This is a genomic window from Pseudomonas sp. LAIL14HWK12:I7 (assembly GCF_000483465.1).
GTDB lineage: Bacteria > Pseudomonadota > Gammaproteobacteria > Pseudomonadales > Pseudomonadaceae > Aquipseudomonas > Aquipseudomonas kermanshahensis.
Window position 1 is genome coordinate 546,685 of the sequence record NZ_KI519605.1, and the last position, 57,671, is coordinate 604,355.

The 57,671-nt window shown below is 58.7% G+C and carries 41 protein-coding genes (2 of these 41 only partly in view); 33 read left to right on the plus strand and 8 right to left on the minus strand.

The features are described 5' to 3' along the window. The 32 genes from gyrA to D886_RS0122070 all read left to right on the plus strand — a co-directional run. Positions 1-1,253: the end of a DNA gyrase subunit A gene (gene gyrA / locus D886_RS0121915; protein WP_027595948.1), read on the plus strand. The gene continues 1,510 nt to the left of window position 1, outside the view; 1,253 of the gene's 2,763 nt are visible here — the last part of the coding sequence; the start codon falls outside the window, past its left edge; the stop codon is at positions 1,251-1,253. Positions 1,254-1,516: 263 nt separating this feature from the next. Beyond that, positions 1,517-2,602: a 3-phosphoserine/phosphohydroxythreonine transaminase gene (gene serC / locus D886_RS0121920; RefSeq protein ID WP_027595949.1), complete on the plus strand. Its 1,086-nt coding sequence runs from the start codon at positions 1,517-1,519 to the stop codon at positions 2,600-2,602. Then, positions 2,602-3,696, plus strand: coding sequence for a prephenate dehydratase (gene pheA / locus D886_RS0121925; RefSeq protein ID WP_027595950.1), 1,095 nt, complete (start codon positions 2,602-2,604; stop codon positions 3,694-3,696). Before serC ends, pheA begins: the two co-directional genes overlap by 1 nt. Positions 3,697-3,850: 154 nt before the next feature. Further along, entirely contained in the window at positions 3,851-6,091 is a 2,241-nt protein-coding gene (locus tag D886_RS0121930; RefSeq protein ID WP_027595951.1) for a bifunctional prephenate dehydrogenase/3-phosphoshikimate 1-carboxyvinyltransferase, read from the plus strand. Next, positions 6,088-6,774 carry a (d)CMP kinase gene (cmk, locus tag D886_RS0121935; RefSeq protein WP_027595952.1) on the plus strand — a complete coding sequence of 229 codons (687 nt, stop codon included), beginning with the start codon at positions 6,088-6,090 and terminating at the stop codon, positions 6,772-6,774. The genes D886_RS0121930 and cmk overlap by 4 nt, the downstream gene beginning before the upstream one ends. 123 nt (positions 6,775-6,897) lie before the next feature. After that, entirely contained in the window at positions 6,898-8,574 is a 1,677-nt protein-coding gene (gene rpsA, locus D886_RS0121940; RefSeq protein WP_003252673.1) for a 30S ribosomal protein S1, read from the plus strand. A gap of 239 nt (positions 8,575-8,813) precedes the next feature. Then, complete coding sequence (gene ihfB / locus D886_RS0121945; RefSeq protein WP_003252675.1) at positions 8,814-9,110, plus strand: integration host factor subunit beta; 297 nt, start codon at positions 8,814-8,816, stop codon at positions 9,108-9,110. Between the two features lie 18 nt (positions 9,111-9,128). After that, the gene (locus D886_RS0121950; protein WP_027595953.1) at positions 9,129-9,392 is read left to right on the plus strand and encodes a lipopolysaccharide assembly protein LapA domain-containing protein; all 264 of its coding nucleotides are present in this window, start codon (positions 9,129-9,131) and stop codon (positions 9,390-9,392) included. Positions 9,393-9,495: 103 nt separating this feature from the next. Further along, a complete protein-coding gene (locus D886_RS0121955; RefSeq protein WP_033694312.1) occupies positions 9,496-10,938 on the plus strand; it encodes an MBL fold metallo-hydrolase RNA specificity domain-containing protein in 1,443 nt (480 codons plus the stop codon). A gap of 255 nt (positions 10,939-11,193) precedes the next feature. Further along, positions 11,194-12,240 (plus strand): LPS O-antigen chain length determinant protein WzzB, encoded by a 1,047-nt coding sequence (locus tag D886_RS0121960; protein WP_027595955.1) that lies wholly within the window; start codon positions 11,194-11,196, stop codon positions 12,238-12,240. A gap of 337 nt (positions 12,241-12,577) precedes the next feature. Next, positions 12,578-13,891 carry a UDP-N-acetyl-D-glucosamine 6-dehydrogenase gene (wbpA, locus tag D886_RS0121965; protein WP_027595956.1) on the plus strand — a complete coding sequence of 438 codons (1,314 nt, stop codon included), beginning with the start codon at positions 12,578-12,580 and terminating at the stop codon, positions 13,889-13,891. Positions 13,892-13,962: 71 nt separating this feature from the next. Continuing rightward, positions 13,963-14,913, plus strand: coding sequence for a UDP-N-acetyl-2-amino-2-deoxy-D-glucuronate oxidase (gene wbpB / locus D886_RS0121970; protein ID WP_027595957.1), 951 nt, complete (start codon positions 13,963-13,965; stop codon positions 14,911-14,913). Positions 14,914-15,045: 132 nt separating this feature from the next. Then, on the plus strand, positions 15,046-16,878 hold the full coding sequence (locus tag D886_RS0121975; RefSeq protein ID WP_050580773.1) for an acyltransferase family protein: 1,833 nt from the start codon (positions 15,046-15,048) through the stop codon (positions 16,876-16,878). Beyond that, a complete protein-coding gene (gene wbpD, locus D886_RS0121980) occupies positions 16,875-17,450 on the plus strand; it encodes a UDP-2-acetamido-3-amino-2,3-dideoxy-D-glucuronate N-acetyltransferase (RefSeq protein WP_027595959.1) in 576 nt (191 codons plus the stop codon). The genes D886_RS0121975 and wbpD overlap by 4 nt, the downstream gene beginning before the upstream one ends. A 3-nt stretch (positions 17,451-17,453) precedes the next feature. After that, a complete protein-coding gene (locus tag D886_RS0121985) occupies positions 17,454-18,551 on the plus strand; it encodes a DegT/DnrJ/EryC1/StrS aminotransferase family protein (protein ID WP_027595960.1) in 1,098 nt (365 codons plus the stop codon). Next, complete coding sequence (locus tag D886_RS0121990) at positions 18,548-19,822, plus strand: oligosaccharide flippase family protein (RefSeq protein ID WP_027595961.1); 1,275 nt, start codon at positions 18,548-18,550, stop codon at positions 19,820-19,822. Before D886_RS0121985 ends, D886_RS0121990 begins: the two co-directional genes overlap by 4 nt. 116 nt (positions 19,823-19,938) lie before the next feature. Next, complete coding sequence (locus D886_RS0121995; RefSeq protein WP_027595962.1) at positions 19,939-21,321, plus strand: hypothetical protein; 1,383 nt, start codon at positions 19,939-19,941, stop codon at positions 21,319-21,321. After that, positions 21,318-21,926, plus strand: a complete 609-nt coding sequence (locus D886_RS28680) for a CatB-related O-acetyltransferase (RefSeq protein WP_283600548.1) — start codon at positions 21,318-21,320, stop codon at positions 21,924-21,926. Before D886_RS0121995 ends, D886_RS28680 begins: the two co-directional genes overlap by 4 nt. Beyond that, the gene (locus D886_RS0122005) at positions 21,923-23,065 is read left to right on the plus strand and encodes a glycosyltransferase family 4 protein (protein WP_027595964.1); all 1,143 of its coding nucleotides are present in this window, start codon (positions 21,923-21,925) and stop codon (positions 23,063-23,065) included. Before D886_RS28680 ends, D886_RS0122005 begins: the two co-directional genes overlap by 4 nt. A 15-nt stretch (positions 23,066-23,080) precedes the next feature. Beyond that, positions 23,081-24,217, plus strand: coding sequence for an N-acetyl sugar amidotransferase (locus D886_RS0122010; protein ID WP_027595965.1), 1,137 nt, complete (start codon positions 23,081-23,083; stop codon positions 24,215-24,217). Beyond that, positions 24,214-24,828, plus strand: a complete 615-nt coding sequence (gene hisH, locus D886_RS0122015; RefSeq protein WP_027595966.1) for an imidazole glycerol phosphate synthase subunit HisH — start codon at positions 24,214-24,216, stop codon at positions 24,826-24,828. Before D886_RS0122010 ends, hisH begins: the two co-directional genes overlap by 4 nt. Positions 24,829-24,842: 14 nt before the next feature. After that, the gene (locus tag D886_RS0122020) at positions 24,843-25,625 is read left to right on the plus strand and encodes an AglZ/HisF2 family acetamidino modification protein (RefSeq protein ID WP_027595967.1); all 783 of its coding nucleotides are present in this window, start codon (positions 24,843-24,845) and stop codon (positions 25,623-25,625) included. A 31-nt stretch (positions 25,626-25,656) separates the two neighbouring features. Next, entirely contained in the window at positions 25,657-26,691 is a 1,035-nt protein-coding gene (locus D886_RS0122025; RefSeq protein ID WP_027595968.1) for a polysaccharide biosynthesis protein, read from the plus strand. A gap of 3 nt (positions 26,692-26,694) precedes the next feature. Then, the gene (locus tag D886_RS0122030) at positions 26,695-27,807 is read left to right on the plus strand and encodes a capsular polysaccharide biosynthesis protein CapF (RefSeq protein WP_027595969.1); all 1,113 of its coding nucleotides are present in this window, start codon (positions 26,695-26,697) and stop codon (positions 27,805-27,807) included. Positions 27,808-27,834: 27 nt separating this feature from the next. Continuing rightward, the gene (wecB, locus tag D886_RS0122035; protein ID WP_027595970.1) at positions 27,835-28,965 is read left to right on the plus strand and encodes a non-hydrolyzing UDP-N-acetylglucosamine 2-epimerase; all 1,131 of its coding nucleotides are present in this window, start codon (positions 27,835-27,837) and stop codon (positions 28,963-28,965) included. Positions 28,966-28,978: 13 nt separating this feature from the next. Further along, positions 28,979-30,232 (plus strand): glycosyltransferase family 4 protein, encoded by a 1,254-nt coding sequence (locus D886_RS0122040; protein ID WP_027595971.1) that lies wholly within the window; start codon positions 28,979-28,981, stop codon positions 30,230-30,232. Next, positions 30,229-31,194, plus strand: coding sequence for an SDR family oxidoreductase (locus D886_RS0122045; protein WP_027595972.1), 966 nt, complete (start codon positions 30,229-30,231; stop codon positions 31,192-31,194). Before D886_RS0122040 ends, D886_RS0122045 begins: the two co-directional genes overlap by 4 nt. Next, on the plus strand, positions 31,191-32,210 hold the full coding sequence (locus D886_RS0122050; RefSeq protein ID WP_027595973.1) for a glycosyltransferase family 4 protein: 1,020 nt from the start codon (positions 31,191-31,193) through the stop codon (positions 32,208-32,210). Before D886_RS0122045 ends, D886_RS0122050 begins: the two co-directional genes overlap by 4 nt. Positions 32,211-32,264: 54 nt before the next feature. After that, positions 32,265-34,262 (plus strand): nucleoside-diphosphate sugar epimerase/dehydratase, encoded by a 1,998-nt coding sequence (locus D886_RS0122055; RefSeq protein ID WP_027595974.1) that lies wholly within the window; start codon positions 32,265-32,267, stop codon positions 34,260-34,262. 370 nt (positions 34,263-34,632) lie between these two features. Next, the gene (locus tag D886_RS0122060; protein WP_027595975.1) at positions 34,633-42,135 is read left to right on the plus strand and encodes a type I polyketide synthase; all 7,503 of its coding nucleotides are present in this window, start codon (positions 34,633-34,635) and stop codon (positions 42,133-42,135) included. A gap of 8 nt (positions 42,136-42,143) precedes the next feature. Next, positions 42,144-43,496, plus strand: a complete 1,353-nt coding sequence (locus D886_RS0122065) for an aminotransferase class I/II-fold pyridoxal phosphate-dependent enzyme (RefSeq protein WP_027595976.1) — start codon at positions 42,144-42,146, stop codon at positions 43,494-43,496. Between the two features lie 294 nt (positions 43,497-43,790). Further along, positions 43,791-44,534, plus strand: a complete 744-nt coding sequence (locus D886_RS0122070) for a hypothetical protein (protein ID WP_027595977.1) — start codon at positions 43,791-43,793, stop codon at positions 44,532-44,534. A 321-nt stretch (positions 44,535-44,855) separates the two neighbouring features. On the opposite strand, the gene D886_RS0122075 is transcribed toward D886_RS0122070, so the two are convergent. From D886_RS0122075 to D886_RS0122110, 8 genes are all read right to left on the minus strand, one after another. Next, positions 44,856-45,899, minus strand: a complete 1,044-nt coding sequence (locus D886_RS0122075) for a phytanoyl-CoA dioxygenase family protein (protein WP_027595978.1) — start codon at positions 45,897-45,899, stop codon at positions 44,856-44,858. 3 nt (positions 45,900-45,902) lie between these two features. Continuing rightward, positions 45,903-48,032, minus strand: a complete 2,130-nt coding sequence (locus D886_RS0122080) for a capsular polysaccharide biosynthesis protein (RefSeq protein WP_033694313.1) — start codon at positions 48,030-48,032, stop codon at positions 45,903-45,905. Then, complete coding sequence (locus tag D886_RS0122085) at positions 48,029-48,598, minus strand: GNAT family N-acetyltransferase (protein ID WP_027595980.1); 570 nt, start codon at positions 48,596-48,598, stop codon at positions 48,029-48,031. Before D886_RS0122085 ends, D886_RS0122080 begins: the two co-directional genes overlap by 4 nt. A 4-nt stretch (positions 48,599-48,602) precedes the next feature. After that, on the minus strand, positions 48,603-50,237 hold the full coding sequence (locus D886_RS0122090) for an LTA synthase family protein (RefSeq protein WP_027595981.1): 1,635 nt from the start codon (positions 50,235-50,237) through the stop codon (positions 48,603-48,605). Between the two features lie 7 nt (positions 50,238-50,244). Further along, positions 50,245-51,021, minus strand: a complete 777-nt coding sequence (locus D886_RS0122095) for an SDR family oxidoreductase (RefSeq protein ID WP_027595982.1) — start codon at positions 51,019-51,021, stop codon at positions 50,245-50,247. Beyond that, the gene (locus tag D886_RS0122100; RefSeq protein ID WP_027595983.1) at positions 51,018-52,334 is read right to left on the minus strand and encodes a capsule biosynthesis protein; all 1,317 of its coding nucleotides are present in this window, start codon (positions 52,332-52,334) and stop codon (positions 51,018-51,020) included. The genes D886_RS0122095 and D886_RS0122100 overlap by 4 nt, the downstream gene beginning before the upstream one ends. After that, positions 52,274-54,295, minus strand: coding sequence for a capsular polysaccharide biosynthesis protein (locus D886_RS0122105; protein WP_027595984.1), 2,022 nt, complete (start codon positions 54,293-54,295; stop codon positions 52,274-52,276). Before D886_RS0122105 ends, D886_RS0122100 begins: the two co-directional genes overlap by 61 nt. A 186-nt stretch (positions 54,296-54,481) precedes the next feature. Then, positions 54,482-55,510, minus strand: coding sequence for a phosphotransferase family protein (locus D886_RS0122110; protein WP_027595985.1), 1,029 nt, complete (start codon positions 55,508-55,510; stop codon positions 54,482-54,484). A 1,485-nt stretch (positions 55,511-56,995) separates the two neighbouring features. On the opposite strand from D886_RS0122110, the gene D886_RS0122115 reads away from it, so the two are divergent. Next, positions 56,996-57,671 carry the 5' portion of a DUF6270 domain-containing protein gene (locus D886_RS0122115; protein WP_027595986.1) on the plus strand. 68 nt of this gene lie beyond the right edge of the window, so only the first 676 of its 744 coding nucleotides appear in the window; its start codon is at positions 56,996-56,998; its stop codon lies beyond the right edge, outside the window.

A 57,671-nucleotide genomic window follows, 5' to 3' on the forward strand; every position in this document is an offset into this window, starting at 1 on the left:
GCGAAGAGCTCGAAGCCATCCGCGCCGAATACGGCGATGCGCGCCGCACCGAGATCCTCAACGCCAGCCACGACCTCAACTACGGCGACATGATCCCGGAAGAAGAGCGCGTGGTGACCATCTCCCACGGTGGCTATGCCAAGACCCAGCCACTGTCCGCCTACCAGGCCCAGCGCCGTGGCGGCAAGGGCAAGTCGGCGACCGGCGTGAAGGACGAGGACTACATCGAGCACCTGTTGGTCGCCAACAGCCACGCCACCCTGTTGCTGTTCTCCAGCAAGGGCAAGGTGTACTGGAAGAAGACCTACGAGATCCCCGAAGCGTCCCGTGCTGCCCGTGGCCGTCCGCTGGTCAACCTGCTGCCGCTGGAAGAGGGTGAGCGCATCACTGCGATGCTGCAGATCGACCTCGAGGCCCTGCAGCAAAGCGCCGACCTGGACGAAGAGCTGGACGAGGCCGATGACACCGTGCTCGAAGGTGAGCTGGTAGAGGCCGAGGAAGTCGACGAAGAAGACGGCGACACCCCGGAGTGGTCTGCTGAGCCGACCGGTGCCTATATCTTCATGGCCACCGCTTCCGGTACCGTCAAGAAGACCCCGCTGGCCCAGTTTGCCCGCCCACGCACCAGCGGCCTGATCGCCCTGAAGCTGAAAGAAGGCGACACCTTGATTGCCGCGGCCATCACCGACGGTGCCAAGGAAGTCATGATGTTCTCCGACGCCGGCAAGGTGATCCGCTTCGCTGAAAGCGTGGTGCGCGAAATGGGCCGTACCGCCCGTGGTGTGCGCGGCATGAAGCTGGGCAAAGGGCAGCAGATCATTTCGATGCTGATCCCTGAGTCCGGTGCGCAGATCCTCACCGCGTCCGAGCGTGGTTACGGCAAGCGTACGCCGCTGTCCAAGTTCCCGCGTCGCGGCCGTGGTGGCCAGGGCGTGATCGCCATGGGTACCAAGGGGCGCAACGGTCTGTTGATCGGCGCTATCCAGGTTCAGGAAGGCGAAGAGATCATGCTCATCTCCGACCAGGGCACCTTGGTGCGCACACGGGTTGGCGAAGTGTCCAGCCTGAGCCGTAACACCCAGGGTGTGACGCTGATCAAGCTGGCGGCTGACGAAACGCTGGTGGGCCTGGAGCGGATTCAGGAGCCTTCCGAAGAAGAGCTCGACGAACTGGTCGAGGCGGATGCGCAAGGCGAAGCGCCGGAGGCTGTCGATGACGACAGCGCGGGCGCCGAAGAGGCACCGCAAGAGTAAGCAAGCGCAACAACCCGAGCGGGGCGACCAAGGTCGCCCCGTTTGACTGATTAGAGGCAGTCAATGGGGCCGCTATGCGGCCCATCGCCGGCAAGCCGGCTCCCACAAGTGAAGCGCATGTCGTGAGCCTTTCGACATGCCTGTGGGAGCTGGCTTGCCGGCGATGGGCTGCACAGCAGCCCCATTACAGCCAGCCTGTCCCCGTAGGGGGGTACGGGCCTGCAAGTTACGATTTGTTCTATTTTGGCAGAGCGAGAGTGGATGTGAGCAAACGAGCCTTTAACTTCTGCGCAGGCCCTGCTGCGCTTCCTGACGCTGTCCTGCAGCGCGCCCAGGCCGAAATGCTGGACTGGCGCGGCAAGGGCTTGTCGGTGATGGAAATGAGCCATCGCAGCGACGATTACGTGGCCATCGCCGAGAAGGCCGAGCAGGACCTGCGTGACTTGCTGTCCGTCCCCTCCAACTACAAGGTCCTGTTCCTGCAGGGCGGTGCCAGCCAGCAGTTCGCCGAGATCCCGCTGAACTTGCTGCCGGAAAACGGTACCGCCGACTACGTCGAAACCGGTATCTGGTCGAAGAAGGCCATCGAGGAAGGGCGCCGTTTCGGCAACATCAATGTCGCCGCCAGCGCCAAGCCTTACGACTACCTCGCCATCCCAGGCCAGAACGACTGGAACCTGACCAAGAACGCTGCCTACGTGCACTATGCGTCCAACGAGACCATCGGTGGCCTGCAGTTCGACTGGGTGCCAGAGACCGGTGACGTTCCGCTGGTGGTCGACATGTCGTCCGATATCCTCTCTCGCCCGATCGACGTCTCGCAGTACGGCCTGATCTACGCCGGTGCGCAGAAAAACATCGGCCCGAGCGGCCTGGTGGTGGTGATCGTGCGCGAAGACCTGCTGGGCCACGCCCGCAGCAGCTGCCCGACCATGCTCGACTACAAGGTGTCGGCCGACAACGGCTCGATGTACAACACCCCGGCCACCTATTCCTGGTACCTCTCGGGCCTGGTGTTCGAGTGGCTCAAGGAGCAGGGTGGCGTCGAGGCCATGGAGCAGCGCAACCGCGCCAAGAAAGACCGCCTGTACGGCTTCATCGACGCCAGCGACTTCTACACCAACCCGATCAGCGTCAACGCCCGTTCGTGGATGAACGTGCCGTTCCGCCTGGCCGACGAGCGCCTGGACAAGGCCTTCCTGGCCGGCGCCGACGCCCGTGGCCTGCTCAACCTCAAGGGCCATCGCTCGGTCGGCGGCATGCGTGCCTCGATCTACAACGCCCTGGGCCTGGAAGCGGTTGAAGCGCTGGTTGGCTACATGGCTGAATTCGAGAAGGAGCACGGCTGATGTCCGAACACGAGCTCAAGGCGCTGCGCGTGCGCATCGACAGCCTCGACGAGAAGATCCTCGAGCTGATCAGCGAGCGCGCCCGTTGCGCCCAGGAAGTGGCGCGGGTCAAGACCGCCTCGCTCGCCGAAGGTGAAAAGCCGGTGTTCTACCGCCCCGAGCGTGAGGCTGCGGTACTGAAGCGGGTCATGGAGCGCAACAAGGGGCCGCTGGGCAACGAAGAGATGGCGCGGCTGTTCCGCGAAATCATGTCGTCCTGCCTGGCCCTGGAAGAGCCGCTGAAAATCGCCTACCTGGGCCCTGAAGGTACCTTCACCCAGGCAGCGGCGATGAAGCACTTCGGCCATGCCGTGATCAGCCGCCCGATGGCGGCCATCGACGAAGTGTTCCGCGAAGTGGCGGCCGGTGCCGTCAACTTCGGCGTGGTGCCGGTGGAAAACTCCACCGAGGGCGCGGTCAGCCACACCCTGGACAGCTTCCTTGAGCACGACATGGTGATCTGCGGTGAAGTCGAGCTGCGCATCCACCACCACCTGCTGGTGGGTGAGAGCACCAAGACCGACAGCATCACCCGCATCTACTCCCACGCCCAGTCGCTGGCCCAGTGCCGCAAGTGGCTGGATGCGCACTACCCGAACGTAGAGCGCGTGGCGGTTTCGAGCAACGCCGAAGCGGCCAAGCGGGTCAAGGGTGAGTGGAATTCGGCAGCGATCGCCGGTGATATGGCGGCGAACCTGTATGGCCTGACCCGTCTGGCCGAGAAGATCGAAGACCGTCCGGACAACTCGACGCGCTTCCTGATGATCGGTAACCAGGAAGTACCGCCGACCGGCGACGACAAGACCTCGATCATCGTCTCGATGAGCAACAAGCCGGGGGCCTTGCACGAGCTGCTGGTGCCGTTCCACGAGAACGGTATCGACCTGACCCGCATCGAGACGCGCCCGTCGCGCAGCGGCAAGTGGACGTACGTGTTCTTCATCGACTTCGTCGGCCACCACCGCGACCCGTTGATCAAGGCAGTGCTGGAGGCGATCAGCCAAGAGGCTGTGGGGCTGAAGGTGCTGGGGTCTTATCCGAAGGCGGTGCTGTAAATGAGCTTGTCGGGGCCGCTTTGCGCCCCATCGCAGGCAAGCCAGCTCCTACAAGGATCGGCGCTGTACCTGTAGGAGCTGGCTTGCCTGCGATGGGCTGCACAGCAGCCCCGGCGGCCCACACTGTCTTGATTTCTGAACAGGGTTCGCACTCGTGGTAAATGCAGTAATAACCAAACCCGCACCGCTCATCGGTCGCCTTGTCGTCGTCGGCCTGGGCCTGATCGGCGGCTCCTTCGCCAAGGGCTTGCGCGAAAGCGGCCTGTGCCGCGAAGTGGTCGGCGTCGACCTGGATGCCCCCTCGCGCAAGCAGGCCGTGGCCCTGGGTGTGGTCGACCGCTGTGAAGAAGACCTCGCCGCCGCCTGTGTCGGTGCCGATGTCATCCAGCTGGCCGTGCCGATCCTGGCCATGGAAAAGCTGCTGGCACGTCTGGCACAGCTCGACCTGGGCGATGCCGTCATCACCGATGTCGGCAGCGCCAAGGGCAATGTGGTGCGCGCCGCCCGTGAAGTCCTGGGTGAGCGCCTGTCGCGCTTCGTCCCCGGCCACCCGATTGCCGGTTCCGAGCAGAGCGGGGTAGAGGCCTCCAACGCCGCCCTGTTCCGTCGCCACAAGGTCATCCTCACGCCGCTGCCGGACACCGACCCCGCCGCCCTGGCCACGGTAGACCGCCTGTGGCGCGCATTGGATGCCGATGTCGAGCACATGCCGGTCGAGCGCCATGACGAAGTCCTGGCCGCCACCAGCCACCTGCCGCACTTGCTGGCCTTCGGCCTGGTCGATTCGCTGGCCAAGCGCAATGAAAACCTCGAGATCTTCCGGTACGCTGCGGGAGGCTTCCGCGATTTCACGAGAATCGCCGGCAGCGACCCGACCATGTGGCACGACATCTTTCTCGCCAACCGCGAAGCCGTCCTGCGCACGCTTGATACATATCGCAGCGATCTCGACGCCTTGCGCGACGCGATCGATGCAGGGGACGGGCACCAGCTGCTGGGTGTATTCACCCGCGCACGCGTTGCCCGCGAGCATTTCAGTAAAATCCTGGCCCGCCGGGCCTATGTGGACGCTATGAACGCCAACGATCTGATTTTCCTGGCCCAACCGGGTGGCCGCCTGACCGGGCGAATCCGCGTACCGGGCGACAAGTCGATTTCTCACCGCTCGATCATGCTCGGCTCGCTGGCCGAAGGCACGACCGAGGTCGAAGGGTTCCTCGAAGGTGAGGATGCGCTGGCGACCTTGCAAGCCTTCCGTGACATGGGGGTGGTCATCGAAGGCCCGAACCAGGGTCGCGTAACCATCCATGGGGTCGGCCTGCACGGCCTCAAGCCGCCACCTGGGCCGATCTACGTGGGTAACTCCGGCACCTCGATGCGCTTGCTCTCTGGCCTGTTGGCCGGTCAGCCGTTCGACGTGACCATGACCGGTGATGCCTCGCTGTCCAAGCGCCCGATGAACCGCGTGGCCAACCCGCTGCGCGAAATGGGCGCAGTGGTCGAGACTGGCCCTGAAGGCCGTCCGCCACTCACCATCCGTGGTGGCAACAAGCTCAAGGCGCTGACCTATACGCTGCCGATGGCCAGTGCCCAGGTCAAATCGTGCCTGCTGCTGGCTGGTCTGTATGCCGAAGGCAAGACCACTGTCACCGAACCTGCACCGACCCGTGACCACACCGAGCGCATGCTGCGCGGCTTTGGTTACGCAGTCGAGTCCAATGGCCCGGTGGCTTCGCTGCAGTCTGGCGGCAAGCTCACGGCAACCCGCATCGAAGTGCCTGCCGATATTTCGTCGGCGGCGTTCTTCCTGGTCGCGGCCTCGATCGCTCAAGGCTCGGAGCTGGTGCTCGAGCATGTCGGCATCAACCCGACCCGTACCGGCGTGATCGACATCCTGCGCCTGATGGGCGGTGACATCACCCTGGAAAACCAGCGTGAAGTGGGTGGCGAGCCGGTGGCTGACCTGCGTGTGCGCGGTGCTCAACTCAAGGGTATCGACATCCCCGAAAACCTGGTGCCGCTGGCCATCGACGAGTTCCCGGTACTGTTCGTTGCCGCGGCCTGTGCCGAAGGGCGCACCGTGCTGCGTGGCGCCGAAGAGCTGCGGGTCAAGGAATCCGACCGCATCCAGGTCATGGCCGATGGGCTGATCAGCCTGGGCGTGAAGTGCGAGCCGACCCCGGACGGCATCATCATCGACGGCGGCCAGATCGGCGGCGGCGAAGTGCACGGCCACGGTGACCACCGTATCGCCATGGCCTTCAGCGTTGCCTCGCTGCGTGCCACTGCGCCGATTCGCATCCATGATTGCGCCAACGTCGCCACCTCGTTCCCTAACTTCCTGGCGCTGTGTGCCGAAGTCGGTATCCGCGTGGCTGAAGAGGGCAAGTCGTGAATTCGCAAGCAACAGTCATCACCATCGACGGGCCAAGCGGCTCGGGCAAGGGCACGGTCGCCGGTCTGCTGGCTCGCGAGCTGGGCTGGCGCCTGCTGGACTCCGGCGCGCTGTACCGTTTGCTGGCGTTCAATGCCAACAATCACGGCGTCGACCTGACCAACGAAGAGCTGCTCAAGCAACTCGCCGCCCATCTGGATGTGCAGTTCATCGCGGCCGAGCCCGGTAAGCTGCAACAGATCATCCTCGAGGGTGAGGACGTCAGCAGTGTCATCCGCACCGAAACCGTCGGCGCAGGCGCCTCGATGGTGGCCTCGCTGCCTGCCGTGCGGGACGCGTTGCTGTTGCGTCAGCGTGCATTCCGCGAGGCTCCGGGCCTGATCGCCGATGGTCGCGACATGGGTACCGTGGTGTTCCCGGATGCGCCCTTGAAGATTTTCCTGACCGCCAGCGCCGAGGAACGGGCACGTCGTCGTTACCTGCAGTTGAAGGGCAAAGGCGAAGATGTTAGTCTGTCGAGTCTGCTGGATGAGATTCGTGCACGTGATGAGCGTGACACCCAACGTGCAGTGGCCCCGCTGAAACCAGCGGCCGATGCCATTCAGTTGGACTCTACCGAGTTGTCCATCGAGCAGGTGTTGCAACGTATCAGGAGTGAGATCGCGCTTCGCGACCTTCACTGATAGCCAGGAGAGCAGGCAGGTGCACCAGTCAACGTCCTGTCGGCTTTCCTTTAAATAACGAAACCCACATTGTCTGGAATGTGGCGATGGGCGTCTGTTTCGCCCGAATCTACAGGAATTAAAATGAGCGAAAGCTTTGCAGAACTCTTTGAAGAAAGCCTGAAAACCCTCAATCTTCAGCCGGGTGCGATCATCACCGGTATCGTTGTCGACATCGACGGCGACTGGGTTACCGTACACGCTGGCCTGAAGTCCGAGGGCGTCATCCCGCTCGAGCAGTTCTACAACGAAGCTGGCGAGCTGACCATCAAGGTCGGTGACGAAGTTCACGTTGCGCTGGACGCGGTCGAAGACGGCTTTGGCGAAACCAAACTGTCCCGTGAAAAAGCCAAGCGCGCCGAGTGCTGGATTGTTCTGGAAGCAGCTTTCGCCGCCGAAGAAGTGGTCAAGGGCGTTATCAACGGTAAGGTTAAGGGCGGCTTCACTGTCGACGTTAACGGCATCCGTGCGTTCCTGCCGGGCTCCCTGGTTGATGTCCGCCCAGTGCGCGACACCACCCACCTGGAAGGCAAAGAGCTGGAATTCAAGGTCATCAAGCTCGACCAGAAGCGCAACAACGTTGTCGTTTCCCGTCGCAGCGTGCTGGAAGCCGAGAACTCCGCCGAGCGCGAAGCCCTGCTGGAAACCCTGCAGGAAGGCCAGCAAGTCAAAGGTATCGTCAAGAACCTCACCGACTACGGCGCATTCGTGGACCTGGGCGGTATCGACGGCCTGCTGCACATCACCGACATGGCCTGGAAGCGCATCAAGCATCCTTCCGAAATCGTTAACGTTGGCGACGAAGTCGACGTTCGCGTTCTGAAGTTCGACCGTGAGCGCAACCGCGTTTCGCTGGGTCTGAAGCAGATGGGCGAAGATCCGTGGGTTGCTATCACTGCCCGCTACCCAGAAGGTACTCGCGTACAAGCTCGCGTTACCAACCTGACCGACTACGGCTGCTTCGCTGAGCTGGAAGAAGGCGTTGAAGGTCTGGTACACGTTTCCGAAATGGACTGGACCAACAAGAACATCCACCCGTCGAAAGTCGTTCAGGTTGGCGACGAAGTGGAAGTCATGGTTCTGGACATCGACGAAGAGCGTCGTCGTATCTCCCTGGGCATCAAGCAGTGCAAGTCCAACCCATGGGAAGACTTCTCCGGCCAGTTCAACAAGGGTGACAAGATCACCGGTACCATCAAGTCGATCACCGACTTCGGTATCTTCATTGGCCTGGACGGCGGCATCGACGGCCTGGTTCACCTGTCCGACATCTCCTGGAACGAAACCGGCGAAGAAGCCGTACGTCGTTTCAAGAAGGGCGACGAGCTGGAAACCGTCATCCTGTCGGTCGACCCAGAGCGCGAGCGCATCTCCCTGGGCATCAAGCAGCTGGAAGACGATCCGTTCTCCAACTTCGTTGCTGTCAATGACAAGGGCGCTATCGTCAAGGGCATCGTGAAAGAAGTTGACGCCAAAGGCGCCATCGTCACCCTGGCCGACGACATCGAAGCCACTCTGAAAGCTTCCGAAATCAGCCGTGACCGCGTTGAAGACGCGCGTAACGTTCTGAAGGAAGGCGAAGAGATCGAAGCTAAGATCATCAGCGTTGACCGTAAGTCCCGCGTTATCAGCCTGTCGATCAAATCGAAAGACGACGCTGAAGAGCGCGAAGCTATCCAGAGCCTGAAAAACGCTCCGGAAGCTGCTGCCGACACCACCATGGCTGCGCTGCTGCGCGAAGCAATGGCCAAACAGAACTAAGTTCTGTTGGATCGGTAAGAAAAAGGGCAACCCTCGGGTCGCCCTTTTTTTATGCCTGTTTGGCAGGGGCCCTTTAGGGGCTGGCTTGCAGGCCTGGCGATCTTCGCGCTAGACCATTCTTGTACAACTTCAATCTTGAATTTTTTTATTAAGTCAAGAACCGCCCTGTTCAAATCCCTCCCAGCGTGCTACAAACTGGTTAAGCAATGATCTAGCTGCTTGATAACGAAGGGAAAAATATGACGAAGTCGGAGCTGATCGAACGTATTGTCACCCATCAGGGGCTGCTCTCCTCGAAAGATGTGGAGTTGGCCATCAAGACCATGCTTGAGCAGATGTCGCAGTGCCTGGCGACGGGCGATCGCATCGAGATTCGCGGTTTTGGCAGCTTCTCGCTGCACTATCGCGCACCCCGTGTCGGTCGCAACCCCAAGACTGGCCAGTCGGTCAGCTTGGAAGGCAAGTTCGTGCCGCACTTCAAACCGGGCAAGGAATTGCGTGACCGGGTCAATGAAGAAGATGAGGCCGAGGCCTGATAAAAAAGGAGCAGTCTGATGCGTAACCTCAAGCGCGCCCTGGCGGCGTTGTTCGTGCTGCTGTTGGCGGCTGTGGTGCTGTTCTTCGTGCTCGAGAACCAGCAGGCAGTCTCGTTGGTCCTGTTTGGTTGGTCTGCCCCTGAAGTGCCGGTTGCGGTATTGGTGCTGGCCGCGCTGGTCATCGGCTTGGCTATCGGCCCACTGCTCGGCGCCTACGGCGTGCAGCGGAGCAAGCGCAAAATTCGCGCTTCTGCCCGCCAAGCGGCATTAAGCGGTAATTGAGGCGGTTTCCTACTTCTATTGAGGAAAGTCTCACCTATGCCCGCATCGGCTGTCATGAAGTAATAGCACACTTCATTTTCGGCCCAGGCGAGTGTGCAGCAGCATGGATTTCCCCGTTCTTTCTCATCACGGCGCCACCCGAGGCGTAACTGGCTCTTGCCACCAGCTTCATCTTGGCCCCGCTACCAGCTTGCTGGTCGATTGCGGCCTGGAGCAAGGTGATGATGCATCGCCTGGCGCGGAACCCGCGTCCCTGGGTTTTGGTGCGAGCTTCGAGGTGAGCAGTGTTCAAGCGCTGATCGTCACGCACGTGCATCTCGACCATGTCGGCCGCATCCCCGCGCTGCTGGCGGCGGGGTACCGAGGCCCTATCCTGTGCAGCGAACCCTCTGCCAAGCTGCTTCCACTGGTGCTGGAGGATGCCTACCGGCTGAGCATCAGCCGTGAACCGCAGCACGTGCAGCGCTATCTCGCGATGCTCGATGAACTGATCGTCCCGCTGCCTTTCGAGCAATGGCATGCCCTCATCGATCGTCCTGGTCTTGGCTGCCGCATTCGCTTGCAGCGCGCCGGCCACCTACTGGGTTCAGCCTATGTCGAGTGTGACGTGGAGCGCGGGGAGGCCAACACCCGCTACGTGTTCTCCGGCGACCTAGGGCCCTCCACCAATCCCTTGCTGCGGCCAGTGCAGCCCCCAGAGCGCGCTGACGTGCTGGTGCTCGAAAGCACCTATGGTGATCGCCTGCACCCCAGTATCGACGACCGTCGAGAAAAACTGGAAGCACTCATCGATCGGGCATTGGCCGATAACGGCACGATCCTCATCCCGGCCTTCAGCCTGGGGCGTACCCAGGAATTGCTGTACGAGCTCGAAGATATCCTTCATCGCAAGGCCTTGCTGAACGGGGGGCAAGCATCGGGTGATAATCCTCTTGATTGGTCACAATTACCCATCATTCTTGATTCACCCTTGGCTCAACGCATCACCAGCGTTTACCGCGACCTGCATGAATACTGGAATGAAGAAGCCCGCGCGCGGTTGGCTGAGGGGCGTGACCCGCTGGGCTTTGGTCAGCTGATCAGTGTGGATACCCATGACAGGCATCAGCATGTGGTGAATTACCTCAAAAGCACCGGGCGCCCGGCGATTGTCATAGCAGGCAACGGCATGTGCTCGGGTGGGCGGATCGTCAACTACCTCAAGGCCATGCTTGGGGATCCGAGGCATGAGGTGCTGTTCGTCGGGTATCAGGCCAAGGGCACGCCGGGGGCAGTGATCCAGGCCAGTGAAGGCGCGGAAGGGTTTGTGCAGATTGATCTGGATGGGGAGGCTTATGAGATTCGGGCGAAGGTGATGACGTTGAGTGGGTATTCGGGGCATGCGGATCAGGCAGGGTTGCTGGCCTTTGCGATTAACATGGAGCGCGAGCCATCTGAAATTTTGCTTGTGCACGGTGAGGTAAGGTCTAAAGAAATGCTGGCATCCTCTTTGAGGCAAGCGTTTGCGCTGCGTAAAGCAAGCACCAGAATTTCCATACCACGCTGACCATTCAGCTGGAAGTGCGGAGGAGGCGCTAAGGTTGGGGAACAACTGACATCATCAGGGCTCTACCCATGCTTGTTTCTTTGAACTTGACCCCGCGTGCAGGGTAGGGTGGAATCGAGTTAGCATGCAGGCATGTTGACGCTACGCTGGCTGTAGGCGTGCATAGTAGCGCTTGTTGGCGCCGTGTGTGGCCCGTGCTATGGGTGAGCTCACTGTTTTGATGATGTTAGACGGACCCTAGGATAATTAGAATAGATGCGTAATGAACCTCAGCGCCCATATCGTGATGATGAAATCGAGCTTGTTGAATTGGTACAGGGCGTCTGGCGCCAGAAGCTGTGGGCAGGGATGGTGGCGGCACCCATGGTGGCCGCAGGGTTTGCGTATGCGTTGCTGGCCACGCCCGTGTATGAAGCGAAACTGTTCGTAGAGCCGCCCACCCAAAACGATATCGCGCAGTTGAATTTTGGGCGTGGTGGCGATTCTGGCTTAAGCGCTTTGACGGTCAAGGAGGTCTACGATACGCATCTTCAGGCTTTGCAGTCAGAGGGTGTGCGTAACAGGTTTTTCCGCGATGTATACCTGCCTAGCTTGAGCGAAGAGCAGCGCCGAGGATCACGTGACTCGTTGTACAGCGATTTTGGCAATGTGCTCACAGTGGCGGCTGCAGGGAAGGGGTCCTCGACCCGATACGCAGTCACCGCATCCATTTCAGATCCTCAGCAAGCTGCGAAGTGGGTAGTGGCTTACAACGCGCTTGCAGCAGAGACAGCGAAGCGAGAAGTGCTGGATAGCAACCGCAGTGAGATGATGGTCAAGGCGGACAACCTGCAAACCCAGATCGAAGGCGCGAAGGCCAGTGCAAGGAAGGAGCGAGAAGATCGGATTACTCAGTTGAAGGAGGCCTTGATTGTCGCCAAGTCCATTGGCTTGGAGAAACCTCCAGTGATTTCGCAGTCGTTGTCGGCCGAGGTCTCTGCGGCAATGGGTGGGTCGCTCACCTATATGCGCGGGACCAAGGCGCTAGAAGCTGAAATCGCCAATCTTGTGGCGCGAACCACTGACGAGCCGTTCATCAACGGGCTGCGCCCGATGCAAGAAAGGGTAATGTTTTACCGTAATCTAAAGCTCGACCCATCCTTGATACAGGTGTTCGAGCAAGATGGTGCGGTTGAGCTACCAGACCGGCCGGTGAAGCCGAAAAAGTCGCTTATTGTTGTATTGAGTGTTGTTTTGGGATTAGGCGCTGGTGCGCTTGCTGCCATGGCCAGAGACCTCTGGGTCAGGCGTCGGCAGGCATAGCGGCCCGCTGGTTCGTGGCCAGTTAACGCATTAGTTAATTTTATTGTTATCAAAATAGCGTTCACTGGAGGTAGGGATGCTTGCAGTCAGCAGGCAAGGGGCACAGCTTTGGTGGCTCTGGAAGCGGCTAGGGTGTAGTGTGAGTAGCCCGCCGATCTCGAGTTTGGCAAACTAGGCGTGCTGCTATTGCCGATTATTTGGTGGGTCTTGGGGCGTTAGGCCGCGAGCCAAACTGTTTCAGCTGGAATTCATCCACGACTGGGTGAACGGGCATCTTTAACACCCCGTCTCCTGCCACCTGTGCAGGCGGGTAATATAGAAGGGTGAGTCACGCGATATGACGGATATCAAGAAGCAGGCGGTTGAAAAGTTCAAGAGCAAATCAGCGTTGGTCGGCATTGTCGGCCTCGGGTATGTTGGCTTGCCCCTGATGCTGCGTTATAACGCGATTGGCTTTAATGTGCTGGGTATAGACATCGACGAAGTTAAAGTTGATCGCCTCAATGCTGGACAAAGCTACATCGAACATATTTCCAGTGCCAGTATCGCTCAAGCCCGCCAGCACGGTTTCGAAGCCACCACTGATTTCACTCGCGTCGCTAAATGCGATGCCTTGATTCTTTGCGTCCCGACGCCACTGAACAAGTACCGTGAGCCGGACATGAGCTTTGTCATTAATACTACTGATGCGATAAAGCCCTATCTGCGGGCCGGCCAAGTGGTATCGCTGGAAAGCACAACCTACCCAGGCACCACCGAGGAAGAGTTGCTGCCGCGTGTTGAGGAAAATGGCTTGAAAGTAGGGGAGAATATCTTTCTCGTCTATTCGCCAGAACGCGAAGACCCGGGTAACATAAACTTCGAAACACGGACCATTCCAAAGGTGATTGGCGGTCATACGCCAAGTTGCCTCGAAGTGGGTGTCGCCCTGTACGACCAAGCGATTGATAAAGTTGTTCAGGTCAGCTCGACCAAGGCGGCCGAGATGACCAAACTGCTGGAGAATATTCACCGCGCAGTGAACATCGGTTTGGTCAACGAAATGAAAATTGTTGCGGACCGCATGGGGATCGATATTTTCGAAGTGGTGGACGCGGCGGCGACCAAGCCTTTTGGTTTCACTGCCTACTACCCTGGTCCGGGGCTTGGCGGCCACTGCATACCAATCGACCCCTTCTATCTGACCTGGAAAGCGCGGGAGTACGGTGTGAACACCCGATTCATCGAGCTTTCGGGCGAGGTGAACCAGGCGATGCCGGAATATGTGCTCAGCAAACTGATGGATGGGCTGAACGACGCAGGCAAAGCGCTCAAAGGTAGCCGCATTCTGGTGCTGGGCATTGCGTACAAGAAAAACGTTGATGACATGCGCGAGTCACCTTCGGTTGAGATCATGGAGTTGATTCAGGCCAAGGGTGGTGTCGTTGCCTACAGCGATCCGCATGTTCCAGTGTTTCCGAAGATGCGCGAGCATCATTTCGAGCTCAGCAGCGAACCGTTGACGGCGGAAAATCTGGCTTCCTTTGATGCCGTGATCCTGGCCACCGACCATGACAAATTCGATTATGCGTTGATTGAAGCCAAGGCCAGGCTGATCGTTGACAGTCGGGGCAAATACCGCGCCCCTGCAGCTCATATCATCAAAGCTTGAACCGCTAATAGCTGACCCTCCGTCCGGGCGCACGGCGCCGGACGGATTCAACAGTTTCCGAAGGAAGATTCATGAAGAACTTTGCTCTGATCGGTGCCGCCGGTTACATTGCCCCTCGACACATGCGTGCCATCAAGGACACCGGCAACCGCCTGGTTTCCGCCTACGACATTAACGACTCGGTCGGCATCATCGACAGCATCTCGCCGCAGAGTGAGTTTTTCACCGAGTTCGAGTTCTTCCTTGAGCATGCGCACACGCTGAAGCGCGATCCCGCAACGGCGCTGGATTATGTCTCCATCTGTTCGCCAAACTATCTGCACTATCCACATATCGCAGCAGGGCTGCGTCTGGGCTGCGATGTCATCTGCGAGAAACCGCTGGTCCCGACGCCTGACATGCTCGATCAGCTTTCGCTGATCGAACAGGAAACGGGCAAGCGGCTCTACAACATCCTGCAATTGCGTCACCATCAGGCAATCCTCAACCTGAAAGACAAAGTTGCAGCAGAAAACCGTGCGCACAAGTATGAGGTCGATCTCACGTACATCACGTCGCGTGGCAAGTGGTACCTGCAGAGCTGGAAGGGTGATCCTCGTAAATCCTTCGGTGTTGCTACCAACATCGGTGTGCACTTCTACGACATGCTGCACTTCATCTTCGGTAAGCTCCAGCGCAATGTGGTGCACTACTCATCTGAGCATAAAGCCGCGGGTTACCTTGAGTACGAAAAAGCGCGTGTACGCTGGTTCCTTTCGGTCGATGCCAATGACTTGCCCGACGCCGTCAAGGGCAAGAAGCCGACCTATCGCTCGATTACTGTCGATGGCGAGGAAATGGAGTTTTCCGAAGGCTTTACCGATCTGCATACCACCAGCTACGAAGAAATTCTCGCCGGGCGAGGTTACGGCATCGAAGACGCACGTCATTGCGTCGAAACCGTGAACGTCATCCGTAGCGCCGCAATTGTCCAGGCCAAGGACAATGAGGCGCATCCGTTTGTTCTTGGGTTGGCTCGCTGACAGAGCGTGGTATCGGGTGGTCAACAGACCACCCTTCCTTTAGTGGTGTACTCGCAACAGGGTCTTGGCAGCTTGTCTAATAACAAAGAAACATTGCCGCATAGCTTGACCTCGTTACGCCCGCGTAAGGATATGCGGCTGGACGTTCAGGGCTTGCGTGCAGTTGCAGTTTTGGCAGTCCTTGCCTATCACGCAGACAGCGCATGGCTGAAGGCCGGCTTTGTCGGTGTTGATGTTTTCTTTGTTATTTCTGGGTTTATCATCACGGCCCTTCTCACGGTGCCCGGATATAAAATCGATCTTCGGTCGTTTTATGCTAGTCGTTTAAAACGTATCGTTCCTGCGTATGCTGTCATGCTGGCGGTGGTATGTGCCGCCTCGTCCGTCTTGTTGCTGACCGGTGATTTCGATTTCTTTCGTCAGAGCCTGAAATCGGCCGCGCTGTTTCTAAGTAACCAGTACTTTTCGGACTTCGGCAGCTATTTTGCTCCTCGCGTTGAAGAATTGCCGCTTCTGCACACGTGGTCGCTGGCAATCGAGATGCAGTTTTATCTCTTTTATCCATTAGTGCTGCTGCTGTTACCTCGATCCTGGTGGTTGCCCAGCCTTTCGCTGATTGCGGCTGGCCTGTTCCTTTGGGCGGGCATGAGCGGGTTGGGCGGTGACCTGGGCAGCCAGTACTTTTCCTTGCTCGCCCGTGTCCCCGAGTTCATGGTTGGAGCCGTATTGGCGCTCGTTCTGCGCGACCGAGAAGTACCTGCATTACGTTCGGCGCTTACGGGGCTGCTTGGCGCGGTGGTGCTGGTTGCCAGTTTTCTATTTATCGATAAAGCCAACTTTCCCGGCTTTCTATCCATAGTACCTTGCCTGGGGGCTGCGCTGATTATCGCCGCCCGGCGAGGGCCGGTCAGCAGCCTTTTGGCTTCACGCCCCATGGTGTGGGTGGGTGGTGTCTCATATTCCCTCTATCTTTGGCACTGGCCGGTCCTGGCGTTTATCCGCTACTACACAGGGCAGTACGCGTTAGGTGTAGGTTGGATGTTGACCGCACTGGGTGCATCGTTTTTCTTGGCTTGGCTGTCTTATCGGTTTATCGAGTTGCCTGTGCGCAAATCGTCAGATGTTTGGCGTTTGGCACCGCGCTGGGGGCTTGCAGCAGGTGGGCTCGCAGCGATTGCCGTGCTCGGGATCAAGCTGAATTCGCTATGGGTCGCCCCGCAGCCCTTGGCGCAGACGCGTTATGCGGATCCTGAACTGATCTGTCATGGCCAGCAGGTGGGTGAGTGCAAGCGCGGCCTCGCCAGCGCGACGCCAACTGTCCTGGTTATCGGTGACAGTCATGCGGCTCAGCTCAACTACTTTCTGGACCAGGCAGGTGAAGAGCAAGGGGTGGGGTATCGAATATTCACTGCAAGCAGTTGCATACCCATACCAGGATTCGACGTTGATCGCCTGCCGGAGTATGCCCGTGGCCCATGCCGCTCACAGATCGTCGCAGTGCAACAGGCGATGTCAGGTATGGGCAAGGTGATCGTCGCGGGAATGTGGCAATACCAAGTGCCTAGTCCTGCGTTTGTGAGCGCCTTCCAGTCATTTTTAGATGATGCCACAGCGGCTAATAAGCAGGTCGTGATCTTGGGGCAAGTGCCCATGTTCCGATCAGACGTACAAAGAGTGCGACGCTTCAGGGAATTAGGATTGCCTGCCACCCTGGCACTCAATGAGGAATGGAGGGCAGCCAATCATAAGGTAGCGTTACTCGCTGCGGGCAGGGTTGGTGTGCACTTTGTGGATTTTTCAAACTCAAGCTTTTTTGCGGATGCACCTTACGAGCAGGGTGAACTTATCTATCAGGATAATCATCACTTAAACGAAATCGGGGCGCGTCGTTACGGACATTTTGCCGGCGGTCAACTCCAGCAGTTGTTCGACCAAACTCAATCCAGTGTGAGCCTCAAGCAATGAGCCATTATCAGCATTCGAGTGCCATCGTCGACGAAGGCGCGCAAATAGGCAAAGATTCCCGTGTTTGGCATTTTGTCCACGTGTGTAGCGGCGCTCGAATTGGTGCCGGTGTTTCGCTTGGCCAGAACGTCTTTGTGGGTAACAAGGTTGTGATTGGTGATCACTGCAAGGTCCAAAACAACGTATCGGTCTACGACAATGTTACGTTGGAAGAGGGCGTATTTTGCGGGCCAAGCATGGTGTTTACCAATGTTTACAATCCACGCTCTTTGATCGAGCGCAAAGATCAGTACCGTGACACGCTGGTCAAGAAGGGCGCTACCTTGGGGGCCAATTGCACCATCGTCTGTGGGGTTACCATCGGTGAGTACGCGTTTGTGGGTGCGGGCGCGGTGATCAACAAAGATGTTCCCGCCTACGCCTTGATGGTCGGTGTACCAGCTCGACAGATTGGCTGGATGAGTGAATATGGCGAGCAACTGGAATTGAATGAGAGGGGGGAAGCCATTTGCTCCCATACGCGCGCTCGTTACGTGCTGCGCGACAATACTCTGACTAAATTGGATATTTGACCTATGATTGAATTTATCGATCTCAAACGGCAGCAAGCCCTCATCAAGAGTAATATCGATGCTGGTATTCAGCGAGTACTGAGCCATGGTCAGTATATCCTGGGTCCAGAAGTAACTGAGTTGGAAGAGCGTTTGGCTACCTATGTCGGGGTCGATCATTGCATTACCTGCGCTAACGGAACTGATGCCTTGCAGATTGCACAGATGGCGTTAGGTATTGGTCCTGGGGATGAGGTGATTACCCCTGGCTTTACTTATATTGCGACTGCTGAGACCGTTGCATTGCTGGGTGCGACGCCTGTTTATGTCGATGTGGATAAACGTACTTGTAATTTAGACCCGGCGCTGCTGGAAGCAGCCATTACCCCGCGCACCAAGGCGATAGTGCCAGTGTCGCTTTATGGGCAGTGTGCCGACTTCGATGCGATCAATGAAATTGCAGCGAAGTACAATATTCCCGTTATTGAGGATGCGGCCCAAAGCTTTGGTGCTACTTATAAAGGGCGGCGCTCCTGCAGCTTGACGTCTATCGCATGCACGAGCTTCTTTCCAAGTAAACCGTTGGGCTGTTATGGTGATGGTGGCGCGATTTTCACCAACGATCCCGAGTTGGCCCTTATCATTCGCCAGATCGCTCGGCACGGTCAAGAGAAGCGCTATCACCATGTGCGGGTGGGCGTTAATAGTCGGCTTGATACCCTGCAGGCCGCGATTCTTCTTGCCAAACTCGATATATTTGACAACGAAATAAAGCTTCGGCAAGCCGCTGCAGAAAAATATAATAACCTGCTGGGCTCGTTGGGCTCCGTAAAGCTTCCATTCATTGCTGAAGCGAATAGCTCAGTTTACGCACAGTTCACGATTCAGGTAGAAGGCCGGGAGCGCGTTCAAGCAGTGCTTAAAGAACGGGGCGTTCCTAGCGTCGTTCATTACCCAATACCCCTTAATAAACAAGTGGCTGTTGCGTCTGATGCTTATCTTCCATTGGGGGATGAACTGGCGAATAAAGTGTTGAGCCTGCCGATGCATCCTTACCTCAGTGATGCGGATGTTGGTAAGGTGGTTGATGCTGTGGCGGCTGCCTGTGGAGCCGGTCAGTGAAAGTCGTCCAGTACGTCTCGTCTTACTGGCGGGATATTTTTCTACAAGCGTCGGGCAATACCGTTGCGCAGGTGATAGGTGTTCTTGGGATTCCGTTATTATCCAGGCTCTATGCCCCGCAGGAGTTCGCTGTTCAGAATATATTTCTCCAGCTGGTCATGTTCTTTGCAGGCATCATGACGTGGAGGTATGAATACTTCTTCCAGATGTTGAAAGGAGAGCAGCAGGCGCGCCTGCTGCTGTTGGGGCTGGCAAAGCTTGGTTTCATTACCGGTGCATTACTTACCGTGGTCATGTGCTTGTTTTCGGTGGAGATCGCACAGGCTTTATCAATCGAAGAGGGCGCTGAGTGGTTGGCGATTGCGCCCCTGAGTGCGTTCTTTGTGTCCATCGCACTCGCATTTCAACACAATGCTCAGCGGGCGGGTGCTTACAAAGTGTCCGCGCTGTCAGAAGTGTGTGGTAAATCGGCCTATGTCGTATCGGGTGCCTTGTTGTCGCTCGTGACCGGAAGCGGTCTGATTTTTACGACACTGTTCAGCGCGTTAGGAAAAATTGCTAGCATCCTTCCCTATTCAAAAAAATTAATCTTTGGCGGGGTCAAGGCATCCGGAAATTTAACTAGCCCTTTCAAAGATCATGCACATGGCGCACACGCACTAGTTGCGTCGCATGTGCTGGTTACGATAAGCAGTGCTGCACCCATCTTTTACATCTCTGCAGTATTTGGAACTGAGATCCTTGGCCAGTTCTCAATCGTCATGGCTACCATTTTCTTGCCGTCAGGGTTAATCGGTGCTGCGATAGGCCAGGTGTTTTATCAGCGCGCGGCCTCACATTATGATGAGCCTCTGCTGCTCAGGTCGCTGTGGAGCCTGACGGTGAGAAAGTTGGCAATTTTTGGGGCTCCCATCTATGTGTTTGCGGGTGCTCTATCGCCCTGGCTATACCCGTTAGTGTTAGGTGGTCAATGGCACGATGCCGGCGTGTATGCACAAGTTCTTGTGGTGGCTGCATTTTGTTCGTTCATCAGTACGCCGTTGGATCGGGTGTCCTTAGTGCTTCGCTATAACTTCTATATGCCGCTTCTTCATGTGCTTAGGTTGGCGCTAACTGGGGCGGTGTTGTTGGTTTCCTACTATAACTCCCTGTCCTTCAGTGAGTTCTTGATGCTTTATACGGTGCAGGTTTCGGTGGTGTATTTACTTGATTTGGTTTTTGCTAACTTCTTGATTGCACGCGCTGTCAAGAAGTATTCGGCAGTGGTGTAGGGGCGCGTAGGTGATCGCGTCCGAAGCTGAGCATAGCGCTTGGCATATTTTTCAATCGGGCAGTTTCGTCGGGCAGCGATTTAGCGTTACCGATTAACCAAGGGCGAAAGGTCATCATGGAAATTGAAATGGCGGGTCGGCTAAGCGGGGAGAAGTCGTCAATTTTGCCGGGGTCTCTTATGTTTGTAAGCAAGGCCCGCGTCAAGTTGTTGGTTTCGATGATCCTCTATGTGCTGGCTTTGGTGTATGGGCATGACAGGTACCTGGCCGTTGAGCAAGCCTTTTGGGGGTTTAACGCGCCCAGTTTTAATTTGGGCAACCTGTTGTTGATTTTCGTGTTTTCGATTGTACCTGTTAGCGTGTTGCCTCTTTACTTTAATAGGCCGTCAACGCTTTTTTTGCATGCCTTGACGTTCTGTGTCTATGTGCCTGCAGTGGCTATCGGAATGCTTAACCATGCGGATGCAGTTGACCGATATTTCTGGGTTTTCTTTAACTTCTGTGTTGGCTTGTTTGTGTGTTGCGTGGTGGTCAGAAGCTTCCCTGTGCGGCAGTCATCGTCTGGCTTCCTGTCCAGGCCATTTTTATACGCGTGCATGATAGGCGCACTGACGTGTATCGGCTTGCTGTTCTTGACGTATCGCGATGTCTTGTCGTTTTCGGGTCTGGATGATGTTTACGCGCAGCGGGAAAAAGGCGCGGCCACGTCGTTATTTATCGGTTACTGCCAGGTGTATTTGGCCTATTTTTTTTCACCCATACTTTTTGCCAGTGGGTGGGTGGCGAGACGCTATTTGGTATGCCTGACGGGGTTTGTGGGTTTTATTTTCGTCTTCATGATAACGGCAGAGCGAACGGTGTTCCTGCTGCCCTTTGCCATGGTCTTCGTGTCGTTTGTTTTCAAACGACGTGGCGATGACCCGAATAATCCCGCCTATCTGTTCACTGGTGGCGCGTTTTTGGTCTTTCTCATCGCGCTGCTTTACGATGAAGTCGGGATTTTTCGAGAACTCGGGTTCTATTTCTATACCCGATTATTGGCATACCCAGGCTTATTTGTTACCCAGTACTACGATCTGTTCGCGGAGCAAGGGTTCACCCACTGGTCACATGTTTCTGTCATTGGCAGGCTGGCTGAAGTTCCAGCAGCCTATGCGTCGGATGATAAGTGGCCGCTGCTAGGAAAGATTCTTGCGGAGCGGGTACTGGGTGTACAAAGCCAATCGAACGCAAGCTTCGTCGCAACCGACGGTGTTGCGGCGGCGGGTGCTCTAGGGGTGCTGGTTATTTTCGCACTCTACACGGTCTGGCTGGTTGTGCTGGACAGAGTTGCCCAGGGTTGGAACAGGGTGTTCGTGTTGACGGCGCTCTTTCCATTGGCGTTTGTGACCACCAATGGACCCTTTTTCACCATGCTGGCCTCTTTTGGTGGTGCGATGTGGATAGGGTTGCTATGGGTTGATAAGTTTAAACTAAAATTATGGGGCCGCCGGCTATGATTGGATATGTGATCTCTCGGATACTAAAAAAGTCGCGAGGCTCTGCTCTGATTGACTCAGCCGTTCCGCGCAGCTCAAAAGTGGAGTCCGGTTGTACTCTGTTTTCTAGCAGCTTCGGCGAGCATAGTTTCTGTGGGTATGACTGCACATTCATAAAGACGTCGATTGGGTCTTTCTGTTCCATTGCCAATAATGTCGTCGTTGGCGGCGCCAGGCATCCCATCGAATACGTCTCCACCAGCCCCGTATTTCTGGCGCATAAAGAGAGTATCAAGAAGAAGTTTTCGCGGCATGACTACCGTTGGGAGCCCAATACGGTCATTGGTCACGACGTCTGGATAGGTGAGGGTGTGCTTATTAAAGGGGGGGTGACCATCGGGACGGGTGCGGTTATTGGCATGGGCAGCGTGGTCACCCGAGACGTGCCCCCCTATGCAATTTACGCAGGTAACCCGGCACGATTGATACGCCTGCGGTTCTCTGAGTCGATAGTGGAAGGGCTTTTGAAGAGTCGGTGGTGGGAGTTTTCGGAGGATAAACTGAAGGCTGCGGCCGTGCACTTCAACGATCCGGAAGCTTTTTTGAAAAGTCAGAATATTGTATGAAAATTATCCATTTGTGTGTTTCGTGTTTTTACATTGACGGGTACCGCTATCAGGAAAACGAGCTGGTCCGTGAGCATGTCTCAACAGGGCACGATGTCCTTGTGGTCGCGTCGACTGAGACGTACTTGGATAATCTTACGCTTGGCTATACCGTCCCAGGCGACTATACAGGGACTGATGGTGCCCGTGTTATACGGTTGCCCTACGGCGGTGTGGGTCCATTTTTCTTGAAAAAGAAACTACGCATACATGCGAAAGTGGCGCAAATTATCGAATCGTTTGGCCCTGACGTTATCATGTTCCACGGTTTGTGTGGTTGGGAGTTGCGCACAGTGGCGCGCTACAAGCGCAAGCATCCAAACGTGAAGTTGTACGTTGATAGTCATGAGGATGCTAATAATAGTGCGGTGGGAAAACTATCAAAGATCTTGCATCGGTTCTACTACCGCCCGCTCATTAGAAGTGCTTTGCCCGACATTGACAAGGTGCTATGCATTTCCCAAGAAACGCTAACATTTTGTCGCAAGCAATACGGGATTGAAGACAGGCAGATGGAGTTTTTCCCGTTAGGCGGGAATATAGCGGATGATGCTACTTACTCCAGGCTGCGCTCCGATACGCGCGCGGCCCTGGGGCTTGATGCGCGGCAGGTTGTATTTCTTCAATCGGGTAAGTTTGATGGCAAGAAGAAACTTGCCCAAAGTCTTCGTGCCTTTACACAAACCCGCTCCGAAGACTTTAGGTTTTTGATCGTTGGCCAACTACATGATGCTGTTGCCGAAGAGGTGACCGCGCTTGTAGCCAAAGATCCGCGGGTCATCTTCTTGGGCTGGAAATCGTCCGATGAGCTTTACGCCCTGCTGTGCGCGGCGGATGTATATGTGCAGCCGGGGAGTCAGTCGGCGACAATGCAAATGAGCCTTTGTGCGCGACGGCCAGTTATCATTGCAGACGTACCTAGTCACGTGCCGTTTGTGGATGGCAATGGGTGGGCTGTGCGTAACGACATTGACTTGACCCGCGCGTTTGCAGCGATTGAGGACAAGCCTGAAATACTGGATACTTTCTCCAAGCGATCCCATGAAATTGCTTTGAGTCTTCTAGACTACCGCCGCATGGCAAAGCGCCTGTTGACCTAATTGCTGGATGCTATTATGAAAAACTACAAAATCTGTACCCGTTGCATCATGGATACCAGTGATCCGAATATTTCCTTCGACGGTCAAGGCGTTTGTGAGTATTGCAAAAATTTTGAAAATAATATTCAGCCCAATTGGGACACCGGTGCGGCGGGTGAAGCTGAGCTGGCCAAGATTGCCGAAAAAATCAAGAAGGACGGCCAGGGTCGGGACTATGACTGCATCATCGGTCTGAGTGGCGGCCTGGACAGCTCCTACCTCGCTTACGTCGCAAAGGAAAAGATGGGCCTGCGCCCGCTGCTTTTCCACGTTGACGCCGGCTGGAACACGGACCAGGCCGTTGGCAACATCGAAAAACTGGTTGATGGCCTGGGCCTTGAGCTGTTCACCGACGTCATCAATTGGGAAGAGATGAAAAGCCTGCAGGTGGCCTTCCTCAAGGCGCAGGTTCCCGACCAGGATATTCCTCAGGACACCGCGTTCTTTTCAGGCCTGTACAAATTTGCCAAGGCCAACAAAATCAAGTACGTGCTCACCGGCGGCAACTACTCCACCGAATGCTGCCGCGAACCTGAGGAGTGGGGAGCCTACCCAGGCATTGATACCACGCTGATCAACGACATCCATGGCAAGTTCGGTTCGCGTAAGCTCAAGACGTTCCCTCTGGTAGACGTATTGTCCTACAAGATCTACTACCGTTATGTACTGGGCATGCAGGTCGTACGCCCTCTGAACCACGTCCCCTATGTGAAGCAGGATGCTGAAGATACGCTTGAGCGCCTGTTTGGTTGGAAGCGCTTCCAGCACAAGCACCATGAGTCGCGTTTTACCCGTTTTTACGAAGATTACTGGATGCCGCGCAAATTCGGGTACGAAAAGCGACGCGCGCATTTTTCCAGCTTGATCATGACCGGTCAGCTGACTCGGGAAGCCGCACTCGAACGCATCGCCAAGCCCGAGCTTGACGAAAACTTCCTCAAATCCGAATTCGAGTACGTGGCACACAAGCTGGACTTGACTGTCCCAGAGCTTCAGGGCATTTTCGAGGGTCAGAACAAGACCTTCCATGACTACAAAAACAAGCGTTTCTTGATCGGCATAGGAGCTCGTGTGCTCAGTGCAATCGGATTGGAAAGAAGGCTGTTCAGATGATCACCATCATTGACTACGGTCTGGGTAACATCCAGGCCTTCGTTAACGTCTACCGACGTTTGCACATCCCTGTTGCGGTTGCTCAGACCGCAGCACAGCTGGATGGCGCGACCAAATTGATCCTGCCCGGGGTTGGGGCCTTCGACCATGCGATCGAGCGGCTGGATGCTTCGGGCATGCGCTCGACCCTAGAAACCCTGGTGCAAGAGCACAAGGTGCCTGTACTGGGGATCTGCGTGGGGATGCAAATTCTCGCTAACAGCAGTGAAGAAGGTAGCCTCCCTGGTCTAGGGTGGGTGCCCGGCTGTGTGCGCTCGTTCAAATCGGTCCCTGACCTTACGGACCTGCCGCTGCCCCACATGGGCTGGAACGATGTGGCATCGCTCGGTGACAACGCGCTGTTCAAAGGCTTCGAAGAGGAGGCGCGGTTCTACTTCCTGCATTCGTTCTTCTTCGATTGCGAGCACGTGCAGCACCGCGCTGCGATGTCCTCGTATGGCCTGGAGTTCAGCTGCGCCGTGCAGGCAGGGAACGTGTATGGCGTGCAGTTCCACCCCGAGAAAAGCCATCACTTTGGCGTCGGCCTGTTGAAAAACTTCGCGGAACTGTGAGCGGAAACTGACAAATGCTAAGACCCAGGATCATTCCATGCCTGCTCATCCAAGACGGTGGGCTGGTGAAGACGGTCAAATTCAAGGATCCGAAGTACGTCGGAGATCCCATCAATGCGGTGAAGATCTTCAACGAAAAGGAAGCCGATGAGCTGATCGTGATCGACATTGACGCGACAGCGCATGGCGTCGAGCCCAATTACACGCAAATCGCCAAACTCGCTGCCGAGTGCCGTATGCCCTTGTGTTATGGCGGTGGAATCCGGACGGCGCTGCAGGCCAAGAAGATCATTCAGCTAGGCGTCGAAAAGGTCGCCATCAGCTCGGCGGCCCTCGAAAACCCTCAGCTGGTTACCCAGATTGCCGAGGAAATTGGCAGCCAGAGCGTGGTGGTAGTGCTGGATCACAAATCGCGGCTGTTAAGCAAACACCAAGAGGTCTGGACGCATAACGGCACGCGAAACACCAAACGCAGTGTGTTGGAAGTAGCGCAGGAACTGGAGAAGCTCGGTGCTGGGGAGATTGTCCTCAATTCGATCGAGAACGATGGAAAGATGAAGGGGTATGACCTGGACCTGGCAGCTAAATTGCGGGCAGCGGTGCATATCCCTATCACCATCCTGGGCGGTGGTGGTTCGCTCGAGGATATGGCAAGCGTGGTCAAGACGTGCGGCGTGGTCGGTGTGGCGGCAGGTAGCTTCTTTGTATTCAAGGGCGCCTATCGCGCGGTGCTGATCAGCTACCCAAGTGCTCAGCAGAAAGACGACATCATTTATTCCGCTCTCCGAGCCCGATAACTATTCACGCGCGTTGCAAGGGTCAGATCATATGTTCAAGGGTAAAACACTTCTCATCACCGGCGGTACCGGCTCTTTCGGCAATGCGGTCCTCAAGCGGTTTCTCGACAGTGACATCGCTGAAGTGCGTATCTTCAGCCGTGACGAGAAGAAGCAGGACGATATGCGCAAGCGCTATGACAGCGCCAAGCTGAAGTTCTACATTGGCGACGTGCGGGACTACCAGAGTGTCCTGAACGCCACCCGGGGTGTCGACTACATCTTCCATGCGGCCGCGCTGAAGCAAGTCCCCTCCTGCGAATTCCACCCGATGGAGGCCGTTAAGACTAACGTCATCGGTACCGAGAACGTCCTTGAAGCTGCCATTCAAAATGAAGTGCGGCGGGTGGTTTGCCTCAGTACTGACAAGGCGGTGTATCCGATCAACGCCATGGGTATCTCCAAGGCCATGATGGAAAAGGTCATGGTCGCCAAGTCGCGCAATGTCGACGAGACCAAGACTGTCATCTGCGGCACCCGTTACGGCAATGTCATGGCATCACGCGGATCGGTGATCCCGCTGTTCATCGACCAGATTCGCGCCGGCAAGGCCCTGTCCATCACCGATCCGAACATGACCCGCTTCATGATGACCCTAGCGGATGCCGTGGACCTTGTGCTTTACGCGTTCGAGCACGGCAATAACGGTGATCTGTTCGTGCAGAAAGCGCCAGCTGCCACGGTTGAAACGTTGGCTTCAGCACTGACTGCGTTGTTGGGGCAACCTGAGCATCCGATCCAGGTGATTGGTACTCGTCACGGCGAGAAGCTCTACGAGGCATTGCTCAGCCGTGAGGAAATGGCCTGTGCCGAAGACATGGGTGACTACTTCCGTGTGCCGCCAGACCTGCGTGACCTGAACTACAGCAAGTATGTCGAGCAGGGTGAAGAGAAGATCTCCCACACGGAGGACTACAACTCGCACAACACCCAGCGTCTGGATGTAGCCGGGATGCAAGCATTGCTGCTCAAGCTCGATTTCATCAAAGCCATCCAGCGTGGCGAGCATGCCACGCCGGAGGAATGACAGATGAAGGTACTGGTAACCGGAAGCAATGGCTTCATTGCGCGTAACCTGCTTGTGCATCTGGCAGAGCGCAAAGACGTCGAGATCAGCCTTTTCGTGCGAGGTGAGGATGTGCAGGCACTGCAGGGCAAGGTCGCCCAGGCAGACTGCATCTTCCACTTGGCAGGGGTCAATCGCCCCGAGGACCCCGCTGAGTTCGGCAGTGGTAATAGTGAACTCACTCAACAGGTGTGCGATGCGGTCAAGGCGTCAGGGCGGAAGATCCCGGTGCTGTATACCTCGTCGATTCAGGCTGAGCGAGATAACCCTTACGGCCTCAGCAAGCTCGCAGCCGAGCAGGCACTGACCGCGCTTGGCCAGGAAAGCGGCAACCCGATTTACATTTTCCGCTTGCCCAATGTTTTCGGTAAATGGGCTCGGCCGAACTATAACTCGGCCGTCGCCACCTTCTGCCATAACATCGCTCACGACCTGCCCATCCAGATCCATGAGGAATCTGCTGCGCTCAACCTGGTCTATGTGGATGACGTGGTCAGCAAGTTCATGGCCATTATGGACGGCGAGGCAGTCGCCAGTGGTCAGGTGGACGTCGAGCCGGTTTACAGCACCACGGTGGGTGCCTTGGCCGAGCAACTGCGCAGCTTCCGCGCCAGCCGCGCCACCTTGATTACCGAAAACGTCGGCGTTGGCTTGACCCGTGCACTGTACTCCACCTACCTGAGCTACCTGCCGCCCGCATCGTTTACCTATGAGGTGCCCAAGTACGGTGACCCGCGTGGTGTTTTCGTTGAAATGCTGAAAACCCCCGAAGCCGGGCAGTTTTCGTATTTCACAGCACACCCGGGGATCACGCGGGGAGGGCATTATCATCACTCCAAGACCGAGAAGTTTCTGGTTATCAAAGGCACGGCCAATTTCCGCTTCCGTCATGTAGTGTCAGGCGAGTTTTATGAACTGCAGACCAGCGGTGAGGCGCCAACCATTGTTGAGACAGTGCCTGGTTGGACCCATGACATCACCAACATTGGTGATGACGAAATGATCGTCATGCTCTGGGCCAATGAGATCTTCGACCGCGAACATCCGGATACTTATGCGCTGCCGGTTTGCCCATGACCCGGTTGGCTCAGGACTGAGAATGCTATGAAAAAACTTAAAATCGTCACCGTTGTAGGCACGCGTCCCGAAATCATTCGTTTGTCCAGGGTCCTGAGCGCGCTAGACGAACATTGCGAGCACGTACTGGTGCATACCGGCCAAAACTATGACTACGAGCTGAACGAGATCTTTTTCCAGGATCTGGGTATTCGCAAGCCCGATCACTTCCTGAATGCCGCGGGCGCTTCGGGTGCAGAAACCATTGGCAATGTGATCATTGCGGTGGACCGTGTGCTCGCTGAAGTGAACCCTGAAGCGCTGTTGGTGCTGGGCGATACCAACAGCTGCATGGCTGTGATTTCGGCCAAGCGACGCAAGATTCCGACGTTCCATATGGAAGCCGGCAACCGTTGCTTCGACATGCGCGTGCCCGAGGAAATCAACCGCCGCATCGTTGACCATACCGCTGACATCAATCTCACTTACAGCACCATCGCCCGGGACTACCTGCTTCGCGAAGGCTTGCCAGCAGATCGCGTGATCAAGACCGGCAGTCCAATGTTTGAAGTCCTCAATCATTATCGTGACGGTATCGAGGCGTCCGATGTGCTGGAGCGGCTTGGGCTCGAGGCTGGCAAGTTCTTTGTCGTCAGCGCCCACCGTGAAGAAAACATCGATTCCGACAAGAACTTCATGAAGTTGGTCGACACGCTCAATACGGTAGCCGAGCAATTCGATCTGCCGGTTATCGTCTCGACGCATCCCCGTACCCAGAAACGGGTCGATGCCATGGGGGTCACCTTCCACGCTAATGTACGCCTGCTCAAACCGCTGGGCTTCAAGGACTACAACAAGCTGCAGTTGACCTCCAAGGCTGTGCTTTCCGACAGCGGCACGATCAACGAAGAAGCGTCGATTCTTAACTTCCCAGCGTTGAATATCCGCGAAGCGCATGAGCGCCCCGAAGGGATGGAAGAAGCCGCAGCGATGATGGTCGGTCTCGATTGCGAGCGTGTTTTGCAGGGGCTTAATATCCTTGAGAGCCAACTGCGAGGCGATCAGCGTAGCCTGCGACTGGTCGCCGACTACAGCATGCCGAACGTGTCGGACAAGGTGGTGCGTATCGTCCACAGTTATACGGACTATGTGAACCGTACGGTCTGGAAGCGGTACTGATTCTGTGGAAGGGATATCGCAAAAAAAACTCAAGGTTCTAGTCGTTACCCAGTACTTCTGGCCGGAGAACATGCGGGTCAATGACCTGGTGCGCGACTTCGTCGAAAAGGGGCACGAAGTCACGGTACTCACCGGGTGGCCAAACTACCCCGAAGGGACGGTTTTTCAGGACTTCAAAGATAACCCTGGGCGCTTCGCCAACTATGAAGGGGCTGAGGTCGTAAGGGTGCCGTTGGTGCCACGCGGCAAGCGCGCCATCCAATTGGTCCTCAATTACCTCTCATTTCTGGTCTGTGCCTCTGTGCTGGGTGCCTTCAAGCTGAGGCGCCGGCGTTTTGATGCGGTGTTTGTTTACGCGGTGTCGCCTATTCTTTCCGCAATACCTGCGGTTGTGATAGGGCGCCTTAAGCGTGCCCCGGTTTTTGTCTGGGTGCTCGATTTGTGGCCAGAAACGTTGCGCGCTGTGAATGTCATCCATAGCCCGAAGTTGTTGGGGCTGGTTGGAAAGGTAGTCTCGTGGATCTACAACCGCACTGACTATTTGCTGCTGCAATCACATGGTTTTTTCGACAACGTACGTCGCTATTGCACCAAACCTATCGATGCCGAGCGCCTGGTGTATTTCCCCAGTTGGGCTGAGGATGATTTCTCGGCTAAAACCGTGGAACCTTCAGCGCTAATAGAGCGTGATGAGTCGGTGTTTACCGTGGTGTTTGCCGGTAACGTTGGCGAGGCGCAGGACTTCCCCGCGATTCTCGATGCTGCAGAGGCGCTGCGTGGAACGGTTGCCGTGCGCTGGGTAATCGTCGGTGATGGCCGCATGAGCGGCTGGCTTGAGGAACAGGTGCGCAGCCGATCGCTGGATAACGTGCTGCTGCTTGGCAGGCATCCGCTGGAAGCGATGCCGCCACTGTTCGCTCAGGCCGATGCATTGTTGGTGTCCCTGCGGACCAATGATGTTTTCGAGAAGACCATTCCTGGAAAAGTTCAGGCTTACTTGGCATCCGGGCGGCCGGTTCTTGGCATGATCAATGGCGAGGCGGCACGCGTTATCGAAGCCTCGGGTGCAGGTTTTGCGTGTGAGTCCGGCAGTGGCACGGGGTTGGCTACGATTACCGGCCGCTTGGCAGCTCTGCCCGCAGTACAGCGGCAGCAAATGGGGGAGGCAGGGCGACGATACTATGAGCAGGAATTCGCCAAGCCAGCACTGTTGACGCGCCTTGAACAGCTCTTCAGCAATGCCACATTGAGAAGGTCAGGACGATGAGTCATAAGGTTTTTCTCACCGGAGCCAGCGGCTTTGTGGGAAGTGCAGTACTGCGACGGTTGTTGGCTGACGGTGAGCATGTGATTGCCGCTGTTCGTCGCGGCAGTGGTGCGCTGTCATCACCCGTGCGAACGGTCGCCTTCGAGTCGTTCGAGGATGACAACGCGTGGGAAGGGGCGCTTACCGAATGCGACGTGGTGGTGCATAGCGCTGCTCGTGTTCATGTGATGAATGACACTGAAGTCGACCCACTGGCTGCGTTTCGTCGTGTCAATGTGGAGGGGACGCTTGCGCTGGCCCGCCAGGCCATTGCAGCTGGTGTCAAGCGGTTCGTATTCATCAGCTCGATCAAGGTCAACGGTGAAGAGACCCAGCCAGGCAAGCCTTACACGGCTGATGACCTGCCGCAGCCGCAAGATCCTTACGGCGTCTCCAAAATGGAAGCCGAGGTCGGGTTGCAGAAGCTAGCGCAACAATCTGGCCTGGAAGTAGTGATCATTCGCCCTGTATTGGTATACGGCCCGGGGGTGAAAGCCAACTTCCTGAACATGATGCGTTGGCTCGATCGAGGCATGCCGTTGCCATTCGGGGCGATCGATAACCGTCGCAGCCTGGTTGCTTTGGAGAACCTTGTTGATCTGGTCGTAACGTGCATAGACCACCCGGCTGCCGCGAATCAAACCTTCCTGGTCAGTGACGGCGAAGACTTGTCCACTACCGCATTGCTGCGTCGCATGGCGCAGGCACTTGGCAAAAGCGCCCGGCTGCTGCCGGTGCCTGCGTGGATGCTGACTGCAGGTGCCAAGGCCCTGGGCAAGGGAGGGTTGTCTCGAAGGCTGTGTGGATCATTGCAGGTGGATACTGGCAAAACTCGCGATTTGCTCGATTGGCATCCGCCAGTGAAGGTGGATGCGGCGCTTCTGGCCGTTGCCAGGCACTATCAGGAAAACGATAAGAAATGATGCTTTTGTGGTGTCTTCCTGCAGTATTGATACTGTCACTGCTGCTCACCGCCGGTTTGCGCCGTTACGCATTGGCGCGAAGTGTCATCGATATTCCGAATGCGCGCAGTTCCCATACGGTACCGACGCCCAGAGGCGGCGGCGTGGCCATCGTGCTGACGTTTTTGCTGGTTGTCGTTGGGCTGATGCTGTTGGGGGTAGGTCAACTGAGCGTGCTTGTTGCGCTTGCAGGTGGCGGTGGTTTGATCGCGGTCATTGGCTTTATGGATGATCATGGGCATATTGCAGCGCGTTGGAGGCTGTTGGGGCATTTTCTTGCCGCTGCTTGGATGCTGGGCTGGATGGGCGGACTTCCACCCTTGCCACTGTTCGGCTGGTCGTTGGACCTCGGCTGGTTGGGCGGCTTGCTTGCTGCTGTCTATCTAGTGTGGTTGCTCAACCTGTATAACTTCATGGATGGCATTGACGGTATCGCAAGCGTGGAAGCTATCACCGCTTGCCTGAGCGCCGCGTGGCTATACTGGCTTGCAGGGTTCGATACCGCCGCTGTGCTTCCTTTCTTGCTCGCCGCCGCCGTAGCGGGTTTTCTGTTCTGGAACTTCCCACCAGCGAAAATCTTCATGGGTGATGCAGGCAGCGGATTCATAGGTATCGTGTTGGGAGGGCTATCGCTTCAGGCCGCCTGGACGTCACCCCCTATGTTCTGGTGTTGGTTGATACTGCTCGGTGTGTTCATCGTGGATGCAACCTACACCCTGGTCAGGCGGTTGCTGCGCGGTGACAAGGTCTATGAGGCCCACCGAAGCCATGCCTACCAGTTTGCTTCGCGCCACTACGGTAAGCATCTGCCAGTAACCTTGACCGTTGCTGCTATCAATCTCTGCTGGTTGCTGCCCATCGCCTTTTGCGTGGTGCATTTCGGGCTGGATGGCGCACTTGGCGTTATTCTGGCCTACGTACCCCTGGTGGTGTTGGCCATGAGGTTTCGTGCAGGCGAATTGGAAGATCGGTTGTAGCGTTATGTTGCAGACGCAGTGTAAGGGTCTGTGAGGAAAGCCCTCAGAGGAATTATGGATAAGGTGCGTAGAAAACTACTGGCTCTACCGCGAAGGCATAAGCGGCTGCTTCAGGTGCTGACGGATATCGTACTGATATGGGTCGCCTTGTGGCTGGCCTTTGTGGTCCGCCTCGGTATCGATGAACTGGCAAACCCGATCATCGATCACACTTGGTTGTTCCTGTGCGCGCCGGTAGTGTCGATCCCGCTCTTCATTCGCTTCGGGCTGTACCGCGCGGTGATGCGTTATTTTGGTAACGACGCACTGATCGCCATCATCAAGGCGGTCACGCTGTCTGCGCTGATCCTCGGCTTCATCATCTATTGGTCCAGCAACCATCAGAACGTAGTGCCGCGTTCCATCACCTTCAACTACTGGTGGTTGAGCCTGATCATGGTCGGTGGCCTGCGGCTCGCCATGCGCCAGTACTTCCTGGGTGACTGGTTTGCTGCCGCAGTCCAGCACGTACCGTTCGCTCAACGAGACGATGGCTTGCCACGGGTGGCAATCTACGGGGCCGGCGCCGCCGGTAACCAATTGGCAACGGCGCTGCGCATGGACAAAGCCATGCGGCCGGTGGCATTCATCGACGATGACCCGAGCATTACCGACCGTGTGATCGCGGGTTTGCAAGTGTATCGCCCAGAGCAACTGCAGCAGTTGATTGACGATACCGGCGCCCAGGAAATCCTGCTGGCACTGCCGTCATCGACCCGCACCCGCCGTCGGGAGATCCTTAACTTCCTCGAAGACTTCCCGCTGCATGTGCGCAGTGTGCCCAGCTTCATCGACCTGGCGAGCGGCAAGGTCAAGGTGGATGATATTCAGGAAGTGGACATTGCCGACCTGTTGGGCCGTGACCCGGTGCCGGCACAAAGCGACCTGCTTGAACGTTGCATCGCTGAACAAACCGTGTTGGTCACCGGTGCCGGTGGCTCGATCGGCTCCGAGCTGTGCAGGCAAATTCTTTCCCAGTCCCCGAAAACGCTGCTGCTGTTCGATCACAGCGAGTTCAACCTCTACAGCATTCTTTCTGAGCTGGAACAGCGCATTGCCCGTGAGTCGCTGTCTGTTTGCCTGCTGCCGATCCTGGGTTCGGTACGTAACCAGGCGCAGATGCTCGACATCATGAAAACCTGGCGGGTCGATACGGTTTACCATGCTGCGGCCTACAAGCATGTACCGATGGTCGAGCACAATATCAGCGAAGGCTTGCTGAACAACGTCATTGGTACCTTGCACACCGCGCAAGCAGCATTGCAGGCGGGTGTCGCCAACTTTGTGCTGATTTCGACCGACAAGGCGGTACGCCCGACCAACGTGATGGGCAGTACCAAGCGCCTTGCCGAGATGACCCTGCAGGCCCTGAGCCGCGAGTTGGCGCCCGTACTGTTTGGCGATGGGGGCAATGTTTCGCAGGTCAACAAAACCCGCTTCACCATGGTCCGTTTCGGCAACGTGCTGGGCTCATCGGGCTCGGTAATCCCGCTGTTCCATAAGCAGATCAAGGCCGGCGGCCCGCTGACCGTTACCCATCCGAAAATCACCCGCTACTTCATGACCATTCCCGAAGCCGCGCAGTTGGTGATCCAGGCGGGTTCGATGGGCAAGGGCGGGGATGTGTTCGTACTCGACATGGGCGAGCCAGTGCGGATCGTCGAGTTGGCCGAGAAGATGATCCACCTGTCCGGTTTCAGCGTCCGCTCCGAACGCAACCCCATGGGTGACATCGCTATCGAGTTCACCGGGTTGCGGCCGGGCGAGAAGCTTTACGAAGAGCTGTTGATCGGTGACAACGTGCTAGCGACCCGCCACCCGATGATCATGAGTGCAAGCGAGGACTTCCTCCCTTGGGACGAGCTCAAGGACGCTCTGAACCAGTTGCTGGGCGCGGCGTCTGCAGATGATTTTGTACGGGTGCGTCAGTTGCTGCGTGAAACCGTGATCGGCTATGCCCCGGAAGGGGAAATCGTTGACTGGATTTATCAGCAGCGGCGCTTGGACCTGTAAGCATCCTCTGTGACACAAGGCCGCTGCTTATAGCAGCGGCCTGTTCTACACGATTAGCAGTGCCAGCCATGAGGGCCGTAATGGCCCTCATTAGAGCGGGGCAGCACAACCGCCCAGCGTTAATGTGAACCCCGCAGCACCCCAGGGTTTTCCCCACCCCCCCAACCCGCGTATCATCCCCACACACAAATCTGAATATCCCCACGCCTGCTTCAGACCAAAAGTCTTGCGTTCCCAGCGTGCATAGCAGCTTCAGATAACCAGACGATCATCAGTGTCATAAAACGACCTGCCAGATTCATGGCAAGGCCAGGCATGCCGGCTGTCCGACGGATGGGACGGTGCCCGATGAGATTTGAAGGAATAGGTTTTGATTAAGCGTAGAAAGGTTGCAATCGTTGGCTGTTCGTACCGCTTCCCTGGATCTTCCAATGCCAGCTTTTGGCAAAACCTGATGGAGGGGCGCGACCTGGTCACCCAGGTCGACCCTTCTCGGTGGGAGAAATCTGAGTTTCTGCACCCGGACAAGGCCAACCCTGCGACCAGCTACACCTTCGCCGCGGGCACTTTGGGCGACATCAGCGCGTTCGACGCGGGGTTCTTCAATATTTCGCCGCGTGAAGCGGGGATGATGGACCCACAGCAGCGCATGCTGCTGGAAATGTGCTGGGAAACCTTCGAAAACGCCGGGGTCAAGCCGTCGAGCCTGCGCGGCAGCAACTGTGGCGTGTACCTGGGCATCGCCGGTGTCGAGCAGTCCTACCGGCTGGTCGAAGACCTGGCGTCGATCGATGGTGCAACCGCCACCGGCAACACCATGAGCATTGCCGCCAACCGCCTGTCGTTCTTCTACGACCTGCGTGGGCCGAGCATGGCCATCGACACCGCCTGTTCCTCTTCGCTGGTGGCCTTCCACCAGGCGTGCCAGGCCATCCTCAGCGGTGATGTCGACCAGGCGCTGACCGGCGGCATCAGCCTGCACATGCACCCGTTCGGCTTCATGATCTTTGCCAAGGCGACCATGCTGTCGCGCACCGGGCGCTGCCAGTCGTTCGATGAGAATGGCGATGGCTATGCGCGTTCGGAAGGCGGTGGGTTGTTCCTGCTCAAGGACTACGACCAGGCCGTGGCCGATGGCAATACGATTTTGGCCGTGGTCGCGGCCAGTGCGGTGAACACCGACGGGCGCAAGTCCAGCCTGACCCTGCCCAACGCCGAAGCCCAGGCTGCGCTGCTCAAGCAGACCTACGCCAAGGCGGGCATCAGCCCCGACCAGCTCGATTACCTGGAAGCCCATGGTACCGGTACCTCGGTCGGTGACCCGATCGAAACCCGTGCCATCGGTGAAGCACTGGCCCAGGCGCGTGGCAATGGCAACCCGTTGCCGATTGGCTCGGTCAAAAGCAACCTTGGCCACCTGGAAGCCGCGTCCGGTGTGGCGGGCCTGATGAAGGCGCTCAACTGCCTGACCGAACGCACCGTGCCGGCCACTATCGGGGTCAAGGCGCTTAACCCGAATATCGCGTTCGGCGACCTGAACCTGCAGGTGGTCACCGAGCCGCTGCCGCTCAAGCCTGAAGGCCAACTGACGGTCGGCGTCAACTCGTTCGGCTTTGGCGGCGCCAACGCGCACGTCATCCTGCAGAGCCCCGAGCCGCAGGCTGCGCCGGCTAAAGCTGCCGAGGCGCGACGCGTACCGTTGCTGCTCAGCGGCAAGACCGAACAAGGCCTGCGCGCCACCGCCGAGCGCTTTGCCGCGTACTTGGCCGCCCACCCGGAGCTGGATTATTACGACGTGGCCTACCAGGCCATGTACCGCCGGGACGCTCACAGCCATCGCCTGCTGCTGGTCAGCGACAATGCCGCCGAAGCCGCCCAGGCCCTGGACGACTATGCCCAGGACCCCACCCTCAGTGAACTGAGCGCGGTGCTCGAAGCCGGCCAGGCACTGGAAGCCGCCTCGGCGCCGGTGTTCGTCTACTCCGGTAACGGCTCGCAGTGGCAAGGCATGGGCCGGGCGATGCTCGGTCAACCGCTGTTTGCTGCTGCGGTGGATGAAGTGGATGCGTTGTTCCAGCCACTGGCGGGCTATTCGTTGCGCGCCGAGCTGCTGGGTGACAACGGCGAAGGCCGTTATGCCCGCACCGAAATCGCCCAGCCGGCGCTGTTTGCCTTGCAAGTGGCGGTGACCCGTGTGCTGGCCGCCGAAGGCATCCACCCTGTCGCGGTGATCGGTCATAGCGTCGGCGAAGTGGCCGCGGCCTGGGCCAGTGGTGCCCTGAGCCTGGAAGACGCCACCCAAGTAATCTTCCACCGCAGCCGCCTGCAAGGGCTGACCCGCGGTACCGGGCAGATGACCGCTGTGGGGCTGTCGGGTGAAGCCGCTGGCGAGCTGATCACTGAACTGAAGCTGGACGGCCGCCTGGTCGTCGCCGGTGAAAACAGTGCCCGTGGCGCCACCCTGGCAGGTGAGGTCGACGCCCTGACGCTATTGGAAGAAACCCTTGCCGAGCGCCAGGTGTTCGCCCGCCGACTGGACCTGGACTACGCCTTCCACTCGCCAGCAATGAACCCGATTGAACAGGCCGTCATCGACGACCTGGCGCACATTCGCCCGCGCGCCACGCAGATCCCGTTCTACTCCACGGTGGTTGGCGGCGAGCTGGATGGCGAGCGCCTGGGCAATCACTACTGGTGGCAGAACATCCGCTTCCCGGTGCTGTTCCAGGGCGCCTTGGACGCGCTGGTGCGCAACGGCCATAACCTGTTCGTCGAAATCGGCCCGCACGCGATTCTGCGCAGCTACGTCACCGATGTGCTGAACCAGTGCGAGCAGCCTGGCCAGGTGGTCGGCACGCTCAAGCGCAACGACCACAGCCCGCTGCTGCTGGAACGCACCGTGGCCCGCCTGCTGATTGCCGGCGTCGAGCCGCAGTGGGCAACGCGCTTCCCGGTTGCCGGGCGCCAGGTACGCCTGCCGAACTATGCTTGGCAGCGTGATCACTTCAGCTTGCCGGTGAGTGCCGAGTCGCACAGCCCCTTGAACCGCAAGCGCGTGCACCCGTTGCTGGGTTACCCCGTCGTCGACCAGCCGCTGACCTGGGAAAACCGCCTGGACACGCAACTGTTCCCGACCCTGGCCGACCACAAAGTGGGCGAGTCGGTGCTGTTCCCCGGTGCTGGTTTCACCGAGTTGGCCCTGGCGGCGGCGCAGTTGCACCAGCCGGGTGAGTTCGTTGACATCGAAGAGCTGGAAATCCACAACCCGCTGCTGCTGAGCAGCGAGGGCAGCAAAAAAGTCCGCGTGCACATCGAAGAGGCCGACGGCACGCTGCGCATCATTTCGCGCAACCTGGCGCAGCATGAAGACTGGGTGCAGCACGTGGTCGCGCGCCTGCCGGGCGAAGCCCGTGGCGTCATGCTGGACACCCGTGCGCCGGCGCTGCCACAGCGCCCGGCAGACTTCAGCGGCGAGCAGCACCTGGCACTGACCTGTGCGGTTGGCCTGAACTACGGCCCGGCCTATCAGACCGTAGCCGCGGCTTGGGTAGAAGAAGAGCGGGTGCTGGCGCAACTGGCCGTCCCTGCCGCCATCGAGCACGAACTGGACGCGCTGCACCTGCACCCGGCGCTGCTGGACGGTGCCTTCCAGCTGATTACCGAACTGCTGGCCAGCCGCCCGGGCCGCAACAACGGGCTGGCCTTCATCCCCGTCAAGCTGGGGCGTGTTGCCTTCAGCACGGCAGGTGCTGTGCCGGTGCTGGCTGAGGTACGCCAGCGCAAGCGCACCGCGCATTCGCTGTTGGTGGATTTCACCCTGTTTGATGCCAGCGGCGCTGCCGTGCTGGCGATCAAGGATGCGCGCATGCGCGCCGTGCGCCTGCAGTACGACCGCAGTGGCGATATCAAGCGCCTCGGCCACGTCGGCCTGGCCGCACCGGGCAATGCCGTTGCGGTGCAACGCCACGCTGTGGCTGGTACGCCGGTGGCCGACGCGCTGCACAGCCTGGCCCACGAGCCGGCGCAGTTGCGTTACCTCAATGAAGTCGAACCGCTGCTGGATGTGCTGTGTGCCAGCTTTGTGCTCGACCTGGTCGAGCAGGCCGGTGGCCAGCTGAGCGCCGAACAGGTCGCGCTGTGGTCCCAGGGCCAGGGCGATTACCTGGCGACCCTGCTGCGCCACGCCGAGCAGGACGGCAATGTGCTGCGCAACGCCGATGGCAGCTGGCAGTTGGTCGACAGCGACGAGCGCCCGTCGTCGGAGGCCATCTGGCAGGAACTGTTCCAGAGCTACCCCGAGTACTTCCAGATCATTCATTCGGTGGGGCGTATTGGCCGTCACCTGCCGACCTTGCTGACGGGCGAGCAAACACTCGAAAGCCTGTTGCCGCGCGAAACCAGCGGCAGCAGCCTGGCGCGCCTGGTGCTCGGTGCGGCCGGCCAGCAGCGCCTGCTCACCGGTATCAGCCAAACCTTGGCCTTGCGCCTTGAGCAATTGCCGGCCGGGCAGCGCCTGCGTGTGCTGGAAATCGGCTTTGGCGGCGCATCGTTTGCCGAGCTGCTGTACGCAGGGCTCGACTTCGACCGCATCGATTATGTCTACGCTGTGGCCGAGCCCGAGCTGCAGCAACGCCTGCATGACGATTGCCCTGCGCTGAGCGTGCTGAGCCTGGAGCAACTGGCCGACGCCGGCCGCTTTGACTGGGCACTGGTGCCGACCGACCTCGCCGCACTTGGCGCAGTGGGCGATGCCTTGCGCCAGGCCAGCGCGCAGCTTAACCCCCATGGCCAACTGGCGCTGCTGGGGCAATACCCGGCGCGTTGGGCTGACTTTGTCTTCGGTGGCGAGCCTGACTGGTGGCTGGCTGGCCCGCAGCACGCGCTTTCGCGTCAGCAGGCCCCGGCCTTCTGGAGCCATGAACTGCAACGCCACGGCCTTGGCCCGCTGCACACCGTTGACGCATTGCCTGGCAGCGCGTGCGGTAGCTACGTGCTGCTGGCCGACAAGCCTGCGGGCGCTGTGCACGCCTCGGCAGAGGTGCCTGTGCAACACTGGGCGTTGCTTGCCGAAGCCGGGCAGGGCGCTGCCGAGTGCTTGGCCGCGCAACTGCGTGCCCAAGGCCAGCTCGTCAGCCTGCTGCTGCCTGGCGATGCGCAGGCGCTGGCTGCCCAGCTCAGCGCATTGGACCAGGCGCCAGCGCATGTGCTGCACCTGGCAGGCTTCGACAGCGCCGCCGGCCTAGACAACCAGGCTGAGCGCTGCCTGCAGGCAGCCGCACTGGTACAGGCCTGCGAGGCCCTGGCACTGGCGCCGCAATGCTGGCTGCTGACCCGTGGCGCTGCCGAACACCTGTACGGCACCGACACCGCCGCTGACGTCGCGGCCATCGCTGACGCGGCGTTCTGGGGTTTTGGCCGCACCCTGGCCAACGAATCGGTCAACTGCCGCATTCGCCTGCTGGACCTGGCCCACGCGGCACCGATCGACCACGTGCTGCCCTCGTTGCTGCACGCCGACAGCGAAACCGAGTTGGCGCTGGACGCCGAAGGCCGCCGCTATGTGCCGCGCCTGCGTGTATTGGCAGACCAGCCCGCCAGCGCCGACAGCGCCGCGCAGTGGGTGTGCCTGGGCTTCGACCTGCCTGGCCAGCTTCGTAACCTGCGTTGGGAGCTGCGCGAGCCGCGCCAACCGGCGGCGGACGAGCTGGACATCGCCGTACGGGCCACCGGCCTGAACTTCCGCGACGTGATGTTCGCCCTCGGCCTACTGTCTGACGAAGCGATCGAGAACGGCTTCTCTGGCCCAACCCTGGGCTTCGAGTTTGCCGGTGTGGTGCAAGGCAAGGGCGCTGACGTGCTCGGCGATTTCGCCCCGGGCGACCGCGTGGTGGGCTTTGGCCCGTGCAGCTTCGCCAACCGCCTGGTGACCAACGCCAACGCCGTGGCACGCATCCCAGAGGGCATGTCGTTCGAAGCCGCAGCGACCATTCCGAGCACCTTCTTCACCGTGTACTACGCGCTGCACCACTTGGCACGCGTAGAGCCGGGCGAGAAAGTGCTGATCCACGGCGCGGCTGGCGGCGTGGGCATCGCCGCGATCCAGATCGCCAAGTGGCTGGGTGCCGAGATCCACGCCACCGCCGGCAGCGACGAGAAGCGCGACTTCCTGCGCCTGCTGGGCGTGGACAACGTCTACGACTCGCGTTCGCTGGCCTATGCCGACCAGGTACTGGCCGCAACCGGCGGGCGTGGCGTCGATGTGGTGCTCAACTCGCTGGCGGGCGAGGCGATCAACCGCAACCTGCGTGTGCTGAAGCCGTTTGGCCGTTTCCTCGAACTGGGCAAGCGCGACTTCTACCAGAACACCCGTATCGGCTTGCGCCCGTTCCGCAACAACATCAGCTACTTCGGCATCGACGCCGACCAGCTGATGAGCGAACGCCCGCAACTGACCCGTCGCCTGTTCGCCGAAATGATGGCGCTGTTTGCCCAAGGCATCCTGCACCCGCTGCCATTCCGCGAGTTCGACGCCAACCAGGTGGTCGAAGCGTACCGCTACATGCAGCAGGCGCGGCAGATCGGCAAGGTCGTGATCACCTACGCCAACCCGATCGAACGCACGGTCGACACCCGCGAACAACCGCTGCGTAACGTGCAACTGGCAGCCGATGCCAGTTACCTGGTCACCGGTGGCCTGGGTGGCTTCGGCCTGCGCACGGCGCAATGGTTGATCGACAAGGGCGCCCGCCACCTGGTGCTGCTGGGCCGCCGTGGCCCGGCCAGTGCCGAGGCTCAGCCGCAGCTGGCGCTGTGGCAGGCTCAAGGTATCGATGTGCAGGCAGTGGCTTGCGATATCACGGATGCCGGCCAGCTGCGCGCGGTGTTCGAGCGCATCGCAGCCAGCCCATGGCCGCTGCGAGGCCTGGTGCATGCGGCGACAGTGATCGACGACAGCCTGATCCGCAACCTCGATGGCGACCAGCTGCGTCGCGTGCTTGAGCCCAAGGCCAAGGGCGCGCAGTACCTGCATGAACTGACCCAAGCGTTGCCGCTGGACTTCTTCGTGATGTTCTCGTCGGCCACCACCCTGTTCGGCAACCCCGGCCAGGCTAACTACGTCGCCGCCAACCACTGGCTCGAAGCCTTGGCGCGCCACCGTCGTGCCCAAGGGCTGGCGGCCACCGCAGTGCTGTGGGGCGCGATTGACGACGTCGGCTTCCTGGCCCGCAACAGCCAGATCAAGGATGCCCTGCAAAGCCGCATGGGCGGTGCTGCCCTGCGCGCCGAGGCGGCCCTGGCCCAGCTCGAAGCCATGCTGCTGAGCGGTGACAACGGCCAAGGCGTGCTCGAACTGGACTTCAAAGCCCTGTCGCGCTTCCTGCCGACCGCCACCTCGCCACGCTTCAGCGAACTGGCCCGTGCCCACGGCGGTGACCAGGAAGACGACAACGGCGGTGAAGACATCCAGCGCATGCTGGCCGAGCTTGACGATGCCGAATTGCTCGAGCGCTTTGCCGAGATGCTCAAGCACGAGGTGTGCGAGATTCTGCGCCTGCCGCCCGCGCGCCTGGATGCACAGCGCCCGCTGCAGGAACTGGGGCTGGACTCGCTGATGAGTGTCGAGCTGGTGGTGGCCTTGGAAGAGCGCTTCGGTATCCGCCTGCCGGTCATGGAACTCAGTGACAGTTCCAGCATCGATAAGCTCAGCGTGCGCTTGCTTGAGCTGTTGCGCGGTGAAGCCGGCACTGGCGAAGACCAGCTGGCGCAAAACGTGCTCGCCCGTCATGGCAGCGAACTCAGCGCCGAACAAGTGGCTGAACTGAATGCAGAACTGGCCGAGACCAGTGTGGCACCTAACCGATTGATTGACTAAGAGCTCAGATGACAGCCAAAACCCCGACCGGCCTTGGTGGCGACGCCAAGCAACGCCTGATCCAGCAAGCCCTTGCGCGGCGCCGTAACACAGGCGCCGAAGGCGCGGAAGGTGCCACCCTGGAGCAGGTGCAGCAGGCTGCATTGAAGGTGCCTGAAGCGTTTTACCGTTTCGACCAGCACCCGGGTTACCAGCACCTGCGGGTGATGCAACAAACCGCGCAGCGGCTGGGGCTGAGCAACCCGTTTTTCCGCCTGCACCAAGGCACCGCCGGCGCGCAGACCCAGATTGGCGAGCGCGAGTACCTGAATTTCGCCAGTTACAACTACCTGGGGTATTCCGGCCACCCCAACGTTGCCGAGGCGGCCAAGGCGGCGATCGACCGCTACGGCACCTCGGTGTCTGCCAGCCGGCCGGTCTCGGGTGATCGCCCGCTGCACCGTGAGCTGGAGCAGGGGTTGGCCAGGCTGTACGAGGTGGACGACGCCGTGGTGATGGTCAGCGGCCATGCCACCAACGTCACCACCATCGGCTACCTGTTCGGGCCGCGCGACCTGGTGGTGCATGACGAGCTGATTCACAACAGCGTCCTGCAGGGCATTCAGTTGTCCGGTGCACGGCGTTTGAGCTTTGCGCATAACGACTGGCAGGCGCTGGACCGCCTGTTGAGCGAGCAGCGCCAGCACTTCGAGCGGGTGCTGGTGGTGGTCGAAGGCATCTACAGCATGGACGGCGACTACCCTGAGCTGCCCCGGTTCGTCGACATCAAGCGCAAGCACAAAGCGTTTCTGATGGTGGATGAAGCGCATTCGCTGGGCGTGATGGGGGCCACGGGTAAAGGTATCCGTGAGCACTTTGGCCTGGCGGGCGATGACGTCGACATCTGGATGGGCACCTTGAGCAAGACCTTGGCCAGTTGCGGCGGGTATATCGCTGGCAGCACGGCGCTGATCGAGCACCTCAAGTTTCTGGCCCCGGGCTTTTTGTACAGCGTCGGCATGCCGCCGGCGGTCGCGGCGTCGGCCTTGGCGGCGTTGCAGCTGCTGGCGGCGGATAACGAGCGGGTTGCCCAGGTGCAGGCGCGGGGCGAGTTGTTCTTGCGCCTGGCGCGTGAAGCGGGCCTGGACACCGCCACCAGCACCGGGCTTGCGGTGATCCCGGTGATTACCGGCAGTTCGTTCAAGGCGGGGCGGTTGTCCAGTGCCTTGTTCGAGCGGGGTATCAATGCCCAGCCGATCGTCTACCCGGCCGTGCCGGAGCAGGCGGCGCGGGTGCGCTTCTTTGTCTCGTGCGAGCATACGCCCGAGCAGATCCAGCACACCGTGGCGGTGGTCGCTGAAGAGATGGCGCGGCTGGGGTGATGGGGTAAGGGCTGAGGGGCTGCTTGGCAGCCCTTGTGGCGTGCCATCAATGAGCCATCAATGATAGCTGGAATCTGGCCACAGCAAAGCGGCTAATCATATTAAATCGAAGCAAGAAAAGCCGAACTTACTTCGAGCGCTCTAGTGTTAAACATCTAAATAATTCCTCTTTAAAACGACGCGAAAAAGTGTCTGTGTAAAGTTTGCGTAACGCCTGCAACTTTAAAAAATACGACTATCGTGATCATTAACCGGGCCACCCCCTGGGCCCGTCGTGTATCCGATGGAGTACTTATGAGCAGAGTGACTCTTGCTGCTGTTGTATCGGCGTGCGTCTGCGCCGTGCCAACCGTTTGCGATGCGACTTCTCACACTGCACCGGCTTTTGCGTTTGGCTTACAGGGAAGCTACACCGAACAGGAATTCACCGGGCACGGTAAAACCGACACGGAACATATGCCAGAAGGCGGCGCATTCATTAACTTCGGCAATAAAATGACGTCAACCGACGGGTTCATTTATCAGGCAGAACTCAGTGGCCTCTATAGCAAGCACCAGAACCAGAAGGTCAAGGACGCGCAGGCCGACCTCGACCTGGGCTGGCGTATTACGCTGGCTGAGCGCCATTCCGTCGACCTGCTGGTGGGCGGCGGTTACAAATGGAACCGCCTGCAGCCGAACAACCGCAAGTACGACATCGACCTCACCAACCGCACGCCTTTTGCCAAGGTGGCGTTGGGTTACAACTACAGGTTCAATACTGCGACCCTACGTTTCGAAGCTGGCGTGCGTAAGCTGATCAATGGTGATTCGCAATTGGAGATCCATGGCATCAGCAACGAGAAAGTGGACTTGAAAGATGGCACTCACCCGTTTGCTGAAATGAGCCTGCTGTTCAATCAGGACGGGATGATACCGGTGATTGCCTCGTTGTATTACAGCCGCTTTGAATATGAGTTGGACGGGCAGTTTGTAATGACCCCAACGGACACTCAGGTGCGGGATGAATACGGTCTAAAACTTGGCGTCAGCTTTTAATCTTGCACACCCAAGGGCTTTCGTCACGCGCAGCCACTTGTAGGAGCAGCCTTGTGCTGCGAAGAGGCGAGTACTAGCACTATCAATCTTCGTTGCTGCCACTGGCGTCTTCGCAGCAAGGCTGCTCCTACAGGTGTCTGTGCTGACCGAAGGAATAACTGAGCGCACGCAAGGGCTTTCGCCAGGCGCAGTCCCTTGTAGGAGCAGCCTTGTGCTGCGAAGAGGCCGGTGCTAGCGCAATCAATCTTCGTTGCTGCCACTGGCGTCTTCGCAGCACAAGGCTGCTCCTACAGGTCCGTGCTGACCGACGGGATAACCGCCTTAAATATGCGGCGACTCATAGGCATTCAGCTGCTCCACAAACCGCCAATGGCTCTTCTTGTCAAAACCCATCCAGCGCTTCAGGCGGATGTCCCAGCGCATGTGATGGTTGGCAATCCACGGCAGGGCAAACAGGTGCGCGCCGCGCCAAGGGATGAACGGATTGCGCCGCAAGCTGGCGTAAATTTCTACCCGGTGGCTGGCCTGGTGGCTGGCGCAGCGGGCGTGGAAGCCGGATGTATCGGCCACCACCAGGGTATTGGCGGGCACCGCAAAGCGGCGCGGCTGGGGCAGGCCGAGGGCGGCGAGGTCGGGGGTGTCGATACGGAACGAGCCCTCGCGGTGCATCTGTTCGGTCGAGCGGGCAGCGCCCAGGCTCTGCTGATACTCCCAGGCCAGGCGCTCGGGCGTCAGGCGGTGCGACCCCGGCACATAACTGAACGGCCCCTGGTCGTCGGCCACGTCATCCAGGAATAACCACGCTTTAGCGGTGGGGTGGAAGGTATCTGCGTGCAGGCGAGTTTGCGGGTCTTGGTCGGCATTGGCAGCATCGATGATGATCGACTGCAGCTGGTAGGTAATGCCGCCCGTGTTGGACGATGCATAGGCAATCAGGTCGCGTACCCCACGGTCCGCCACAAACGCCGCACTGGCCGGGTTGCTGGCCAGCACATCCTGATCAAGGCTGACCCGGCGGGTAACCGCACGCCCTTGGCGCATCTCCCAACCCGTGCTGCGCAAGGCACCCAGCTCGGCGCGCAACGCCGCGAACTGGTCAGCGGGCAGGGCGTTTTCGCGGATGAAAAACCCGTTTTCCTCAAAATGCGCACGCTCGCCGGCATCCAGGCGCGATGCCAGGGCCTGGCGACGGTAGCTGGCCATGGCCATCGCCAATTGGCGACGCTGCACATGCAGGCCAAGCGCATTGAGCCGCGCACTGCCGAGCACCGGGTTGTTCTCGAACGATTTCGCGTGGGTGGCCAGTTGCATGCAATGCCAGGGGAGCGCCGCATAGCGGCCGATGTCCTTGATCGATACGGGCATGTTCTAGTCCTTTGATGGGGCCAGTGGCCGGCCGCAGCCGAGCATGGTCCGGGAGTAATTGAGCAGCGGCGCCACGCGCCGGTGTTCGGCCAACCGCGCAGCGCGCGGCATCGACAGGCAAGCGAGGGCGTGCCAGGCATCGCAGGGCAAGTCTTGCTGAACGTCGGCATAGCTCGCATAGCGCATCAGGGCGCCGGCTACCAACTGGTCCAGGGTCAGGCGCCGGGTGCGGCGCGGCAGCGGCTGGTGGTCGTGGGTCAACCCCCAGCCGGCGTAGAACGGTGTGCCGTAGGTCACCACCGGCACGCCGCGCAGCAGCGCTTCGAAGCCAGCGGTGGAGCTCAAGGTGTGCAGCGCATCGACCTGGCCGTAGAGGCTGGCGATATCGACACCGCCCAACACTTGGTCAGCCAGGCCCGTCAGTAGCGCCGGGGCAACTTGGCCCTGGCGCTTGCCGGCCTCGACGTCCGGGTGGGGTTTGTAGATGATCCAGGCGTCCGGCAACTGCGCGCGCACCCGTTGCAGCAGGCGCAGGTTGCAGCCTGCGCCGCCGCCACTGCACAGCGCCGAAGCGTCATCTTCGACCTGGCCCACCACCAGCACCCGTGCTTGGCCCGGCTGGCCCAGCAACGGCGGAATCGGCCCGCTGCGCAGGTTGAACTTGCTGGTGCCGCTGGCGACGATCTGCGCCCTTAACTGCGCGGCTTCGGCCAGGCTGGCGTCATCGAAGTCGGTATTGAGCAGCAGCCACTCCAGGTCACTGTCCGACGCGGCGTCATAGTGAATGCCGCCACGGTCCAGCACCAACGACAGGGCCGGGCTGTTACTCACCCCCAACCCCGTGGACCGCATGAAGCCGTCCTCGACCCGCCAGATCGGCACCCCCTGCTGGCGGGCGCGTTCTGCCAGGCTGGCGGGCTCCCGCGCCGCCCACACCAGCAGCCGGCCGTTTTCTGCCGCCACCTGCTGCACCAGTTGCGGGCTATCCACGGTAAAGCGCAGCTGGCCCCAGCGGCTGGCAAAGAAGCGGCGAATGTTGTGCTGCTTGTGGCGCTTGACCCCCAGCACCGTGGTAGGCCCGGCAAATTCAGTGTCGCGTGCCTTTTTGCGCGCCAGCTGGCGAGCGACGGTCAGCGCATCGGTCAGCTGGCCGGTGAGCGGGTCGACATAGCGGCAATAACGGATGTACGCCGCCGCCACCAGTTGTTCCAGGCTCGGCCGCGCCTGGCGGCGGGGGATGGGCATGCGGTCGTCGGTCAGGCCCCAGCCAGCGTAAAACGGCAGCCCGAAGCAGGTCACCGCCACGCCCTGAATCAACGCCTCGAGCCCAGCCTGGCTGGTGCCCACATACACCCGCTGCGCCCGCTTGGCCAACGACGCCCACGCCACTGGCCGTGCCTCCAGCGGCACGCCCCGGGCTTGCGCTGCGGCCAGCAGGCAGCTGGGTTTCTGCCCGCCCAGGCAGTCTGGGTGAATACGCACCCGCACATCGGCATCAGGGTGCTCGGCCAAAGCGACATCGAGCATGCGCACGTAGTCCGCTTCGCACAAACCGCCACCGGGGATCGAATAGTCGCCCGCCGTCTGGTCAACCACCAGCACCAACGGCCGCTCACGGCCCAGCGGGTCGTCTGCAGGCAGGTCCTGGGCATTGTTGTACTTGCCGATGCCCGTGCTGCGCATCAGCGAGATCAGCGCGTGCGCGCACTCCAGCTCATGCTCGGTCAGCGCCTCGGGCTGTTGCAGGATGTTCTCGAGCAGCGAAGGCCGGTCTGCCAGGTAGTGAATACCTATCGGGTCAACCACCATCGACATCGGCGTGTCGCCTTCGATGCCCAGCGACGAAGACCGTAAAAAACCGTCCTCCAGCGCGATATAAGGCAGCCCCCAGCGCTGGCACAACACGCGCGCCTGCGCAGAAGACTGTTTGTAGCCGATGCCGGCAATCGCCTTGAGCCCCTTCGGTGCCTTGCTACGCCGGCGCCAGAGCCAGAAGGGCGGGCCCTCGGGCCCAAGAAACTGCGGCAGGTGCAGCACCTTCCAGGCAACCCACTGCGACATGATGCCGACCCAACCCGGGCCGTCCACCAGTGCTTGCAAGGCCACTGCTGCCGGCGCTTCAATACGGTTCATGGCACCCCCCGCCACATGCCACGCACCGGCGGGAACGGCACCCAACGCTTGCGGCGCAGGGCAAAGCCATTGTGCAGGTACAGCCGTTTGGCCCGCGGGTTGTTCAGCGGCACTTCCAGTTCGACCTCGGTAAAGCCCAGCTTGGCCGCATGCGCACAGCACGCCTGCACCAACGCCGCCCCCATGCCTTGCTGGCGAGCTGCCTTGCTCACGCGCAGCCCATACAACAAGAACGGGTAACGCCACTCGCGCAGCTCGCTCAGGCAAAACCCGGCAAAGCGCACCCAGCCACTGATTAGCCCGAACTCGCGAATGAACGGCCGCCAGTGCAACGCAAATGGCCCACGCCCGTCATGCTTCAAGGCGGCAAAACCCAGCGCCTGCTCGCCCTCGAAGGCCAGCAGCACGCGGTCCCAGTGGATGGCCCCGCCCAGCAGACGATAGCGGCAAGCAGGGTTACCAATCAGAAACGCCAGCGAACCGCGCCCCTGGGTCAGCAACTGGGCCAAGGCAGGGTCTGCGGCACGCTCCGGCGCCAGGTCCGATCCCAGAACAATGCGCACCACGTTTTCAGGCTACCCCAGCCACGGCACTGTGCGCCGCCTGGCCCTGTGCGGGCGCCTGGGCGTGTGCCAGCAGTGCGCTGGACAGCTTGTGTACAGCGATGGGGCACGCTTGGCTGCCAGGCTGGCGCCGGTTGGACCAGATCAGGTAGTCAGTGTCGCCGGCCGGCGCGCCGACTGCCTGGTAAACCTCGGGCAGGATCGGTACATGGTCACCAAAGAAGCACAGCAGCGCCTCGTTGGGCTGGCTCAGTAACGTTTCGCGCAGCATGCCAAGCATGCGATCGGCATTGCCGATATGCCGCAGGTAAGGCGCCAGGTCTTGCATGCCCGGTTGCAGCGGGCGGTCGAACCAGGCCGGCAGCTCGTGCTCGGCCACGCTTTCCAGGTGCAGCGGCCCGTGGTTTTCCATGGTGACCGCGTGGATGAACAACGGCTGAGTACGCCCAGGCGCCTCCAGCAGTTCACGAATCTTCTGCGCCACCGCGCAATCGCCAATGAACGGCCCAGCCTTTTGCGACGCGTTGAACGCGCGCACATCGATGAACTCATCGAAGCCCAACGCCGGCAGCACTTTATTGCGGCCGTAGAACCCACCGTCATACGGGTGAATGCACACCGTGCGGTAGCCCAGCGCCTTCAGCCGCGAAGCGATGCTCGGCAAGCCCCGGCGCGCCAGTACGCGATAAGGGTTGAAACGGTGCACGCCAAGCCGCTCGGACGGGATGCCCGTGAGGTAGGCAAATTCGGTACGCACCGTGTTGGCCCCCCACGCCGCCACCTGCAGCTTGCCCCGCGCGAGCGCCTGGCTGGCCAGCACGTCATACTCGCCCAGCACCTCAGCCCGCACGCCAGGCCACAAGCCACGCACATCAAAGAACGACTCGCTCTGCACCGACACCAAGTCCGCCAGCCCATTCCCCGTGGGAGCGGGTTTACCCGCGAATGCGCCAGCCGCCCTGACACTACCCTCACAGTCAACCGGCGACCCCACCCCACCCCCATTCCCTGTGGGAGCGGGTTTACCCGCGAATGCGCCAGCCGCCCTGACACTACCCTCACAAGTAAACGGCGACCTCAACCCAGCCTGATCAACCGGTGCCCGCGCCGCCCAAAAATACCGCCACAAACTAGCCGCCAACCCCCAGCCCCGCACATCGCGCTCGGCATCAAAGCTCGGCACCACCCGACGATGCCCCAACCGCAGCAACCCCAGGCCAATCACCACCGGCAGCAACGCCTCAACCCGCGCCCCCGGCACCTCGAAGCGCAACCCCGCCCACAGGTAAACCAGAAACCCGACCGCCAGCACTGCCGCTTTACCAAACCCAAAGAACGGCAAATACAACCGCGGAAACTTCACCGCATCGCTGAAGTACTCGAAATCCGCACACACAAACGGTTCGCGCAGCGAGTGGTACTTCGAGTTGCTCACCAGCACGATCAGCACCCACAGCAACAGCAGGTTCACACCACTGAACAGCGGCCGCGCGGTCAGCGCATACAGCAACCCAAACCCCACGCACCACAACCCCACATGCAGCAACCAGCAGTCAGCCGGGCGGCGCAGGGCAGGGCGGGGTATCAACAGGCGTTCGACCAGCACGGTCAGCATCAGGCCGATCAACGCAACCGGCAGCAGAGAAACATCAATCACTGTACTTCAGCCCACGCAGGATCATCGAAGAAAGCCACTGCGGGATCAGCCCCAGCAGCCAGGTGCCCAGGTTGAGCGGGAACGGAAAACTGATACGCGCCTGGTTAGCAGCCAGCCCACGCTTGATGCGCTTGGCCGCTTTTTCGGCGGTCCACAAAAACGGCTTGGGCCCCGGCATTTCGAAGCACATCTTCGACTCCACGTAGCCCGGCACGATCACATTCACCTTCACCCCTTCCGGCGCCAGCCAATCGCGGATCGCTTCGCCATACACCCGAATCGCCGCCTTGCTGGCACTGTAGGTTGGCGTAACCGGCAACCCACGCCAGCCCGCCAGCGAGCTGAACAGCGCAATCTGCCCATGGCCCCGGCTGCGCATGGCTGGCAGCGCCGCTTCCACAGTGGCCAGCGCCGCCATCACATTCACCTCGAGCAACGCCCGGCTGTCGTCCCAGCACTCGGCCTCGCCATTGGCGCCCACTGCCGTGTTAAGCCCGGCACCGACCAGCACCAAGTCTGGCTGATGCGCCTCGCTAACCCGCCGCACCATCGCCCGCAGGCCATCCAGGTCGCGCACGTCGATGGCTTCCAGCAGTACCTCGGCGCCCAAGGCGCGGCACTGCTCGGCCATCTCATCCAGGCGGTCCAGGCGCCGGCCTTGCAGAATCAGCGTCACGCCCGGCGCGGCATAGGCAGGCGCCAGCGCGCCGCCGATGCCGCCGGTGGCGCCGGTGATGAGGATGCAGCGGGGTGAAGCGGTGTGGTTCATAGGTATTTTTCGATTCTTGAAGTTTTCGCCATCAGCACTTCGAGGCAATTGGTGACCGCCATGTCGATGCCGCAGCCGGTGTAGAAACCGCCGTTGACCTGGGTGGTGTGGATGACTGTGTTGCGAAAACGATGAAAGAGCTTGATGTCTGGCATGTCCGGGGATTGCCAGAAATCGGCCAGCGCGCCTTGGTGGGTCAGACCAGGCATGGCGTAGATTGGGTCGGCCAGCGTGATGGTTGGGCGGCCGTGGAGGATGGCTGATGCGCCGGCGGTGCTGTTGACGGTAATCATGCCATTGATGTGCGAGAGCAGGGTTGGCATATGCCCGCTTTCCATGAACTCGACCCGATCGGCTACGTCGTATTCACGGGCCAGCGCCTCGGTGACGCGCCGATAGTTAACCAGCCCAGGCGTCAACGGGTGGTTCTTGACCAACAGGCGGGCATTGAACGGAGCGTTCAGCGAGAACGAGTCGATCACGTGCTCGATGACCTGGGTCATGTTCTCAAACGGCGAGTGATCGCGGATCTGCGCGTCGCTGTCCAGTTGCAGTGGTAGCAGGTAGGTGGGCTGGCGCTCAGAGGCGACGTCGGCGACTAGGGCGTCGTCGCGGCTGCGGGCGCGGAGGAGGCGCAGGCCTTGGCGGATGAAACCAGCGTATTCCACTGCGGCGTTGAAGGGCGCATGGGTGCGGTATTTCGGGTAGAACAGGGCGTTGAGCGCGCCGCCTGCATGATAAATCACATCATGTGCTGCGCGTGCCGTGAAGGACAGTTTGAATGACTTGCCGTTTTGGTAGCGCGGGATGTATTTGCCCACTTCGCGGTACCACTCCGGGTCCCGCGGCAAGCGTGAATTATTGTTAACACCATCACGTTCCAGGGTGATCCAGTAAGGGCGGAAGTAGCCTTCCTCGAACACGTGCACGCGGATACCTTGCAGGCGAGCAAGCTTTATCGCCACTTGGTGCACTGGACGGCAGTCGCCAAAAAGTACCAGGTCGGTAATGTCTAAATCCCGAAAAACCTGAGAGTAGTAGCCCTCCAGCTCTCCCGTTTGCAGCCCGCAGCGGCGGCGCGAACCCGAGCTGTAAAGTACATCACCGACGTTGAAACTTATGCTGTGTACGCGCTGGTCAATCGCTCTAAGCCCTTGGGCTAGTCGACTGAAGAAGGGCGAGCTGACACTTTGCAAAAACAAAAAATTGTTACGCGGAATCCCTAATAGCGGACGACGCGTCGGTTCGACGATCAGTTGGCCGGGCGCTTCCTGCCCAGCAAACTGCTCAACCGTCGTTTCAAATCCTGCCATTTAGAAGTTGCTCCGGGCTGCGGTAATGCATGCCAATGTTGTAATTCGTAGAGAGTCTGTTCGGCTGTGGTAAAACGATTGGTTACCAGGCTCACATACGTGGGATAAAGCAACAGCGTGGCCGCTACCAATTCATCCAAGGTCACGGGGCGACAGCGTCGGCGCCGAACTTGCTCATCCAATTCATGATCAACAGTCAACCCCCAGCCCGCGTAAAAAGGCTGGCCGTAAGTGGTAACCGGTACCCCGCGCAGCAGTGCTTCAAAGCCTGATTGCGAAGTAAGAACATGAACTTCGTCCACCACTGCAAGCAATTGTTGCAAGGGGGTGTCGCCGATCACCTCGTCGCACCAGTGAACCGTCTGAGCTTCATCGCTGCCGCTCGAGCGGGTACCTGCGAGTACCTCTGGGTGAGGTTTGTAAAGCACCCACGCGTGAGGGTTTTTCTCGCGTACGGCGCGCAGTAATTGCAAATTGGTGAAAATGCTGGTGCCGCCGAAGCGGATAGAGGCATCACCTTCGACCTGTCCAGTAACGAGAATGACTGTTTGTGCGTCTGGTGGCCGTTGCCAGGGCTTTCCGGGAAGGTTGTATTTGGTAAGCCCCGCGTTGCAGATTGACTCGCGTAGCGCTTGCGCGCGGGTTAGCAGTGCGGCCTCGAAATTACCGCTAGCTAACATGTGTTCAAGGCGTGATGGCCGTGTGGCGTCGTAATAAATCCCCACATCATCGACTATCCACGAAAGCGGGCGTGCCTTGCCAGCGCCCAAGCCGACAGACCGTAAAAAGCCGTCCTCCACGCGATGGACTGGATAGGGATGATTCGATAACTCTGCATCATGTTTGCATCCCCAAGCCACCACTGGCATTGAGGGGGATGCGCGCTTTTTAGGTTTGACGAACCGAATTGCACTGCCGCTGAAAAAGAGCGCTGCTAATGGTTCTTTCCAGCGACTGAACCCGCATACCTGCACGGAAGCTGGCAGCAAGCTGCGGTGGCGGCGTTGCAGCCCCAACCATTCGATCAAGGACTCTGGCGTGCACGGAATGCCCCGTTCCGGGCAGACGTAGCGCGGATAGCGCACCAGGCTGGCATGAATCAACTGGGTAAGGCACACCGGAGTGCGTCGCGCTGGTGCCGGCAGGCGATCTTCAGTCAAGCCCCACCCTGCATAAAATGGCATACCCCAAGTGTGGACCTTTACATCCCATAACAAAGCATCAAACCCCAACTGGGATGTCATTACGTAAACCGCACGCATCTTGGGCAAAAGCTCGGCTGGATGTGTGTGTTGGGTCAGGATCTTCACACGCGGCAGCTTTGCTACCATAGCCAAGTCGAAATGTCCCATCTTGCGCCGAGCCAGCACGTCAGGATGTATTTTGAGAAGAACAGTGCTGTCGGGGTAACGGGCCAGAGCCGCACGGAGCATCGCCGTGAAATCACCAGCTGTTGCGCCTTGCAACGAAGCATCGCCCAAAGTCTGGTCTGCCACCAGCACACAGTTCTCTGGTAGAGCAGGCTGCTCAATGCGCGCATCGTTGTACTTGGAGATGCGCTGATCCTGCCACAGCGCTTTCAGCGCCGTAGCACGTTGATGCTGGTCTGCTGTCAGCGGTTCTGTAATCAACTGCTCCAATCGCGAGGGCTGGCTGGCATCGTAATAAATCCCTACGTCATCGACGATTAAGGACAGCGGTGGCTCCTCTGCACCTAGCCCCACAGAGCGGACAAAACCGTCTTCTATGGTTAGCACTGGCTTACCTGCCTTGTACGCCTCGGCCATGGCCAGATGAGCGCTCGGTTTACGTCCCCATGCCATCACCCAGTCGGTCGCTAGAACGTCACCCACAGCTCCGTTCTGCAGCTCGAAATCGGGCAGTAGCGAAGGTAAGGTGGTGATCTGCTGAGCCCCTTTGGACAGGATCAGCAAGCGTTGGCGAGGCAAAGCATCATCCATAAACGTGTAGCGGCGTTCCGGTGCCGGGACAGCTAAGGTCAGAAGGCCTTATGAATCCAGTGGGCGATTTTAAGCGACGAATCTTAATACAGATTCAGGTTTTTGGGATGGCCTCCCAGAAAAAATACGACAGAAATCTCCAAGATTTCACCATTTTTCGGAGGGTGATATCATAGTGATATCCAATTAAAGCAGGGTGAGTAAGTGTTCACATTTTTCTAGGAGCAATGGCAAGGTTCCTAAGGTGCGGTGTTCACAGATGTTTTCAGGGCGCAGCGTGTGATACAGAGCTGTCAACAGGAACACGTAGCGCAAATTACGAAGGGCCTCTTCGTGTGAGTACTGGGTTGGCAGACCAGCGAGGTACCCCTCTATGAATTGAGCCTCTGCCGAGAGGAATACCGCTAGGTCTTTCCTCCTGAACAGGCTGCCCAGGTACGCCCCACCATCAAAACCTATGCGTCCAACCTTAACCTCGCTCCAATCGATCAGGTGCAAGTGGCCTCGGTTTACGAACAGGTTCTTACGTAAGTAATCCATATGACTAATGCACCGCTGGCTGCTTCGTGCTTGCTTAGCTAAGCGTTTGGTCAGGGGTACGAAAGCTTTGAGCCTATCAGCGATTCCTAAGAACATCCGGTCTTCATGTGCCAGTCTCGCGAAACTGTCTAAATAGCGAGCGAAGTTAAAGCGCGGGCGCAGCAAAAACCAAGGCTGAAAGAAGTCCATGCTCCAAAGCAAGGGCTTTTCCCGCCCTGGCCGGGAGCGTAGATATTGATGGCTGAGGTGCTCCTGCTCTGCAATGCAATGGCCCAAATATCTGGCAATCGCCTGCATTCGCGGGGGTTTGCCGCGCACATACGCCGTGAAAATAATGCTTTCCCAAGGCGTTTCTATTACGCCAAGGCAGGGCGGGTGACGGAAGCGCTTCGATTCAGAAAGCATACCCTGTGCCCGGTAAAAACGCGCCTCTTGGCTACTTAAGAATCCAATTTTGCGAATCGATTTCTCGACGAGATCTACCTGCTGGCCAGTCGTTGGGTCAATTAAGCGGTGGTGTCGGACATAGTTGACGAAGGAGGCATTGAAAGGCAGTTCGCGGCTCCGGATGATCAGGGGTTGATCACGCCACCCGGGGGTCAAGGCACGTAAGTGGTCCTCGAGCGCGGCGCGCCGCCAGCGAAATAAGATTTTTTGCTCTGCGGTGGAAGTCATAACATTTTGGTAGGCAGCGCCTTGCATTCATTCGGGTAGCTATTTGGGGGGCGTAATGCTGCGCCATCCCCGAAGGTCCTACAACCAAAAATTTTGATCACAGCGCTATTGGGGCGGAAGGGGCTGCGCGCCTGCGTCTCTCGCTTTTGGATTCAAACAGGTAAATGGCGAGTATCCACACGGTTTAGCAGGACTGCCTGGGTGACAGGATGGATAAGCCCCCATTCCCTAGCGTTCAAAGGCTACTCCTATAATGAAACGAAAATCCCGGAGCATGCATTGGGCGCACCAGGATAGCTATCACTCTCATGCGCAAGGCAGTGTGTAGGAGGGGCGACAGGCGGTCAGCACGGTGTCTCATTGCTGTAACGATCTCGGTGGATAGTCGGACCTATCTGTTCAGGGAGATGCACGTATGTGGATTCAAATGGCAGTTTTGATTTCCGGCCTATCAATTTCTTTAGCCGTTTTAGTAGTCACACTCGCCACTGCGAAGAGAATTCACCAGTGCGAGGATTATCATTCCTAAGCTAGAGTGGCTGGCAAGCGTAGTGCCTTTGGATCTAGGTGGTCGCGTAGGCCTTCGGCGTATGAGCAGTCAACCTGACTGATCTGTCGGGAATCGTGACCTCCCTGTCTTTATAGGCGGGCGATTACAGCACTCGTAGTCATCTTCGTATTCACCTTCATGGTCTGTGGCTCAGCCCCACAATTGCACCCTGAGCTCAACGCAAAGGTAAATGCCCTGACGGTGCCATGATGTCATTGTGGTATCACTATTCAATAATCTGCTGTGGGGCTACCCATCTCTTAATTCGATCTGAGATTGGATGATGCTTGGCGTCTGAAGCCTCACACCATGCACCATGGCGGGGGGCGTCTGTCTGCGTGCGTACATGACTGCCTTGACTGGGCTAGTCTGGTCAGATTAACCTTAGCGGATATGAAGAATGGAAGCAGCGTGCATGCCTTTTCCCCGCGAAAGGTAGGGCATTTCATTGAAATTGATTTCGCTGCCCCGGTTGATCCGCTGGGCGCCCAATGCAGTGCATCATCTTGAATCTCACCTCATCCCCACATTCCCTGCTTACGGTGCTACTTCCGATAGCACGCTGTGCAGCTCCGTTTTACGTCGATAGTCCGTGGAGGCTGACTGATACTGCCCGTTATAGTCTGCGTTCTCTCCAGCGGCCCCCTCAGACGTTCGAGGATGTGTCTTGTGACGTCCAATTATCGTGGTGCGCGTGTCCTTTTGCTGAATTCGACATTTTGACGGAACCCAGAGATTGGACGCGGAGTCCTAATCGGCCTTCAAGATGTTCGTCGGGCGTGGACATGGATGATGAAGAGTTTTTTTTATTCCATGACGTGCCAAAGTTTCGTTATTTCAAAGCGTACAGGTCTTCGGTAGGAATATTTAATGCTGAGGACAATAAGCTGTCCGACCAGCTGCCTGGCCACTAAAAATAGAATTAGGAAACTAAAATGAAAGTAGGAATAATTGGGTCGGAAGCAACGCGTGGAATATTTATTTTTAATGCGTACGATGTTTCTTTTTATAAGACGGAAATTATTAGTTATCAAACCACTACTGTGAGTAATGTTGCGGGGCCAGTCAAGAATGCTGTTGATTTCAGTGCCTATTCTACCTGGGACAGAATGATTGTTGAGAATAACCTCAATAAGGTCTGGCCGCAGAGGCTGCAAGGTTTCGCTCCGGAAGTAGTGGTTGTAGATTTTGTTTCTGATGTTATGTATACCAGCGTGCAGCACGATGGAAGTATCGTTACTAGAAATCCGATAATGCTCAAGCATTTAAAAGATGATCTTGTGGATCGGACACGGATATTTTCCGACGAAGACGACTTTGTGAGTGGCTGGTTGGTTGCATGTAAACGTCTGGTTGATACTGTTAGAGAAATATGTCCCAAAGCTTTGGTTGTTCTGCATAGTGCGCCATTGATGAATTCCTATATAGATAAAGAAGGTATTCCTAGGAAGGTTCGGCGGGATGACTATGATGCAAAAAGCACTCTCTTAAAGCGGATTAATTCCGAAGGTGAGTGTATGTTTGATGCTGTAATTAAAAGTGATCCGTTCAAGTTTCATGGTCATGAGCTTCATCCTTGGGGGGTGGGGCTTGCAAAATACGAAAATAAAT

What these genes read in the sequence shown, in the direction of transcription:
- D886_RS0122075 (WP_027595978.1), bottom strand. Translation starts at nt 45,899, where the DNA reads ATGCCCGTATCGATCAAGGACATCGGCCGCTATGCGGCGCTCCCCTGG.
- D886_RS0121955 (WP_033694312.1), top strand. Translation starts at nt 9,496, where the DNA reads ATGGATTTCCCCGTTCTTTCTCATCACGGCGCCACCCGAGGCGTAACT.
- wbpA (WP_027595956.1), top strand. Translation starts at nt 12,578, where the DNA reads ATGACGGATATCAAGAAGCAGGCGGTTGAAAAGTTCAAGAGCAAATCA.
- D886_RS0122005 (WP_027595964.1), top strand. Translation starts at nt 21,923, where the DNA reads ATGAAAATTATCCATTTGTGTGTTTCGTGTTTTTACATTGACGGGTAC.
- D886_RS0122105 (WP_027595984.1), bottom strand. Translation starts at nt 54,295, where the DNA reads ATGGATGATGCTTTGCCTCGCCAACGCTTGCTGATCCTGTCCAAAGGG.
- hisH (WP_027595966.1), top strand. Translation starts at nt 24,214, where the DNA reads ATGATCACCATCATTGACTACGGTCTGGGTAACATCCAGGCCTTCGTT.
- wbpB (WP_027595957.1), top strand. Translation starts at nt 13,963, where the DNA reads ATGAAGAACTTTGCTCTGATCGGTGCCGCCGGTTACATTGCCCCTCGA.
- D886_RS0122095 (WP_027595982.1), bottom strand. Translation starts at nt 51,021, where the DNA reads ATGAACCACACCGCTTCACCCCGCTGCATCCTCATCACCGGCGCCACC.
- D886_RS0122030 (WP_027595969.1), top strand. Translation starts at nt 26,695, where the DNA reads ATGAAGGTACTGGTAACCGGAAGCAATGGCTTCATTGCGCGTAACCTG.
- D886_RS0122055 (WP_027595974.1), top strand. Translation starts at nt 32,265, where the DNA reads ATGGATAAGGTGCGTAGAAAACTACTGGCTCTACCGCGAAGGCATAAG.
- D886_RS0122025 (WP_027595968.1), top strand. Translation starts at nt 25,657, where the DNA reads ATGTTCAAGGGTAAAACACTTCTCATCACCGGCGGTACCGGCTCTTTC.
- D886_RS0122065 (WP_027595976.1), top strand. Translation starts at nt 42,144, where the DNA reads ATGACAGCCAAAACCCCGACCGGCCTTGGTGGCGACGCCAAGCAACGC.
- D886_RS0122080 (WP_033694313.1), bottom strand. Translation starts at nt 48,032, where the DNA reads ATGAACCGTATTGAAGCGCCGGCAGCAGTGGCCTTGCAAGCACTGGTG.
- D886_RS0121960 (WP_027595955.1), top strand. Translation starts at nt 11,194, where the DNA reads ATGCGTAATGAACCTCAGCGCCCATATCGTGATGATGAAATCGAGCTT.
- D886_RS0121995 (WP_027595962.1), top strand. Translation starts at nt 19,939, where the DNA reads ATGGAAATTGAAATGGCGGGTCGGCTAAGCGGGGAGAAGTCGTCAATT.
- D886_RS0122045 (WP_027595972.1), top strand. Translation starts at nt 30,229, where the DNA reads ATGAGTCATAAGGTTTTTCTCACCGGAGCCAGCGGCTTTGTGGGAAGT.
- D886_RS0121950 (WP_027595953.1), top strand. Translation starts at nt 9,129, where the DNA reads ATGCGTAACCTCAAGCGCGCCCTGGCGGCGTTGTTCGTGCTGCTGTTG.
- D886_RS0121985 (WP_027595960.1), top strand. Translation starts at nt 17,454, where the DNA reads ATGATTGAATTTATCGATCTCAAACGGCAGCAAGCCCTCATCAAGAGT.
- D886_RS0122100 (WP_027595983.1), bottom strand. Translation starts at nt 52,334, where the DNA reads ATGGCAGGATTTGAAACGACGGTTGAGCAGTTTGCTGGGCAGGAAGCG.
- D886_RS0122110 (WP_027595985.1), bottom strand. Translation starts at nt 55,510, where the DNA reads ATGACTTCCACCGCAGAGCAAAAAATCTTATTTCGCTGGCGGCGCGCC.
- D886_RS0121975 (WP_050580773.1), top strand. Translation starts at nt 15,046, where the DNA reads ATGCGGCTGGACGTTCAGGGCTTGCGTGCAGTTGCAGTTTTGGCAGTC.
- wecB (WP_027595970.1), top strand. Translation starts at nt 27,835, where the DNA reads ATGAAAAAACTTAAAATCGTCACCGTTGTAGGCACGCGTCCCGAAATC.
- D886_RS0122050 (WP_027595973.1), top strand. Translation starts at nt 31,191, where the DNA reads ATGATGCTTTTGTGGTGTCTTCCTGCAGTATTGATACTGTCACTGCTG.
- D886_RS0122010 (WP_027595965.1), top strand. Translation starts at nt 23,081, where the DNA reads ATGAAAAACTACAAAATCTGTACCCGTTGCATCATGGATACCAGTGAT.
- rpsA (WP_003252673.1), top strand. Translation starts at nt 6,898, where the DNA reads ATGAGCGAAAGCTTTGCAGAACTCTTTGAAGAAAGCCTGAAAACCCTC.
- D886_RS28680 (WP_283600548.1), top strand. Translation starts at nt 21,318, where the DNA reads ATGATTGGATATGTGATCTCTCGGATACTAAAAAAGTCGCGAGGCTCT.
- ihfB (WP_003252675.1), top strand. Translation starts at nt 8,814, where the DNA reads ATGACGAAGTCGGAGCTGATCGAACGTATTGTCACCCATCAGGGGCTG.
- D886_RS0122020 (WP_027595967.1), top strand. Translation starts at nt 24,843, where the DNA reads ATGCTAAGACCCAGGATCATTCCATGCCTGCTCATCCAAGACGGTGGG.
- D886_RS0122070 (WP_027595977.1), top strand. Translation starts at nt 43,791, where the DNA reads ATGAGCAGAGTGACTCTTGCTGCTGTTGTATCGGCGTGCGTCTGCGCC.
- wbpD (WP_027595959.1), top strand. Translation starts at nt 16,875, where the DNA reads ATGAGCCATTATCAGCATTCGAGTGCCATCGTCGACGAAGGCGCGCAA.
- pheA (WP_027595950.1), top strand. Translation starts at nt 2,602, where the DNA reads ATGTCCGAACACGAGCTCAAGGCGCTGCGCGTGCGCATCGACAGCCTC.